Here is a 57,671-nt window from a genome sequence, read left to right as displayed (position 1 = left end):
AATTAAAAACAGCTAAAGAAAATGCCAAAAGCCAAACGGCCTATGGACAAAAAGTAGCGGAAGCTGAACAGGACAAAAAACGTGGAATATTAGATAAGTCGTTAAGCGGTATAATTGAAGATTCAAGTATGGAACTAGAAAATAGCAAGTATTTTAAGTAAGCATGATCTGAGACAAAACTCTATTTGGTTTTGTCTCAGCTTTTTACTGCAAATCAAGACGAACACACTAATATAGAGATACGCAACTATCAATACAAGGGAGTCTCTTTAACTCTTGTAAGAAGAGGGACAGTTTTTTTTGGTTGATTATTTCACAATTTTGTATGATAATGGGTTCCGTATGATTGAAAAAGACCTAAAAAAGACGTTTTATATAGAGAATAAGAGAAGAGGATTAAAATGAGCAATCAAGAGAATAAATTACATCATTTTGTCGGGATCAAAGGATCAGGAATGAGTTCGTTGGCGCTTGTGTTATTTGAAAAAGGATACCAAGTACAAGGTTCTGATGTGGATGAATATTTTTTCACTCAACGTGATTTAGAAAAAGTTGGTATTACAATTTTACCATTCAATGCGGACAATATTGCAAAAGATATGATCGTTATTGCTGGAAATGCATTTCCAGATACACATGAAGAGTTGGTTCGTGCCAAAGAATTAGGTGCGGAAATCATTCGTTATCATGATTTTATAGGACGTTTTATCCAACCGTACACAAGTGTTGCTGTAACAGGTTCACATGGGAAAACAAGCACAACAGGTTTACTTTCTCATATTTTGACAGGGATCGCGCCAACAAGTTATTTGATCGGTGATGGGACAGGTCATGGTGACCCTAATGCTGAATTTTTCGCTTTTGAAGCTTGTGAGTACCGCCGTCATTTCTTAGCGTATTCTCCGGATTATGCAATCATGACGAATATCGATTTTGACCATCCTGATTATTTTAAGAGTATAGAAGATGTATTTTCTGCATTTCAAACAATGGCAGATCAAGTCAAAAAAGGAATTTTTGCTTATGGTGATGATAAGTACTTACGCATGCTAAAAACAGATGTACCGGTCTATTATTATGGCTTAGCAGAGGACGATGATATCCAAGCTAAAAATATTAAACGGACAACACAAGGTTCTTCTTTTGATGTTTACCATAAAGACGATTTCGTTGGGCACTTTGTTTTACCTGCCTTTGGTCAACATAATATTATGAATGCGTTAGGTGTAATTGCTGTAGCGTATTTTGAAAAATTAGATATGGAAAAAGTAGCAGAAGAGATGCTAACATTTGAAGGGGTTAAACGCCGCTTTACAGAGAAAAAAGTATCTGACATGATCATAGTGGACGATTATGCTCATCACCCAACTGAGATTATTGCAACGATTGATGGGGCGCGTCAAAAATACCCAGATAAAGAAATTATTGCAGTATTTCAACCACACACGTTTACACGTACAATTGCATTGATGGACGAGTTTGCTGAAGCATTAGATTTGGCAGATGCTGTTTACCTTTGCGATATCTTTGGCTCTGCTAGAGAACAAAAAGGTGATGTTAAAATTGAGGACCTAGGAAATAAAATTCAAAAAGGTGGGCAAGTCATCAAAGAAGATAATGTATCTCCACTTTTAGATCATGAAGATGCTGTAATGGTCTTCATGGGTGCCGGTGATGTTCAAAAATTTGAACAAGCATACGAAACATTATTAAGTAATACAACAAGAAGCGTATTATAAAATAATTCTTTCTTAAAAAGCTATTGCTAAGAAGGGATTTCAACGAAGAGTTTTAGGATTTGTTGAAGCCCCTTCTTTTTAACTTGCCTTTTGTCGTCATTTTGGTACAATTATCTTATCATTAGTGGAGGTGTACTAATTTGAATATCGGAAAACCGAGAAGATTAGGCAAAACCATCGAAGATATTGAGGAAGGCGATTCGCTGTCTTTAACCGAATCCATTGAAGATAAAGAGTTACTTCTTTATTTGGGCTTAACAAACGATGCCAATCCTTTATATATCCAACATGATTATGCCCAAAAAACAGAATATGGCAAACCAATCGTCCCATCGATCATGCTGATGGGAATTATTACAAGTGCTATTTCCAAGCATTTACCAGGACCAGGATCTCATGTGGTCAATTTTTCGGTGAATTTTGTAGAGCCAGTATTTCATTATGAAACGTTGACATTCAAGTTCGAAGTGATCAAAGTGGATAAGATGAAAGACGTTGTAACGATTTCGATTGAAGTCGTAAATGAGGAAGAAGATCGAGTACTTGATGCGGTTGTAATGGTGCAGCCACCTCAAGTGACAATAACAGATTTAGAAGAGAAAGAAGGAGAAATAAATGAATAATGGAGCAGTAGCCAATGTTGGCTTGAATAAATTCTATTCGAAGATTTATGCGTTTTTAGCGATGGGAATCGGCGTTAGTGCTTTAGTTTCTTATCTGATTTTAAATGTATTTCCAATGGTTCTGGTAACATTGTTGAATTCAACAGCGTTATTTTTTGGCTTATGGATCGTCCAAATTGGGCTAGTACTATTTCTAGGAGTTCGAGCACAAAAGAATCCTAGTTTAGCGGTCGGTGGATTTTTAGTTTATTCTGTTTTAAATGGTGTAACAATATCTGCGACACTGCTACTATATGCGCAAGCGACAGTTGTGAGTGCATTTGTTAGTGCGGCAGCAACATTCGGTGCAATGTCACTAGTTGGTATGTTTACAAAAAAAGACTTATCTGCAATGGGTCACGCAGCGTATAGTGCGTTGATCGGAATTATCATTGCAATGGTGATTAATTTCTTTTTCCTACGCAGTAGCGCAGTTTCATTTTTCATCTCAATTTTGATGGTGTTGATTTTTGCAGGAATTACAGCGTATGACAATCAAAGAATTCGTCAAGTTTACAATGAGACTGGTGGACAAGCAGGTACAGGTATTGCTGTATTTTTCGCATTACAGTTATATCTTGATTTCATTAACTTGTTCTTAGCATTCTTACGTATTTTTGGTAAAAATAATTAATTCGTCGATTGACTTGAAAACACCCAGATAAATCTGGGTGTTTTTTTGTATGTAAATACTCTTTTTAGTACATTTTTATGCGTAATATTCCTATTTAATTGCATAAAAAAACTTTATTAAGTTAAAAAGTGATATAAAATACATTGACTATCTTCACTTGTTGTTTTATACTTTTATAAAATTGGATAAATAAATTTTTTTAAAGTAAGTTGATCATGTACGGGAAGGTGTTATTAATGAAAGAGTATGAAGTTACACCAAAGGGATTTAAGTTCTATGGGACACATGTTGGGATCAAGAAAAAAAGAAAAGATTTTGGGTTGATCGTAGCAGATAACGTCTGTCACGCTGCGGCCGTTTTTACAAAAAATACATTTTGTGGAGAGTGTATTCCCATCGGCAAAGAACACGTGAAAAATGCTGAATTACAAGCAGTCGTCGTCACAAGTGGTATTGCGAATGTTGCGACTGGTAAAATAGGCAGAGAAAATGAATATAAAATTTTAGATAAACTATCAAAGCAGTTCACAATCAAAAAAGAAAATATCTTACCTTCTTCTACAGGTGTAATTGGACCACAGCTTCCTATTGATAGTATTGAGAATTTTTTAGAGGCGGAGTCAATTGATTTACAGGAAAATTATGAAGATTTCGCACATGCGATTTTAACTACGGATCAACGAATCAAGGTACGTAGCTTGTCGGTTGGCGATGCAACGATTTTAGGGATTGTCAAAGGTTCAGGCATGATAGAACCGAATATGGCAACGATGTTGGCATATATTTTAACAGATGCAAAAGTAGCAAAACAAGAGATTTATCCTATGTTGAAAATAGCGGTTGATCAATCATTTAACACCATCAGTATCGATACAGATACAAGTACAAGTGACACAGTAGCCTTTTTAGCCAGTGGTCATCATGAAGTCGAAAATACGGAAATGCAAAGTGCCTTGAATCAAATCTGTAAGGAATTAGCGTTAGATATAGTAAAAGATGCTGAAGGCGCAACAAAGACGATGTTTGTCACTGTCAAAAATGCAGAAAATAAAGAGCAAGCCAAGAATGCTGGAAAATCGATTATCAACTCTCCTTTAGTAAAAACCGCGTTATTTGGCCATGATCCTAATTGGGGACGTATTGCAATGGCACTTGGTAAGACAGAAGGGTTAGTGTTTGATCAGAATAATGTAGAAATCTATTATGGCCATTATCCAATTTTCTCAAAGAATAATGAAGAGAAACAAAATATAAACAAGATTGCTGAGTACATTAAACAAAATGAAGATATTTATTTAACAATTGATTTGCATCAAGGGAAGGAAACAGTTGAAGTGATTGGTTGTGATTTAAGTTATGAGTATGTCAAAATAAATAGTGATTATTCAACTTGAGTTCCACCTTTCGGAAGTAAGGCTTTTCAAAAGAGAATAGAAATGTTTGAACTCCCCACCTTGATTCTAAAAATAAAAGTTTCTTTCTCCTCTTTTATTTTGCGAATGTATGTTCTATAATAAGAACATGATAGGTGGGATCGAACATGCAGAACACGCAAAGAATCGCAGTCCGCAGATTAGTGGAATTTATTTTGCGCAGAGGGAGTATCAACGCTAGGCATACAAGTGAACATACAGCGCTGGAAGGAGCAAAGATCCATCGGAATCTTCAAAAAACAGCCGGAGAGAAGTATCAAAAAGAGATCAAACTTGCTATAAACATAGAATTAAACGAACAAACATACATAATTGAAGGTCGTGCAGATGGAATTTTTATTGATGATAAAAAACGAACTGTAATTGACGAAATCAAAACCTCGGAACCAGCTTTTTCGGAGTTGTTGCAAGAGCAAATAGATATGTATTGGTATCAAGTGATGTGCTATGGACATATTTATTGCCAACAAGAAGACTTGGCTGAAATCACGTTACAGTTGACCTATTACCAAACGACAACCGAAGAAATTACTCGACAAGAACAAACATTGACGAAAGAAGAGCTCAAAGGATTCTTTGATGAGTTAACACAGAAATACGAACAGTGGCTGATTTTTAAAGCGAATTGGCGCAATATTCGGAATCGATCTTTGCAACAATTGCCTTTTCCTTATGGCGATTATCGAACTGGTCAAAGGGAATTAGCTGTTGCTGCTTATAAAACGATACTAAGTGATCAAAAACTATTTGTCGAAGCACCAACTGGAACAGGTAAAACGATTTCGACATTATTTCCCACCCTAAAAGCAATCGGTGAAGAACATGCAGAAAGAGCTTTCTATTTAACGGCCAAAACAATCACTCGTCAAGTCGCGGAAGATGCTGTAGAAGCAATGAAACAAAAAGATATGCAGTTAAAAAGTATCACGTTAACAGCTAAAGATAAAATCTGTTTTTTAACAGAACAAAATTGTACACCAGAAGCTTGCCCTTTTGCAAATGGGTATTATGATCGTTTGAATGAAGGGTTGTGGGATTTATTAAACAACGAAAATCAATTTACACGTGAAACCATTGAAAGATATGCACGCAAGCACACTTTATGTCCATTCGAATTGTCATTAGATGTCAGTTTGTGGTGTGATTTAGTGATCTGTGATTATAATTATTTATTTGATCCAGTTGTTTATTTAAGACGCTTTTTTGATGAGCAGACCGAAGTAAAAGAAAATATCTTTTTGGTAGATGAGGTTCATAATTTAGTTAATCGTTCTAGGGAAATGTATTCAGCCGTTTTGTCTAAAAGTAAGCTACTATCACTGAAGCAGATACTGGGGAAAAAGCAGACTAAATTGATCCGAGCATTGAATAAAGTTGAAAAAGAATTTGAAAAAATCAAGCAAGTCTGCGATGAAGAAGGAAAAGAGTTTTTACACCAGAATGCGCCGATTGACTCTCTAGTAAAAGCTGCTTATGGACTAGCTGAAAAAATCAAAGAATGGCTCCCCGAAAATCAAGAGCATGTCGAGCTAAATCAAATCTTGTCCATTTATTTTGAGTTGCTGAATTATACGAAAATCAGTGAGGGGTACGATGATCATTATTGTACATATGTGAATTGTCAAAATTATGATATCCTCGTCAAGCAATTTTGTATCGATCCAAGCTATCTCTTGCAGCAAAAGTTAGACAAAGGAAAGGCCAGTATTTTATTTTCAGCAAGTTTAACCCCATTAGATTACTATCAGGAAATTTTAGGGGGAGGAGAGGAGAGTTTACGTTATCGAATTCCTAGCCCTTTCCCAAAAGAAAATCAATTATTAGTGATTGAAAAGTACATCCAAACGACCTATAAAGAACGTGAAAAGAGCTATGAAAAAATCATCGAAAGTTTGACGAACATGATTGAGCAAAAGCAAGGCAATTACTTCGTTTTCTTTCCGTCCTATTCCTATATGGATATCATTTATGAGCAGTTCCGAGAAAAAAATCCCCACATTAAAACAAAGATTCAAGCGAGTATGATGAATGAAGCAGAACGAGAAGCCTTTTTAGGGGACTTTGTTCTAGAACCAACAGAAACAGTCGTTGGCTTCTGTGTTCTAGGTGGTATTTTTTCAGAAGGAATCGATTTAAAAGGCAATCGCTTGATCGGCACGGCAATCGTTGGTGTTGGTTTGCCGCAAATCAATCATGAACAAGAATTGGTCAAAGGTTATTATGATCAGCAGAAAAATCAAGGCTTTCAATTTGCGTATCAAATTCCTGGAATGAATAAAGTATTGCAGGCAGCAGGGAGAGTTATTAGAGATACAGAGGATAAAGGCGTCGTATTACTTTTAGATCAACGTTTTTCAACAGCTGCTGTTCAACGATTTTTTCCTCCTCATTGGAATCAGGTTCAAATATCTAGTTCCCATGAGCAGACCAAGCATCTTATACAGCAGTTTTGGGATTTAAATTAAGCAGAAGATAATAGGAAAAAAGCTCTCTTACTGGTATACTAAAAAAGAGTTGAGTTGTAAAATTTACTCTTTGTTTTTTATTAAGTATAATGACTATAAAAAAAGCCGAAGGTCTAATTATCGGCTCTTTTTTGAGCAAAAATTCACCAAAATATCTGAATAAAATGATCATAGGGAGACTAAAGTATGAAAACAATCCTAGTATTACATACAGGTGGCACGATTTCGATGTCAAAGGAGGTAGATGGCAATGTCACGACAAACAATAGGAATCCGCTTCTCAATCAAGAAGAATTAGTAGCAGGGAAAGTAAATTTAGTTGTAGAAGCCATTTTTAATATTCCTTCACCTCATATGACCTTAGAAAGGATGTTGGAATTAAAAGAGCGAATCCAAAAAGCATACAAAGAAAATATCGATGGAGTCGTAATCACGCATGGCACAGATACATTAGAGGAAACAGCCTATTTTTTAGATATTACGCTTGAAAACGAAATTCCTGTTGTCTTAACAGGCGCTATGCGTTCAAGCAACGAAATTGGGACAGATGGTTTATACAATTTTATTAGTGCAGTTTGGACAGCATGTTCAGATGAATCTTTTGGTAAAGGTGTGCTTGTTGTGATGAATGATGAAATTCATACCGCTCGTTATGTCACGAAAACCCATACTACAAATGTTGCAACGTTTCGAACACCGACATTTGGTCCAATTGGTATGATTGCGAAAGAACGAACTTTTTTTGCTAGTGAAGTACGCCCGCAAGAAGTCTGCGATATCCAAAGTGTGACGGGCGAAGTATACGTGATCAAAGCCTATGCTGGAATGGACGGTAGTTTATTTGATTTAGTGGATAATGATCGGACAGACGGTATTGTGATAGAAGCTTTAGGTGCGGGGAATCTTCCGCCAGAGACATTACCATCATTAGAGAGACTCTTGGCTAGGAATATCCCTATTGTTTTAGTTTCTCGCTGTTCGAATGGAATTGCTGAAGATATTTACGACTATGAAGGCGGCGGTGTTAATTTAAAGAAAATGGGTATTATTTTTTCTAGAGGATTAAACGGACCAAAAGCTCGAATTCGCTTGATCGTTGGCTTAAATAGCGGGAAAGATCAACAGGCGTTAGATGATTTTTTGAGTGAATAAAATAAAAAGCATAACAAGCTTAGAAACAAATTGTTTCAGCTAGTTATGCTTTTCAATTAACGGAAATTCGTAAACTGTAATTCTACAGGTAAATCTAAATTTCGAAGCAATGTAATCACTTTTTGTAAATCATCACGACTTTTCCCGGTGACTCTGATTTGATCTTCTTGAATTTGTGATTTGACTTTGATACCAGAATTTTTGATTGCGACATTGATTTTTTTAGCATTATCACGATCGATCCCGCTAATTAAATCACCATACTGACGTGCAGAACCACCAAGTGCTTTTTCACTTTCTGAGAAATGGATGTTTTTTATCGGAACTGCTCGTTTAACTAGCTTACTAAACAAGACATCTTTTACTTGTTCAATTTTATAGTCGTCTTCTGCGACTATCATTAACTTGTTATTTTCTAATTTTATATCAGCAATCGAACCTTTGAAGTCAAAACGATTTTTGATTTCTTTCAGTGCGATTTGGATCGCGTTTTTGACTTCTTCTATATTCATTTCAGATGTTACATCGAAACTTGCTTCTTTTGCGGCCATTGGGTGATCTCCTCTCATTATTTCTTACTTTATAGTACCATTAAATAGGGAAGAAACAAGTCTAAAATACTTTTTTAAGACAAAGTTCTGTTCTAGAAAAAGAAACGATGGAATTGAGAGTGAGTGAGACTAAAATAATCCTCATTTTTAACGTTTTTTCTTTTCTTTTTTTTGGCAAACTGTTATTCTAATTCGTGGGAATTTATCTATTGAAGTAAGTACCCTATCTATTAATGTAGATTGAGGTTTTTCATATAAGGAGGCGGTTTTGGGATGAGTAAATGGGTTATTTCATATAAACAAAGTGAGACGTTGAAAAAGTTCGCTGTTATTTTTGTGACTGGGATATTAGTAGGAATCAGTTTGAATTTCTTTTTGATTCCAGCAAAAGTTTTTTCTGCTGGTATGAATGGTGTTGCGCAAATCATCGCAACTTTATTGTACACACATCTTGGAATTACTATAGATACAGGTCTATTTATTTTGTTATTAAATATTCCGATTTTTGTTTTAGGGTTTATGAGGCTTGGGAAAGAATCAACAATTTACAGTTTTCTAAATGTCGCATGGGTTTCATTAACGACTATTTTGATCCCAATCGAAGTGATTACTACCAATCCATTGATGAATGCCATTGCAGGTGGCGTACTGATTGGCATCGGTGCAGGTTTATCTCTTAAAATGGGGTTTACAACTGGAGGAATGGATGTTATTTCATTAGTTCTATCGAAGACGACTGGGAAAACAGTTGGTAATTATATGTTTATGTTGAACGGTATCATTGTGGCGATAGCTGGTTTTGTTTTTGATTGGGAAAGTGCATTATATACGATTATTTCAATTTATTGTATGACCCAAGTTGTTGACACGATCCATACGAGCCACCAAAAAGTTACCGCAATGATCGTAACCGTTCAGCCTGAGGTTGTGACTCAAGCGATTTCAAAACAAATGATTCGTGGGATGACGTTACTACCATCAATGGGCGGTTATTCTGGTGTCGAAGGACGGATGATCATGATGGTGATTACGCGTTACGAACTTTATGATTTGGAGCAAATCGTTTATGAAGTGGATGAGAATGCTTTTATGAATATTATTCCTACCAATTCTGTTTTAGGACGCTTTGCCAATGAAGATGAACAACGAATTTTTAAAAGTACTGGCAGTTTCCCGGAAATGAAGAAACACAAAACAAAATAAAAATAGAATCGCTTTTTCAAGTTCCTCAAAAATTCCGGAATCAATCGGCGTTTTTGAGGAACGTTTTTCTTTTTTTAAAAGGCAATAGTTTGTCTGATAAATTTCCCAGACATTGACACTTTTTCTCTATCAAATAACTAGCTTCCCAGAACCTCTTCAATCTATTGATAGCGGATTCATACGATGGTATAACTAACTTGTAAAACAAATGAATAGAAGGAGGGTGTTTCACTAGTGATGGAGAAGGTGCAACGATTTGGAGGCGCAATGTTCACCCCAGTCTTATTATTTTCATTTTCGGGAATAATGGTAGCGCTTGCGATTATTTTTAAAAATCCAATTATTGTTGGAAATATCGCAAATGAGGGAACGGTTTGGTATGGTGTCTGGTCTGTTTTAGAAAGCGGTGCGTGGACAGTATTCAATCAAATGGAATTATTATTTGTTATTGGGTTACCAATCGGACTTGCCAAAAAAGCCAATGCTCGAGCAGCAATGGAAGCTTTTGTGATTTATCTGACCTGTAATTACTTTATTAGTAGTATGCTAGAATATTTCGGTCCATTCTTTGGTGTCGATTTTGCCCAAGAAGCTGGTGGCGATAGCGGGATGAAACTGATTGCTGGCATCAAAACATTGGATACAGGTATTATTGGTGCCATTTTTATTTCAGCAATCGTAGTTTGGCTGCATAATCGCTACTTTGATACTAAGTTACCAGATTTTTTAGGTATTTTCCAAGGGTCATCGTTGATTGCGATTTTAGGATTTTTCGCGATGTTGCCGATCGCGTTTCTAATCTGTCTCGTATGGCCAAAAATTCAAATGGGTATCGGCTCCATGCAAACTTTCTTAGCGAGTGCTGGTACGTTCGGTGTTTGGTTGTATACATTTTTAGAAAGAATCTTGATCCCTACTGGGTTACACCATTTCATCTACACACCATTTGTGTATGGTCCTGCGGTGGTTGAGAACGGTATTACAAAATATTGGATGGCTCATCTTAATGAGTATGCACAAACGACAACGCCGATTAAACAGCTATTTCCACAGGGAGGCTTTGCTTTACATGGAAATTCAAAAATTTTTGCTTCACCAGGAATAGCAGCAGCGTTTTATTTTACTGCAAAGCCTGATAAGCGAAAAAAAGTATTAGCGATCTTGATTCCAGTAACATTAACAGCTGTTTTAGCAGGTATTACTGAACCGTTGGAGTTTACGTTCCTATTTGTGGCACCGCCGTTATTTGTTTTACATGCAGTTTTAGCAGCAACGATGGCAGCAACGATGTACTTCTTCGGTGTGGTAGGAGATATGGGCGGTGGTTTCATTGATTTATTGGCAAAAAACTGGATTCCGTTATTTGCCAATCACAAAGGGATGATTTTTACCCAGTTGATTATCGGGTTATCCTTCACGTTGATTTATTTTGTCGTTTTTAGAGCCTTGATTTTGAAATTTAATTTTGCGACTCCTGGAAGAGAGGAAGATCAGGAAGTTAAATTGTATAGTAAAAAGGATTATAAGGAAGCAAAAAAAGCTGGCATTTTAGGTGACGTTGCAATTGCAGGAGCGAATCAATACACAGATCAAGCAGCTGTCTACTTAGAAGCTTTTGGCGGTAGTGATAATATCGAAAAAGTAACAAATTGTGCAACACGTTTGCGGATCACTGTGAAAGATGAAGGAATTGTGTTGCCTGATGGCGCCTTTAAAGAAGGCGGGGCACATGGTGTGGTCAGAAATGGAACTGCTTTTCAAGTCATTGTCGGTTTGGATGTGCCACAGGTCAGAGAGCAATTTGAGAACTTATTAGCATTAGGAAATGAACATCAAATAAATGATTAAACATGAAGGAGCTGGACAAAAAATGAAAAAATTTTCAATCGTAATTGCAGGTGGAGGAAGTACTTTTACCCCAGGAATCGTTTTAATGTTATTAGATAATTTAGAGAAATTTCCGATTCGACAAATCAAATTTTATGACAATAATCCAGAAAGACAAAAACAAATTGCTGATGCTTGCGAAATCATCATCAAAGAGCAAGCGCCAGACATAGATTTTCTGGCAACAACCGATCCAAAAACTGCATTTAGTGATGTTGATTTTGTAATGGCGCATATTCGTGTCGGTTTATATGCGATGCGAGAGAAAGATGAGAAAATCCCTTTGAAATATGGGGTGATTGGACAAGAAACATGTGGACCAGGAGGGATTGCTTATGGCATGCGTTCTATTGGCGGTGTATTAGAATTGATCGATTATATGGAAAAATACTCTCCAGATGCGTGGATGTTGAACTACTCAAATCCAGCAGCAATCGTGGCTGAAGCTACGCGGAAGTTACGTCCTACTACTAAAATTATCAATATTTGTGATATGCCGGTTGGGATTGAAGAGCGGATGGCAAAAACTGTTGGGTTAAGTTCTAGAAAAGAAATGGTGGTTCGATATTATGGGTTGAATCACTTTGGTTGGTGGACAGACATCAGAGATAAAGAAGGCAATGATTTAATGCCAAAAATTAAGGAGCATGTGAGAGATTACGGATATTCTTTGAAAGAAGAAATCGAAGAATCACAACATACAGACGCTAGTTGGATGCATACGTTTGCTAAAGCAAAAGAAGTCTTTGCAGTTGATCCAACAACACTACCAAATACGTATCTGAAATATTATTTTTATCCTCAAGATGAAGTAGCGCATGCAAATCCAGAATATACCCGAGCAAATGAAGTAATGGCTGGACGTGAAAAGCATGTCTTTGGAGAATGTAATCGTATTACTAAAGTAGGAACAGCGAAAGGAACGACATTGGAAGTAGACGAGCATGCATCTTATATTGTGGATTTAGCAAGAGCAATTGCCTATAACACTCACGAAAGAATGTTATTGATCGTAGAGAACCAAGGAGCTGTTGTCAATTTTGATGAAACAGCAATGGTAGAAGTTCCATGTGTTGTAGGCAGTAACGGACCAGAACCGGTCGTTCAAGGAAAAATTCCTCGTTTTCAAAAAGGACTCATGGAGCAACAAGTGGCTGTCGAAAAATTAGTTGTTGAGGCTTGGACAGAAGGATCGTATCAAAAATTATGGCAAGCCTTAATGTTATCTAGAATTGTGCCAAATGCTCGAATTGCCCAAGAAATACTAGATGATTTAGTGGAAGCGAATAAAGAATTTTGGCCTAAGTTGTCGTGATTACCTTTCAGAATAGTTTTCCTTAGTAGATTCCCTTAGTATCGTTTTGAATTTTCATCCTTTATACTAAGGGAAGAATACGAAGGAAAAGAGGGATCAGTTATGGATTTAGAAACATTGATGCAAAAACATCAAAAACAATTAAGTGAAATGGATTGGACTATATTAGGGTATATTTTGGAAAATGAACAAGATCTTATGCACTTGAGCATTATTGAGTTAGGTGAAAAAGTCCATAGTTCTAAGTCTTCGATATTACGTTTAACAAAAAAATTAGGATTTTCTGGTTATTCAGAGTTTAAATATTTTATGCGGCAATCCAAGCAACATACTATTGCCACAACTGGAACAGATTTAATCGCTCTACAAACAAAAGATATTGAAAATACAGTCAAGTTGGCGCAGCAGACAGATTTTACGTTACTAAGTAAAGCAATTCAAAAAGCCAATACTGTTTATTGTTACGCAACAGGTTATTCACAAAGAAAAGTAATTGAAGAATTTTCAAAGATGTTGATGATTTGTGATAAGCGTTCAATTATAATCCCTGTTAAAACAGAACTGGATATCAGCATGTCAATGATCACAAAAGAAGATATTGTGTTGTTTGTTTCTTTAAGTGGTGAGACGGATGATGTCAAACAAAATATTTTATCGTTAAATGCAAGAAAAATCCCAGTGGTAGCAATCACGACGTTTTCACATAATTTTTTTGCAGAACATGCACAATATGCTTATTTTTATTATTCAACCCCGTTCACTGTTTCAGGGAAAGAACACATTGCTCAGTCATTAGTTGGATTGAGTGTATTGGTGGATTTGATTTTTAGAAAATATGTGACATATTTGAATAAAGAATTTGAGGAGGGGATGTAATGGCATTGTTTCTGCAACCAACTAAAATGAGGCAGCTATTATGTGGATACTGGTTGCTCGTTCCGTTATTATTTGGTGCATATCTTTTCACTTTAGCAACAGTTAAAAATGTTCCAATGGGGATGATTTTTACGAGTATACCAAGTTTGACTTTAGCGAGTATTGTCGTGTTGTTGATGATTTTTCAGTTGTATGGCCTGTACATCATTGGTCATTCAAGTGAAAGTCGGCATTCTTTATTGGGGAGTTATTTAATAGTCAACACCATTCAGCAATTATTATCCTTTAATATTCCTGGATTCGTTATATGTTTGCTTTTTTATCGAAGTTTACACAATGAGAAAGAAAGATCAAGAGTGCCGAAACAAATTAAATGGACCATCTATGGTTTAATGAGCTTTATTTCTTTCATGACAATGATAATTCTTTGGCTTCAGTTATCGTTATAATGTTACGAATAATGTGAGTGTAGCAGCTTAGCTGATACACTCTTTTTTTATACAAAAAGCAGTAAGTGTCTACAGTTTTGTGAAAGTCTGGACAAAAGTTTTCTGAAAAAGTCAATTTTAGTAGAAAAGTACTAAAAAGTCTGCTAAAATATAACTGTTGATTAAGGATATCCTTAACAAATAAAGTTTTTTTAAAACTTAGGAGGAATTTTATTATGCCATTAGTATCAGGAACAGAATTTCTTAAAGCAGCTCGCAAAGGCGGCTACGGTGTCGGAGGATTTAACACAAACAACCTAGAATGGACAAAAGCGATCCTTGAAGCTGCAGAAGCTAAAAAAGCGCCAGTTTTGATCCAAACTTCTATGGGTGCGGCTAAATACATGGGCGGATACCAAGTATGTTACGATTTAGTAAAAGACTTAATCGATTCAATGGGTATTACTGTACCAGTAGCTCTTCACTTAGATCACGGTGAGTATGAAGATGCATTAGAATGTATCGAAATCGGCTACACATCAGTTATGTTTGATGGTTCACACTTACCATTCGAAGAAAACATCGAAAAAGCAAAAGATGTTGTTGCAAAAGCACACGCTAAGGGTGTTTCTGTAGAATGTGAAGTTGGTTCAATCGGCGGCGAAGAAGACGGAATCATTGGTTCTGGCGAATTAGCTGACGTACAAGAATGTGTACAAATGGTTGCTACAGGTATTGATTACCTAGCATGCGGAATCGGTAACATCCACGGTTCATACCCAGACAACTGGACTGGTTTAGCATTTGACCACTTACAAGAAATCGCTGACGCTGTTGGTGACATTCCATTAGTATTACATGGTGGATCAGGTATTCCTTTAGAGCAAGTTCAAAAAGCAATTTCTATGGGCGTTTCTAAAATCAACGTGAATACTGAGTGTCAAGAAGTATTTGCTGCAGCAACGCGTAAATACATTGAAGAAGGCAAAGATCTTGAAGGTAAAGGCTTTGACCCTCGTAAATTATTAGCACCAGGCACAAAAGCTGTTACTGAATTAGTAGAGCAACGTATTGAATGGTTCGGTTCTGCTAACAAAGCATAATGAATTAAAAAAAGAAATAACAGCATTGCTGTTATTTCTTTTTTTTGTTTTGGAAAATAATCGTTTAAATCTCATGTTTTGCTCGAAAATATTCGAAAAATACATTAAAATCGAGTAAATCAATGAAAATAACGAAAAGCGAATCACTGTTGCCTTTTTTATTGTCCTTTAATGTGTTAGAATAGTTTGGGTATATTACAAAAAAATAAAACTATTTGTTTTACATAGATAGGTGAGAATAATAAATGAAAAAAATCGTAATCAATGGCAATCGTCCATTAACAGGAGAAGTATGTATCAGCGGCGCAAAAAACAGTGCAGTGGCATTGATTCCCGCAGCTATCTTAGCTGATTCACCAGTAACATTAGATGGTGTACCTGATATTCAAGATGTTCATTCTTTAATTGAAATATTAGAAATTATGGGTGCTAAAACAACCTTTACAGATAATACACTAGTGATCGATCCAACAGAAATCGTTTCTGTTCCCATGCCTAAAGGCAAAATCAATAGTCTTCGTGCGTCCTATTACTTTATGGGTTCATTACTTGGAAAGTTTGGTGAAGGGGTGGTTGGCCTTCCAGGAGGCTGTTACCTTGGACCACGTCCAATCGATCTTCATATCAAAGGATTTGAAGCACTTGGAGCTCAAGTGACAAATGAACATGGTGCCATGTATTTAAGAACAGAAGACGGACTTCATGGAACAAGAATCTTTATGGATATGGTTTCAATCGGAGCAACGATCAATGTGATGTTAGCGGCTGTTAAAGCAGAAGGCAAGACAATTATTGAGAATGCTGCACGTGAACCGGAAATTATCGATGTTGCAACCTTATTGAATAACATGGGGGCAAACATCCGTGGTGCTGGAACAGATATCATTAGAATCGAAGGTGTCAAAAAATTACATGGTTGCCGCCATTCCATCATTCCTGATCGAATCGAAGCGGGTACTTACCTAGCGTTGGCTGCTGCGATGGGTGAAGGAATCAAAGTTCGTAATGTGATTTATGAACATCTAGAAAGTTTTATTGCGAAATTGCAAGAAATGGGTGTTAAAATGACGATCGAAGAAGATATGATCGAAGTCCACCCATCTCATGATTTAAAAATGACTACAGTCAAAACATATCCTTATCCAGGTTTTGCAACTGATTTACAACAACCAATTACCCCTTTGATGTTAAAAGCTAAAGGAACAGGTGAAGTTATTGACAGTATTTATGCGCAACGCACGAAGCATATTCCAGAATTAGTGCGTATGGGAGCAGATGCATCGATAGAAGGTAATATGATCGTGCTCAATGGCCCTACACAATTACATGGAGCAGAAGTTGTCGCGTCAGATCTTAGAGCCGGTGCTTGTTTAGTAATCGCTGGATTAATGGCAACAGGTACAACAACGATTTACAATGTAGAGTATATTTTGCGTGGCTATGATCATATTATCGAAAAATTAACAGCACTTGGTGCTGATATCCAAATGATTGAGACTGAGGAAGAAAACGAGGTGGCTAAATGAGTGACTATTTAACAATGGCGGAACTTGAAAATAGTACATTAAAAGATATCTATTCTTATGCTAAAGAATTCAAGATCCCTTATTATAGTCAAATGAATAAAAAAGAGTTATCTTTAGCTGTTATTAGAGCACAAGCTGAGAAACAAGGCTTTTTCTTTATGGAAGGAATTTTAGATATTGTCTCTCAAGATGGCTATGGTTTTTTACGCCCAATCAATTATGGACCTAGTGCAGAAGATATTTATATCTCATCTTCTCAAATACGTCGATTTGGCTTACGTAATGGGGACAAAGTTGCAGGAAAAGCTCGTCCGCCCAAAGAATCAGAACGTTATTATGGCTTGATGCATGTTGAAAGTGTCAACGGGAAAGATCCAGAAGAAGCAAAAGAGCGGCCGCATTTCCCAGCATTAACACCGCTTTACCCCGAAAAACAAATCAAATTAGAAACAACTCCTGGTAGACTATCGACGCGCATGATCGACATTTTTTCTCCTGTTGGATTTGGTCAACGTGGATTGATCGTTGCACCTCCAAAAGCAGGTAAAACAAGCGTGTTAAAAGAAATTGCTAATGGTATCTCGGAAAATTATCCAGATGTAGAATTAATCTTATTATTGATCGATGAACGGCCTGAAGAAGTGACCGACTTAGAACGTAGTGTCAAAGGTGATGTTGTCTCTTCGACATTTGATCAGCAACCACAAAATCATACTCGTGTTTCTGAACTAGTTTTGGAACGAGCGATGCGCTTGGTGGAAGATAAACGAGATGTGGTTATTTTGATGGATAGTATTACCCGTTTAGCTCGTGCCTATAACTTGGTGATCCCAGCTAGCGGTCGTACATTGAGTGGAGGGATTGACCCTGCTGCTTTTTATAAACCTAAGCGTTTCTTTGGTGCTGCTAGAAATATTGAAGAGGGCGGAAGTTTGACGATTCTTGCCACTGCTTTAGTAGATACGGGAAGTCGGATGGACGATGTTATTTTTGAAGAATTTAAAGGAACAGGGAATATGGAACTACATCTCTCTCGTGATTTGGCAGATCGTCGTATTTTCCCTGCAATTGACATCAAAAAATCAGGTACACGAAAAGAAGACTTATTAATGTCAGCGGAGCAGTTAGAAGAGACATGGAAACTGCGTAATCATATGACGGGTGATTCTTTAGAATACACAGAACAATTCGTTAAATTTTTACGTAAAACGAAAAACAATCAGAAATTCTTCGAAGAATTTCATGATGTTTCTTTCGGTCGACAAGCAAAAAAAAATATTAAAAGATAATTGCATCGATAAACAAATCATGCTATTATAGTACTGTTGTATACCGACAAATAAACTCTGATGCAGCAAATGGATCAGGGCAAAGGAGCGAAAAGACTATGAAACAAGATATCCATCCAGAATATCACCCAGTTATTTTTATGGACTCAACTACAGGTTTTAAATTTTTATCAGGTTCTACTAAGCACTCTGATGAAACAGCTGAGTGGGAAGACGGAAATACTTATCCAGTAATCCGTGTCGAAGTTACATCTGACTCTCATCCATTCTATACTGGACGTCAAAAATTTACACAAGCAGACGGACGTGTGGACCGTTTCAACAAAAAGTATGGTATCAAAGATGCCAACGCCAACCCAGAAGGTTAATTCAAACTGCAATAGCTATAAGACTCAGCTCATTTATGAGCTGGGGCTTATTTTTTGTACTATTTGAAAACACGGCAAGAGCTAATAGCATGATAATAGGATCTAAATGAACTCGACAGAACTTCAAGAAAGAGGATAATGTCCATTAGAAAAAGCAGAAATTTTATAAATACTTTCATGATTTGTTTTTTAAAGTAAAACGTGTCTGCAGTCTTCCACTTGGATCGATGTCTATAAATGTCTCAAGCTCTTCACGTTTATAAGTGCAACGTGACAAAAAAATGGTAATTATAAACAAAAGTTACTTAAAATAAAATTTGAATCAACAAATGTAGAAAAAAATGATAAAATAGGTTTAGTTTACTCAACTGAAAAATTGGTTTTAAACGGAAGCGAGATGAAGTAGTTAGAATCGATAATCAAACATTTGGTGAAACGGCAGTTTTGTATTCGCTTACGAATGACAATGACCTGACTGTGAATGTTACAACTTAGGAGTCAGAATCGCTGATTTGATTGTACCAGTTAAAGTAAAAATGCAGAATATTGTATTAGGATTTATATCTTGGCGCAACAGTCGGGCGTGTTGCTGGAAGAATCAAGCAGTAATTACTGTACCAGATAAAGAGATTTCTGTTAACATGTAGACTGATCAACTAGCAGTAGTAGTTTCTACAGCCCAATTTTGTGACGACTGCCAGGAGGTTCGTGGGAAGAAACTAGTCAACCATTGCGGACTGACATTAGAGACACAAATCAGTCAAGGAGCCATTGAATTTGATGATTTTAGCGGTATTCGTCTATTTCCAGAAACAGTATACCAAAGTCGAACAATCTACAAGATCAACTGATTTTAAATGAATGTAAGTTTAGTTTCAAACTATACGAAATATATGTAGGAGTGACAAAGATGACAGAAAAATTGTTAGGCAGTATCGAAGCAGGCGGCACAAAATTTGTATGTGGTGTTGGGACTGATAATCTTGATATCATTGAGAAAGTCAGTTTTCCCACAACAACACCTGAGGAAACAATGCCATTAGTGATTGAATTTTTCAAAAAGTACAATTTAAAAGCGATTGGAATCGGTTCGTTTGGTCCAATTGATATTCAAAAAGAATCAGCTACGTATGGTCATATCACCTCGACACCCAAAATAGCTTGGCAAAACTACGATTTTGTTGGAGCAATGAAAAAAGAATTTGATCTTCCTATTGCATTTACAACAGATGTAAATGCTGCGGCATATGGAGAATATGTCGCTGGTTGTGGGAAAGATTTATCTAGTTGTGTTTATTATACGATTGGTACGGGTGTCGGAGCGGGTGCTATTCAAGATGGACGCTTTATTGAAGGATTTAGTCACCCTGAAATGGGGCATATGATCGTTCGACGCCATTCGGATGATCAGTTTAAAGGCTGCTGTCCATTTCATGATGATTGTCTAGAAGGAATGGCAGCAGGACCGGCAATTGAAAAAAGAGCTGGAAAAAAGGGGCAGGAATTAAGTGAAGAAGAGCCAATTTGGGATATTGAAGCGTATTATATTGCGCAAGCAGCATATAATACGACATTGATACTTTCGCCGGATGTTATCATTTTTGGTGGTGGAGTAATGAAACAGCGCCACATGCTAGCGAAAGTTCATCAGGAATTTGAAAAGTTGATCAATGGATATGTCAAAACACCTCCGTTAAAAGAGTACATTGTAATCCCAAAACTAGACGATGATCCGGGAACAATTGGTTGCTTAGCTCTGGCTAAAAAAGAAATTGAATTTTCGTAAAAAAAATAAGAGGCTGGGATAAGACGCATAGCGTGATATCCTAGCCTTTTACTTATCCTTTGGAAATTACTCATTTCAAGCGGTTATCATACATCAACTGAATTTGTACACCAAAAGGATCTTGGACGATACCATAAGCACCACTGAAAACATTTTGTTTCAACGGGACAATGATTGTTACTCGGTCATCTGAGGTTAAATTAGAATAAAACATTTGGATTTCTTTTTGATCTGCACTTTGAATGCACAAAGAGAAATTATTGCCAATTCTAAACGATTGACTAGCGTCCATTGCTTCTTCTGCAATCATTAGTTTAGTCTTACCCACTTTCAAAACTGAATGAGAAATACAGTGTTTATTTTCTTCTGTTAGTTGGAAATTAAGTTCTCTTTTTGCCATGTCTTCATATGTCACGACGAGTAATTCTTCAGCACCTAAATTCTGTTTATAAAAAGCTATTGCTTCCCCAGCACGTCCATTCATGGACAAAAATACGGCAATTTCTAAAGTCATTTGAATTCCTCATTTCTTTTATTTTCTTTCTGCCTTTAGTATACTGTTTAAAGGTATCAAAACATGCTACCTTTTAGGAGGGGTTATGAAAAAAGCAGAACGCATCAATGATATGATCCTTTTTTTGGCAGATAGAAATAGCTTTAATTTAAAAGAGTTGATCGAGCGCTATCAAATTTCAAAAAGTACTGCCTTGCGCGATATACAGTCTCTTGAAGAAATAGGGTTACCGATTTATTCAGAACTCGGCAGATATGGTAAATATCAATTATTGGATACACGAATTGTAGCCCCTGGTTTGTTTACAGAAGGTGAAATATATGCGCTCTATTTTGCGTTATTGACGCTGAAAGGGTATCGTTCTACTCCCTTTACTATCGAAAGTAGCACACTTGAATTAAAATATAGCCAAGTTTTGCCAGAGAAATTGCGCCAAGAACTTCAATTAATGCGTGAAATCGTCTCGCTTGAGCAAGTAAATCATAGCAATACGAGTCAATATTTGAAAGAAATCGTCCAAGGTATCCTTCATGAAAAAGTTTTTAACGTTCGATATGATAAAAAACAAGAAAGTGTGATGATCAAAGCTCAGTTTGTGAAGCTTTCTTCTAAATTGGGGCAATGGTATGCTAGAATTTGGAATGTTGAAACGCAACAAATACGTGTCATTCGTTGCGACAAAATCACGTTACTTGAAGAAGAAGAATCTCAGGTTTCTTTATCGCTTGAAGACTTACTGGAGAAAGATGAGACTTTCTATCAAAATGAACAACTGATACCATTTTCAATCAAAGTGGATGAAAAAGGAAAAGATATTTTTTCTAAAGAAAACTACCCGTCAATGTCAATCCAAGTAACTGAAGGTGGCTATCTGATCAGTGGTTCTTATCATGCGGCGGAAGAAGAATTTATTACGAGTTTTATACTAAGGTTTGGAAAATCAATTTTACAAATTGAACCGGATCATTTAAAAGATAGTCTAGTGAAAAAAGCATCCTCTCTGGTCCAATACTTGAATCATTTATAGTTTTTGTAAAGTGACAAAAGATATAAAGGATGTTAAAATGTAATTCACTTACAAAAAGTAAGTTTTGGACTTGAATAAAATAAAAGAAGGAGGAGGAAACATGCACTATCTATTTGAAAAAGGTCAACTACACGGGAAAAAACTACTGTTACTTCACGGCACTGGAGGAGACGAAACATCCATGCTAGAGATTGCTCGTTTCTTGGATGAGGAGGCTACTTTACTTTCTTTTCGTGGGACAGTTCAAGAAGACGGTATGAATCGTTTTTTCAAGCGGAATGGATTGAATCAATTTGATTTAGTCAGCCTAGAAGAAGAAACTGATCATTTGATTCAATCAATCAGATCTGTTAGTGAAGATAAGGGCATATCATTAGACGAATGGATTTTTGTTGGCTATTCAAATGGTGCCAATATTGCAGCTCATATTTTGCTGGAACGTGAACTTGCTGTTAAGAGTGCGATACTGTTTCATCCCATGTCTTTAGGTGTAGATACGCAAAAATTCTCACTTTCTAATAAAGCATTTTGGTTATCTGTAAGTGAAAATGATCCTATCGTTTCAAAAGAGGCATCCAATCAGTTGATTCACCAGTTACAAATTCGGGAAGCCAAAGTTACTATTGCAGCTACTCATTCCGGTCATCAAATAACCATGGATGAAATCAATCAGGCAAAACAATGGTTGAGTAAACACTAAATTTTTCTTTTTAAAAAAACAAAGCGAATCGTTTGAAGCAAGCGTAAAATGATGCTATGCTAGTTATGTAATATAATTTAACTAGGAGGGATTTTCACATGGCAGATTTAAATGGACGCGTAAATGATGCAAAAGACAAAGTTGAAGGATCAGCTAAAGAAGTTCAAGGTAAAGTGACAGATGATAAAGGGAAAGAACTTGAAGGTAAAGCGCAATCAGCTTTTGCCGATGTTAAAGACAAAGCTCGTGATGCCGGTGACGATATCAAAGATGGCGCAGAAAAATTAGGTGACAAAATCAAAGATGGTTTTGAAGATATCAAAGAAAAATTCCACAAACATGATGATAAGTAATAAGATGAATTAGCAATTAAATAGAAATAGTTTTTTATCAAGAATAAAGGCTCTTTGTCCACTAACGATGGTGGAGAAAACCGAAAGAATTAAATCAATTATTATGAGTCCTAGAGGAGAAGACCTCTAGGATTTTTGTTTGGTTGAAAAAGAACTGAGCCGAAACACAAAGCAATTCTTAATTTAACGTCATAGAGATTACGAAACCCATCAGCATTTCTCTTTAATACTTTGATGAGGCTGTTCAAACATTCAAATGGTGCAATAGAACAAGGCAGTTTTAGGGGACGTTTGATTTTATTTTGAACGTTCCGAAAGGTCGAAAATACCATGTGGTAATAGGTAAGAAGCATAAAATAATCTTGTTCTAATAGCGAGTGAAATCTAGTAGGAAAAAACCTGATAACAGGTGTAGTAAGCTTTTAGTTCTTCATCGTACGCAAATAATCGACCCACGAGTTTTGTTTTTGTTAAATAAGTAGAGAAGGAATGATGGCATTGGCTTTTTTTTAAATAGAGGATCGATTGATTTTTTTTGATTCATACAACTGTTTCAATACGCGATAAACAGAAGAAACGATGTTTCTTTAAGCGTAAATAGGTTTTATACTCAGAGAAATCATTCAGTAAAATGAGGCAGGTTGTGAAGCCCCACCGAATAATGGTGGATGAACCGTTTCCCAATGATGGTAAGAGTGAGTAGAATAATCGAGTGAATGAGAAAAAAAGTAACTTATTCTATTTTTAATCCGTTCTTTTTTGAAGCAGTTTTCATTAAAAAAGATGTCGTTGACTTCTCACTAATATCAAAAAGTATAGTCCTGGAATAAAAAGCTACTTTTATCTAAGCTATTAATAATTATTTTAAATTAATGAGATGAAACTCAACTGAGTTTGGTCTCATTAATTTTTTTCATATAATATTGAGAATATTTTTATAGAAAGTTATCAGCCAATATTAGCCACTTATCAAAGAAGAAAAATCTACTGAAAATGTGATTTGTAGTTGGTAAATAAAGGTTATCATTTTAGTAAAAGGGAGTAACTAATTTATTCTTATTTTTTACTTTAAGGCAATTTTCTTTTTTTTAGAGATTTCACTAAAAAAAAGAGAAAATGAACTCTGTAAATACGATATAATTAATATTGAAAAATCATAATAATAATTTCAAGAAAGGAAGGATAAATATGAAAAAGTGGACACACACACTATTAGTCTCAACGATAGTTTTAGGGGCGCTACCATATAGCGCTATAAACTCAGCTATTCAAGCGAATGCTGAGGATATAGCAGAGCAAGCAACTGCCGAAAAAGAAGAAGCAGTAACTGAACCGTCAGAGGATACAACTAAAAGTACGAATGATTCAGTAACTGACTTAACGCTACAAAATACAGCAGAGTCAGAGCAACCAGTGAAAGAATCTGGACCGTCTGATTCAGTTCCTGTAACCGAACCGATTTTAAAAGATGCTTTGAAGCAAGCGCAACAAACTGAAATACAAGAAACTAGCATACTAGAACCAGATACTGAAGAGATGAACATCACACCAAGAAGAACCAGTGATTTTATCATGACTATCGATGGATCTGTAGTGGATAAACAACTTAACTATTATTATACAAATGTTTCTAATCTTTCTTTTATACGTTCAGATGCCTATAATGTGAGCTATGAGTATGATATCTCTTACGGGAATACATTGCTATTACATGCTCCGAATAACAATATAGTGGATTTTACTCCTTATTTAGACAAAGAAAACTATTCTGAAGGAATCTATATTATTGATATGACTGGATTCAACGTACGAGGAAGAATAGATACGGGTGAATTTTACAATAATATTCAAAGAACAGCTTCATCTGTAAACATTGACGGAGTAATCAATTCCCTAGAGACGGTTGTAGAGAATCCATCCTCTATTACAGTTGGAAGAGATGCAAAAGATACCTATGGCGAAATTGAAGAATACAGTTGGGTGATTTCTGGTACGGATAAAGATGGCAATCCTATTGAGATCAAAGGGAAGGATAGACAACCGACTCAAGAAGAAATTAATAGTTTACCTACTGGGGACTATATTATTACCAATACAGTAACTGAAAAGCTACCAGACGGCTATGTTTCAACAAACCCTATCTCAGATACCACTCAAGGGGCATTCAAAATAACAGCTGGAAAAGTTATTGTTGAGCACATCTTATCAGATAAAGATGGAAATGAAATCAAAATCCATAGTACAGATAACACCACTTATAATGGTAAAATCGGAACGGATTATACAACAAGCCCTATCAACATTCCGGGATATGAGCTTGTGCAAGAAAAAATACCGAATAATGAAAATGGAAAATATACTGCTGCAGACCAGACAGTTAAATACTATTATAAAAAAATAATTACGGATATCAATGTTGAATATGTAGATACAGATGGTAACCCATTGAAACCGAATGATAAGATTACCAATGAATATGAAGCTCCATATAAAACAACACCGAAAGACATTCCAGGGTATGATCTAGTAGATACTTCAGGTAATGTAACTGGAATTCACACAGAAAATGATCAAACAGTTAGCTACGTATACAAAAAGAAAGAAACAAAAGTAACAGTCAATTTTGTTGATGAAAAAGGAAACCCATTAGCTGACAAAGATTTAATCGATGGATTTTTTGATGATCCATACAATACGGCACCAAAAGAAATTCCAGGCTATACCGTCAAACCTGCGCCAGATAATGCTTCAGGCAAACATACAGTGGAGCCAATAGAAGTGACATATATCTATACAAAAATCAAAACAGACATCAACGTTGAATATGTTGATGAGAATAATAATCCTATTTCATCAAATGAAAAAATTTCGGGCGAATATGGTGATGACTACAAGACAAAACATAAGGAAATACCAGGATATGAGCTAGTAACAGTTCCACTTAATGCTAACGGCACACACACTGATAAAAATCAAACTGTAAAATATGTTTATAAAAAAAAGAAAACAAAAGTAACAGTCAATTATGTCGATGAAAAGGGTCAACCACTAGCCAATGGTGATTTGATCAACGGACTATTTGATGATTCGTATGATACTAAACCAAAAGCGATTTCAGGTTATATTTTAACCGCTGTTCCAAACAATGCTTCTGGCAAACAAGCTGTTGACCCGACAGAAGTGACATATGTTTACAAAAAAATCGAAGCACCGACAGTTAATGATTCATTAGAAGGGGCTAAAGAAGTTTCAGGGACAGGTATGCCAAACTCTCGAATAGTCGTTACATTTCCAAACGGTGTTCAAGTAACTGTAGATGTTGATAAAGAAGGTAAATGGACAGTAGCAGTTCCAGAAGGTATAGAATTGAAAAAAGGGGATAAAGTAACAGCTGTCACTTTAGATCCATTAACGGGTGTTACGTCAGATCAAGGTGATGGAAAAGTGATACCATCAACAACCAAAGTACCAGAAACAGGTACTTTAACGAACATAAACAAACCTAATTACTCTGGTAATAAGGAAACAACTACGCAAGCTAAACATAAACTCCCAAATACAGGAGAAACTAGTAATGCGGATGTAGTAAGTATTGGTTTGCTAAGTTTAATCGTTGCATTTTTTGGAAAATGTCTACACAAACGTAAAACAGAATAAAATAGTGTTGTAGTCAAAATAAGCAAAAAGCCCCAACTCCTAATTTTTTTAGCAGTCGGCGCTTTTTGCTTGTTTTATTATTTTAATAACTGATTTAATACAGGCATACCGTGAACCTCATATTTTTCCTTAAAAGCATTGATTTCTGACTCACTAAATTTGTCAGGATCTAATACTAATTCTTCAACAGGTAAAGGACGAGTATTTCTGATTTTCACATCGATCACAACTGGACGGTTACTTTTTCTAGCAGCATCAAAAGCAGGTTCTAATTGACTATATTCTGTAATGGTAAACCCTTTAGCACCAAGTGCTTCGCCAACTTTACCAAAATCTGCTCCTTCTAAATAGACACCAAATTTCTCTTGCTCACTATCTTCTTGTTCCGCTTCTATAAAACCAAACGATTCATTTGAAAATACCACATTGATAATGGGTAGCTTGTATTTTACTTGGGTAATGATATCTTGCATGACCATAGCAAATGCGCCATCGCCACTTAGGGTGAACACTTGCTGATTAGGATAACTGAGTTGTGCCGCGATACCGCCTGGAATGCCATTGCCCATCGTAGCAAACCAACCAGAAGTTGTAAATTTTTGTTTGCCGTTCAAGTCCAAAAGACGAATCGCATGAACCGTTGTATTGCCGACATCTGTTACAAAAATGGCTTCTTCATCCGCAATTCTACGGATTTCTTTAAAAACAGGTTCTACACGAAGTGGTGTATCCGATTTATCGTCGAAACTTCTTAACCATGCAAGCCAATTTTCTTTATTCTTCTGATTGGCTTTTAGCCACCTATCGGCTGGACGAGAATCTCCTAATTCAATCAGTCGTTTTAAAGATTCTTTTGCGTCGCCTAAGATCGCGACATCTGTTTTGTGCCGGCGACCTAATTTAGATGAATCTAGATCAACTTGAATGAATTTTGCATCTGGATTAAAGAAATACGCTGCAAAAGGAAAATCACTACCAACAAACACGATTAAATCTGTTTCAGCTAATGCTTCATTGGCTGGTTTGGTAGCAACACGAGCGGCAAAACCAAGGAAATTTTCATAAGCATCAGGAACGATTCCTTTTCCTAAAACAGCTGAAATAACAGGCATTGAAAAGTGTTCGGAGAAGGCTTTGATTTCAGACCATGCATTGCGAGTACCTTGGCCGATATAAAGAATGGGTTTTTCTGCGGCCTCTATAAAAGGAATGGCTTTTTTCAGATCATCATAATTCGGCATGATCAATCCTTTTCGATGGTTTTTGGCAGTTGATACGTCTTGTTTGGGAATTTCTTTTGTGCCGAAATCCACTGGAATCGTCACAACTGCGACACCGTTGTTTTCATACGCTGCTTTGATTGCTTCATCCACGACATGAGGCAAACTTTCAGGTGTCATAACGGTTCGGTTATAGACACTTACGTCCGCAAATAGTGGATTTTCATTTAATTCTTGAAAGGCATTGTAGTTCATCGAATTGGTAGCGACTTGTCCTAGAAGAGCCAATACGGGGACATGGTCCATTTGCGCGTCATATAGGCCGTTGATCAAATGCGTTGCACCTGGACCTGCTGAGCCAAACGATACCCCAATTTTTCCTGTCAATTTAGCGTCTGCAGCAGCTGCTAAAGCACCAACTTCTTCATGACGAACTTGAATATAATTGATTGTCTCTCTCTCTTTGTATAAGGCATCCATGGTGGAGTTGAAAGAGCCACCAGGAATTCCATAAATATGGTCGATAGCCCAGCTTTCCAATACGTTGATCATCGCAACAGCGGCATTGATTGTTTCTGTCATTTAACTCACTCCGTTTCTATATTTGTCTTCTAGCTCAAGTATACTCTTTCTAATTTTTTGTACCAAATGAAAGCATTTTTTAGGTTAGGCGTGGTCATAAAATCATTGGTGTGATAAAGTAAAGCTAACAAAAATTCAAGAAAGTTGGGGTGTTTAGAATAACAAACTGGTTGTTATCGTTAGAGGCTTGGCAACAAGCATTAGTTGGGACGGGTTTTACTTATTTTATGACGGCGCTGGGCGCTGGATTAGTTTTCTTTTTTAAGGAGATTAAAAAGGATGTATTGAATATGATGCTAGGTTTTGCATCAGGTGTGATGATTGCTGCGAGTTTTTGGTCTTTGCTAGATCCAGCAATTAAACAAGCGGAAGAAAATGGCAGTATTGCTTGGCTTGTCGTGAGTTTCGGTTTTGGTCTTGGTGGTTTATTTTTATATGTCGCAGATAAAACATTACCGCATATGCATTTCGGACCAAATCATGAAAAAGAAGGATTACCAAGTCATTTAAAACGGACGATTTTGTTGGTTTTCTCTATTACCTTACATAATATTCCAGAAGGATTAGCGGTAGGAGTGGCATTTGGTGCAGCGAATTTAGCAGAAGATCCGCAAAAAGCCGCCTTAGCAGCCATTTCCGTAGCATTGGGGATTGGGATCCAAAATTTTCCAGAAGGCGCAGCTGTATCAATTCCATTAAGACAAGAAAATTTAAGTCGGAAAAAAGCATTTCTTTACGGACAAGCTTCAGGAATTGTTGAACCAATAGCTGGAATAATTGGCGCTGTCTTAGTAACAAAAGTTACATTGTTGCTCCCATATGCTTTAGCTTTTGCTGCAGGTGCGATGATTTATGTAGTTGTGGAGGAATTGATTCCAGAAGCCCAACAGACGGTGACTAGCAAACGGCATTTTGCAGTATTTGGCGTGATGCTAGGTTTTATTATCATGATGATTTTAGATGTCGCTTTAGGCTAGTTGAAAAAGACCAAAGCCCGAACAGGTCAGGCTTTGGTCTTTTCTTATCTGTCTTATAGAACACGTTCAAATGGATCTAAACTAATTCCTTTTGCTAAAACGATTTTCGCATATTCTTGTGCAGAGAATAAGGAATGATCTTTATAATTTCCGCATTCTTTAGCAGAAACTGCAGGAACAAAATCTGTTTCAGCGATAAAGTTCAAAACGTTTACTAAAGCATCACGAATTTCTTTTGGAGAATGTTCATTCCACATGATCATGTAAAAACCAGTACGACACCCCATAGGAGAAATATCGATAATTCCTTCCAAGTGATCACGTAAATTTACAGCTAATAAATGTTCTAATGTATGAACTGCAGCTGTTGGTAATTCATCTTCATTTGGTTGTAAAAAGCGTAAATCATATTTTTCAATCAATGCCTCACCATTTTTTTCAGTACCCGCTAGACGAACATAAGGGGCTTTAACTGTATTATGGTCTAATTCAAAACTCTCAACACGTGCCATAGTATTCACTCCTTCAAATTAAGTAAATGTCGCTTTTAACTATAACAAAATACCTTAGAATGTCAATAGATTCTACGTAACAGTAGTTGTTTCTATGAATTTTGTTTTGCAAATGTCTTAGCTAGTTTTTTTAATAATTCAGGCACATCTTCTTGGTTCATCACAACTTCGATCCATTGTAAACGTTCAGTATCTTGTCTAGCAGACTTCATCACGTCTACTAACTCAATTTCTGTCGTAACCTTAAAAGTCGCGACTGTTTTATTAGTCCCACCGAAGACTAGAGGAAGTTTTTGATAATCCCACATAGGAATATTATTATATTGCTCTGTTGCACCATGAATTTCTCGTTCCACAGTATAGCCATTATTATTGATTACAAAAACAATAGGCGTCAATTTTTCTCTGATTGCCGTACCGATCTCCTGAACAGTCAATTGCAAAGAGCCATCGCCGATAGACAAAAGATGACGACTATCTTTATTGGCAATTTGACTCCCTAAGGTAGAGGGGAAAGTATACCCAATCGATCCCCATAACGGTTGTCCGATAAAACGCATATCTTTTTTTAATGGAACATTGGTCAATCCAAAGAAAGATGTTCCTTGTTCTCCAATTAACGTATCTCCTTGTAAAATAAAACCTTCCACTATTTCCCAGAAACGTTTTTGAGTTAGTTTTACATCTTTTGTTTCTAAAGCGGATAGACGTTTTACTGGAAGTATTTCACCTGTGAATTTAGGGAAAGATAGAGTGGTTAAGGCAGAGATAAAACGGTCTAGCTGAATAGTTTCATATTTTTCTCCATAAAGTGAGACTTCTGTTGCTCCAATTGAGATTATTTGTTTGTCGGTAAAGCCAAAACTAAAACCTGATGTTGCAGAATCAGTTAATTTTGCGCCCAAAAGCAGAACTAAATCAGCCTTATCAACACGATTTCTCAGCGTTTCTTCAGTTGGTGCACCTGTATAAGTTCCAATGTAATGAGAATCTGCTTCGTTAAAGGCTCCTTTTCCTAGCGGCAATGTAGTAATTGGCAAATTAAATTTCTGAACGAACTCGTTTAATTGAGGCTCGATATGATAACTTAAAATTTCATGTCCAGCAATAATAACCGGATTTTTCGCTTGTTGTAACGCTTCTTCAAGTTTGTCTAAAAGGATAGTTTCAGAAGCTGTTAATGTTTTTATTGGTTGATTTAAGGGCGTATTTGGTTTGGTTATTTCAAATTCAGCGATATCGATCGGCAAATTAATATAAACAGGCCGTTTTTCATTTTGGGCGATGTTCAATACACGGTCGATTTCAGAGATAGCATTTTCGAAAGTTAAATGAGTAGTCGCCGCAGTTACTTCTTTATGCATTTTTTCAAAACGGAGGAAATCACCATCTCCTAGTGTATGATGTACAAGCTTTTTATTTTTTTGAACCGTGGTCGTCGGTGAACCAATAATTTCAATCACAGGAACGTTCTCTGCATAACTTCCCGCCAAACCATTGACTGCACTTAACTCCCCTACACCAAATGTGGTCACAAAAGCCGAAATTCCTTTTGTTCGCGCATAGCCATCAGCCATATAAGCAGCATTCAACTCATTGGCATTGCCGATCCATTTAAGATCATCTCTTGCCGTGATATGATCCAAAAATTGCAAATTATAATCTCCAGGAACGCCAAATAGTTCGTCAATACCCAATTCTTTTAAACGATCCAATAAATAATCTGCTACAGTATACATTTTATCATCCTCCTAATTTAAAAGCGTAGCGGACTCGTTCAGCTCTGACAGGAAAATAGGAAAAATAGTCTGTGATGCTTTTTGTCACATTCTATTTTTATCTTTTTCCCGAAGAGCTAGCCCGCGTAGCTAGATAACACATGGCAAAATAGTTTGTTCAATCTTAAAAGGAAAACAGTAAAAACAACCAAGCCATTTTTACCATTCCCAAATAAGGTTCCAACTAAAGTAACTCGCAGAGCAAGTATAAGACTGTAAAATAAATTAGGCTACTATCATGCTCGAATCATAAGAATGTCATTAAAAAGAGAGTTGGAAAGTTAGAATATCAAATTTTCTTTTTCATTTTTGACAAAATTAAATCAAAATCATTTTACTTCCTATGTAGTAAAAGACAATATTATGGTAAAATAGGAAAAGCAACTTTCTTCAGGAATTTGAGAGGAGATCAATAAGTATGAAAAAAGAATATAATGTTGCCGTGGTAGGCGCAACTGGTGCTGTTGGTACTAAAATGATCGAGATGCTAGAAGCAACATCTTTGCCAATGAATCAAGTAAAACTATTAGCTTCAAAACGTTCTGCGGGAAAAGAAGTAACGTTTAAGGGCCAAACTCTTGTAATCGAAGAGTTAGTACCTGAGTCATTTACTGGTGTAGATATTGCGTTATTTAGCGCTGGTGGAACTATTTCAAAACAATTCGCACCTGAAGCGGTCAAACGAGGAGCAGTCGTCGTAGATAACACAAGTCATTTCAGAATGGATCCAGAAGTACCGTTAGTAGTGCCAGAAGTCAATGCGGAGGCACTGAAACGTCATAAAGGAATTATTGCTAATCCAAACTGTTCAACGATCCAAATGATGGTAGCTCTTGAGCCAATCAGGCAAGTTTACGGGTTGGATCGTTTGATCGTATCAACTTATCAAGCTGTTAGTGGTGCAGGGATCAAAGCAATGGAAGAACTGAAATCACAGGCATTGGCGTATATCAATGGCACGCCAGCTAATAAACTAGAAGCAAATATTTTGCCATCTGGCGGGGATAAAAAACACTATCCAATCGCTTTTAATGCATTACCTCAGATCGATGTTTTTGCAGATGCTGATTATACGTATGAAGAATGGAAAATGATCAACGAAACGAAGAAAATCATGGAAGACGACAGTATTAAAGTCGTTGCGACCTGTGTCCGTATTCCTGTATTATCTGGCCATTCGGAATCAATTTATATTGAAGTCAAAGAAGATGGCTCTGACGTTAATAAAATCAAAGAATTAATTGCAAAAGCATCAGGAGCAGTACTACAAGACGATCCGAGTCAGCAAATTTATCCGCAAGCGTTAACGAGTATTGACCGCAAAGAAACCTTTGTTGGGAGAATTCGTCAAGATATCGATATTGATAAGGGGTATCATATGTGGGTGGTTTCGGATAATTTATTAAAAGGCGCTGCTTGGAATTCAGTTCAAATTGCAGAAACATTGCACAAGATGGATTTAGTGAGGGTTTAAATAGAATCTGGACTTTTGCTTTGAAACACAGTAAATGAAGTGAACGGATATTGAAAATTACAAGGTGAAGCAAAGCGGAACATTGTTACCATGGGTTATCTAGCTCCGCAGGCTAGACTCTAGGAAAAAGATAAAATATGTCTGTGACAAAAAGCGTCACAAATCAATTTTCCTATTTCTCTACGGGTTCTGGCGAGAGCCCGTTACGCTTTTATTTTTATTTACAGCATGTGCTAGTCTCTCGGGAAAAAGGAAAAAACTGAGTGAGGTAAAGAGCACTTCAATTATTTGTTCCTATTTTTAGTTGAGACTGAACGAGCCAATCCGCTTTTAAATTAGGAGGTAGTAAGTATGAATTTAGAAAATGCAACAATAATTACAGCAATGGTCACACCTTTTGATGAAAACGGTGAAATTGATTTTACTAAGCTTCCTCAGTTAGTTGAACATTTACTTGATCATCATACAGAAGGAATCATTTTAGCTGGAACGACAGGAGAATCACCAACATTAACTCATGATGAAGAAATCGAGTTGTTTAATGAAGTGATCCGGTTAGTTGAAGGACGAGTACCAATCATTTGCGGTGTGGGAACTAATGATACACGTGATTCGGTTGAATTTGTAAAAGAACTTTCTGCTATCAGAGGAATCGATGCAGGCTTGGCAGTCGTGCCATATTATAATAAACCAAACCAAGAAGGCTTGTATCAACATTTCAAAGCAATTGCTGAAGCGAGTGACTTGCCAATTATTTTATATAATGTTCCGGGAAGAACAGTGGCAAGCCTTGATGTAGCAACAACTCTACGTCTAGCTGAATTGGATAATATTATTGCAATCAAAGAATGTTTTGGGCTAGATGCCTTGACCGAGTTAGTAGAAAAGGCACCAAAAGACTTTTTAGTGTATACTGGAGAAGACTCCTTAGCTTTTTCACTAAAAGCTATAGGCGGACAAGGGGTAATTTCAGTAGCTAGTCATGTATTTGGCACTGAAATGTACGAGATGTTCACTGCGCTAGATAACGGAGAAATTAAAAAAGCTGCAAGCATTCAACGACAGTTATTGCCAAAAATGAATGCATTATTTTCAGTTCCTTCTCCAGCACCAGTCAAAGCAGTACTGAATCAAATAGGCATTTCCGTTGGTGATTTACGTTTACCTCTTGTATCATGTACAACTGAAGAAAAAGCAAAAATTTTAAGCATATTGAATCTTTGATTCGGTATGAGAATATAGAGAGGTGAAATGAGTGAGTACAATAAAAATCGTTCCCTTAGGCGGCGTGCGTGAAAATGGTAAAAATATGTATATCGCTGAAGTGGAAGATGAAATTTTTGTACTGGATTGTGGATTAAAATATCCAGAAAATGAGCTATTAGGAATTGATGTGGTGATTCCCGATTTTACGTATTTGGTAGAAAATATTGACCGTGTTGCAGGGATTTTCTTAACACATGGTCATGCCGATGCAATCGGAGCATTACCGTATCTTTTATCTAAAGTTCATGTACCAGTATTTGGGACTGAATTAACGATCGAGTTAGCTAAATTAAACGTAGGAGATCATGTAGATTCGAAAGATTTTAATGATTTTCACGTAGTCGATGCACATACAGAAATCGATTTTTCGCATGCTACGATCAGCTTTTTCCGTACCACACATACGATTCCGGATTCTATCGGAATCAATTTAAAGACCAAAGAAGGCAATATCGTTTACACAGGAGATTTCAAATTTGACCAAAGTGCTATACCAATGTATCAAACTGATTTTGGTCGTTTAGCTGAAGTCGGTAACGAAGGAGTTCTAGCATTATTGAGCGATTCTTCTAATGCTGAAAATCCTACTCAAGTGGTTTCAGAGTCGCAGATTGCTGATGAAGTTTTTGATACGATCCGCTATTGGGAAGGTCGTATAATTGTAGCTTGCGTGGCAAGTAACTTACAACGCGTACAACAAATTTTAGATGCAGCTCATCGATCTGACCGCAAAATTGTTTTAACAGGTCAAGATTTCCAAAGAATCATCAACACAGCCATTAAACTAGACAAACTAAAATTACCAAGTGAAGATTTGATCGTTAGTGTCAAAGATATGAAAAAATACCAAGAAGATCAATTAGTGATTTTAGAAACTGGAACAATGGGTGAACCAATCAAGTCATTACAAAAAATGGCAAATGGCACACATCGTGTTGTGAAAATCAAAGAAGGCGACTTGGTGTATATCACGACAACGCCGACAACAGCGATGGAGACAGCTGTAGCTAAAACAGAAGATATTGTATACCGCGCTGGTGGTGTAGTGAAACAAATCTCTGATAATATGCGCGTATCTGGTCATGCAAGTCCAAACGACTTACAATTGATGTTGAACTTGATGAAACCAAAACACTTTATTCCGATTCAAGGTGAATATCGTCAGTTAGCAGCACATGCCGATTTAGCACATGAATTAGGAATTCCTTACAAAAATATTTTCATCACTGGGCGAGGCGACATTCTTGAATATAGCAAACAGAAAATGAACGTTGCTGGCAGTACAACTGCTGACAACATCATGATTGATGGGATTGGTGTAGGGGATATCGGGAATATTGTGCTTCGTGACCGTAGAATTCTATCTGAAGATGGTATTTTTGTGGCGGTGGTGACAATCAACCGACGTGAAAAACGTATCGTTTCACCTGCTAAAATCACGTCAAGAGGCTTTGTTTACGTCAAAACTAGTAAAGACTTGATGAAAGAAAGCAGTACTATTGTAACTGAGATTGTTGAAAAACATCTTAAAAGTAATGATTTTGAGTGGAGCAAATTAAAACAAGACATTCGTGAGCAGTTGAGTCGTTATTTGTTTGAACAAACAAAACGTCGTCCAGTGATTCTTCCAGTAATCATGGAAGCAACACAACGTAAAGGACGTAAAGCAGCGAATTAATAAATATGATCACTCAGTCAGTTTGCGAACGGCTGAGTGATTTTGTGTTTAAATAATGAAGTGAGTATATTTTTACAGATAACGATTTTTTCGCTACAATATAGGGGTGCTGTTGACTAGTTCTATGGGCTAGAAGCTATGAAAAAAGGTGAAATCCTATTTTTCATTCGAGCCAAAAAGGGCTCATTTGGCTTTTAAACTAAGGAGGGAAGAAAATGGAAAAGAAACAAGAAACACGCTGGATCAAATTTCTTGGTGGAAAAAATTTGATATTTACATTAGTAGCATTGCTGTTGCTAGGAGCAGTTATTTTTATTTTTCATCAGGTTGGGTTTATTTTTGGTCCGATTGGGGTTGTGTTCAAAACGATTATTGGACCAATGATTTTAGCATTGATTTTGTATTATTTATTTAATCCAGTTGTCAATTGGCTAGAAAAACACAAAGTTAAACGGGTCTACGGCGTTTCAGCTATTTTTATTATTTTGGTTGCATTGATCATTATTGGTATTATTCTAGTCGTTCCGATTATACAAAAGCAAGTAGATGGCTTAATCCAAAGTTTTCCGCAGTATATGGATGATTTGAACAAAATGGTCACTGATTTATTCCACAATTCTGTGTTAGAGAAACCTTTAGCAAATGCATTAAATGGAATTCAAAGATGGTTCGGTAATGTCTCTGATGGAATCGGTAGTTACTTTAGCAAAGCTGTAGAAGGTGCTTCGACAGTATTTTCTACCTTGACTGGGTTTGCGTTGGTGATGGTGACGGCTCCGATCATTACTTTTTTCCTATTAAAAGATGATCAGAAGTTCTTCTCTTTCGTTTTGAAAATTATACCCCCTCGTTTTAGAAGTGATGCGAAAGAAATTGGGGCAACAATGAGTAGTCAGGTCGGTGCGTATTTAAAAGGACAAATTTTAGTATCAATTGCAATCGGCATTTTGACATTTATCGGTTTTTGGCTGATCAAAGTTCCTTATTCAGGCACTTTATCGATCATTGTGGGAATCACAGCGGTGATCCCATATATTGGTCCCGTGATTGCTTTTATTCCAGCTGCAATTGTCGCTTTGATGGTGTCATTTGGAATGTTTATTAAGATGAGTTTCGTTTGGATGCTTGTTCAAATGTTGAATGGTCACCTGATTGCACCTCAAGTGATGGGCAAACGACTTGTTGTTCATCCGTTAACGATTGTGATTGTATTATTAGTAATGGGTGATTTATTAGGGATGTTTGGATTGATTTTTGGGATTCCAATTTATGCGATTGCCAAAGTTTTAGTTACCTATATTTTCCGCAAATTTAAACAACGCTATAATCAATTTTATGGAGACAGTGGTGAGTATGAAGATACTGAATTTTCAAAAGAAGAGTATTTGGACGAATAAATAGAAAACGATCGGCTACATTTCTTCCAGCAGATTTTTGCAGGTATGAAACGGTTTGGTCGTTTTTTTTTAAAAGTTTTCACAAGGATAAGTAGCTTATAGAGAAAAAAACAAATTCATATCTTTTGTAATACTTTTTTTTAGGCGTTACAATTTACCTAACAGCAAAACAATTTGACTATAAGGAGAGAAGTAAATGAAACGATTGCTGAAAATTATTTTTGCATTAATTATACTCCTATTGTTTTTTGGAACATTGGGTTTACTTAGTCAGCTGATCGATATTCCTTGGTTGTCTTACCAAGTAGACTGGCTTCTGTACATTTATCCAGGGTTATTCATATTCTTTGAATGGATGTTACTTATTTTGGGAGGTCTGATGTTACTCACTTTGATTGTTGTACTTTTGGTTTCCGGAGGAAGAAAGCGTCTGATTGTGAAAGAGGGGAAGAACCAGATTGAGATTCCCAAAAGCACTGTTGAACAGCTTGTTAAGGAAGCGTACAGTACGATTATTCATCCAGATAAAACAAAATTGACCGTTAAAATCAAAGGTAAAGAGAAAGTAGCGGTTAAGTTAAAAGTCGATGTCCGAAGTAAGGAACGTTTTCAAGCATTAGGAGAAGAAATCAAAGAAACAATACAAAGTACCTTGAACTCGGCACTAGAATCAATTGATAGCCACGTCACAGTTCAATTAAGAGAAAAAGAATCAACAGAGCCTACTGCTTTTGGTAAAAAACAATCGCGGGTAGTATAGAAAGGAGACGCCATGGATCAAAAGAAAAAAGAACGCTGGATCAATCAGCTTAGCCCTTATCGTTTTAGGATTATTTGGACGACTTTGTTTTTCCTATTAGCGCTCCTTTTATTACTGATTGGTTTTTGGAAAACAGTTGTCTTGCTAATTTTTGCGGCAGTCGGATATGTCATTGGGAAAATGCGCGACGAAGATTTGGATATTTATTCCTTGATAGAATCAATTCGATCTATGATAGGAATTTAAAATTATAATAAGAAGTTAGCGCTAATAGCAAAAACAGTAGAAAGCATCATCGGTGGATTAAAAGCGAAATAATCATTTGGAGTTGTCGTGAAAAAAATCATAAGCGTGGTGATTTCGGGCATTGGTATCGAAGTTGGCACAAAGCAAGCGGCAGTCGATGTGTCAGTAATTTGGAACTATAATGTCAATAATTCTACCGTTTTTGACCAAATTGTTGAAAAAGTAAGAGAAGCAATTGCTCATATGATAGGCTTACACTTGGTTAAATTTAACATGAACGCGAATGATGTAATGACCAAAGAACAATATTTAGAAAAATATCGTGGTAAAGATAGCGTTGATAACAAAGGCAATATTTAATCGTTAGGAAGTTTATTTTTTATTCTATTTACACAACAAAAAATAATGGAAAGCAGAACATAGAATGTTTTGTTGTCCATTATTTTTTTGTTCTTATTGTGGCTAATCAAATTTATCGAGGGAAACATTTTCAATATGCAGTAGGAATTTCTTAATGCTAAGGCCCTCTTGTTCAGAGCTACCTAAATAACCAGTTAATGCGCCATTTTTACCAATTACCCGATGACAAGGCACAATGATTGGGAGTGGATTTTTACTATTCGCCTGACCAATTGCTCGTACTGCTTTTGGGGATTCAATTGCTTGAGCAATCTCTTGATAACTTCGGGTTTCACCAAAGGGTATTAGAGAAAGAGCGTGCCAAACTGTTCGTTGAAATACAGTTCCACTGTGAACAGACAAAGGAACGGAAAAACGTTTACGCTTACCAGCAAAATATTCTGTGAGTTCTTTGGCAGCAAGTTCTGTATACTGATTGGTTTTATGATTTGGAATCTCAAAAAAAGAAACAGTACTTAGACCTTCATCATCCGCATCCAACCAAATCGTGCCGAAAGGGACATTAATTTTCATAGTTATCTCCTTTAATTGTGTAGTTCCTTTATTATACTCTAAGCTGAAGTATGGTACTATAATTTTATAGATTGAAATTGGGGGCGATATAATGGAAGAAATCGTCATCTTTCACACAAATGATTTGCATTCACATGTAGAAAATTGGCCCAAAATCAGAAGGTACTTGCTAGGTCAAAAAGAATGCTACACCAAACAGGGTAAAACTGTTTTAACAGTTGATTTAGGTGACTTTATAGATCGCTGGCATCCATTAACAGAAGCTACCGATGGTCAAGCGAATATCGAAAGAATGAACGAAATAAGCTATGATGCGGCAACGATTGGAAATAATGAAGGGGTTGGGAATTCCAAAGAAGAGTTGAATCATTTATACGATCATCGAAATTTTGATGTCTTGTTAGGAAATTTAGTTGATTTAGAAACAGGACAAGCACCTGAATGGGCGATGCCATATAAGATTATCGAAACAAAAGAACAGACGAAAATTGGTTTGATTGCTTTGACGGCCCCATTTCCATTGACTTATCGTCCAAACGGTTGGGATATTTTGTCAATTAAAGAGATATTGCCGCAATTGATTAGGGTGGTCCGACCACAATGTGATATTTTAATCTTAATGAGTCATTTAGGGATCGATGAAGATAGTAAAATCGCGAATGAATATCATGAAATTAATGTATTGCTAGGTTCTCACACCCATCATTTATTCAAGAATGGTGAAAAAATCAATGGGACACAACTTTCCGCTGCTGGTAAATTTGGCTATTATATTGGTGAAGTTCACTTAACGATCGCCAACGGTACTATCCTCAATAGTGAAGCTAAAGCTGTATCCACTGCTGAGCTTCCTACATTACCTGAAGACCAAAGAGAGATTGAGGATTATCTTGCATTGGGGCATCAGTTATTAAAAGCCAAAAAAATCGCAAACATTCCCCATCCTTTATTCGTGGATCTAAATGCAGAACATCCTTTGATCATAACCACTTTAAAAGCGTTGAAAGAAAAAGGGCGCACTGACGTGGCAATACTAAACAATGGCTTGTTTTTGACAGATATACCAAAAGGCATCGTTGATGCAGATCAATTGCATGAAACGTTACCTCATCCAATACATTTGATTCGCGTAACATTATCTGGTGCTGAATTGATTCGGTTAGTCAAGGAAATGGAAAAAAACCGTCAGTACTTGCGTAAATTTCCAATTAGAGGGATGGGGTTTCGCGGTAAAGTTTTCGGTGAGCTATATTATGATGGAATTGCATATGATAAGCAGAAAAAACAAGTTCTATGGCAGAATGCTCCTGTCGATTTAGAGTGTACCTATACGTTTACCACAATTGATCATTTTATGTTTATTCCTTTTTTTCCAACCATTGAGCTTGCAGGAGAAGTGGAATTTATTTTTCCAGAATTTATCCGAACCGTTTTAGGTAACTACTTGAACGAGCACTACCCAATCCTATAAAAACAAGGTATAATAAAATCTAGGCGGTGAAAAAATGACAGAAAAAGTAAAAAAACCTTACAAATCAACGAAACCAGTTAAACATAAAGAAGAACCAACAGCGACATTAACAGAAGAAATCACGGCTGTCCTTGAAGAAATAAAAGAAGAACCTGTCAAAGAAAAGAAAAAAGGCGAAATCGTAACACTCGCTGACGAGAATCATGTAATGATTGGGACTCGTGAATATCTTTTAGTGAAAAATCATCGGGAAGCCTTTGATGCAGAAAGACTAGGAGAACGTTTTAGTGATGTTCTTTCGAAATATGATTACATTGTTGGGGACTGGGGCTACGATCAACTACGGTTGAAAGGGTTTTTCAACGAATCGAATCGTAAAGCGGCACCTGAGCAGAGAATCGATACACTAGAAGATTATCTATATGAGTATTGTAATTTTGGCTGTGCTTATTTTGTGATCGAAAGAATTGGTGGAAAACGTGAGAAACAACAGACACGTCGCAAGAAACCAACTAAAAAAACAATGAATCAAAATCAGGCACATACGGAAGAAAAACGTGTACCTGTGACTAATAAAACGAAACCTGTGATTAAAAATCGCAAAGAAAATGAACCCAAAAAAGCAGTCATTGGAAAGAAAGATATGGCCGCCAATAAGGGACGTTCATTTACTATTCGTCAACGTGAGGAGTAAACATTCGTGAAAAATCATTATAAAGGCTATTTAATTGATTTGGATGGTACGATTTATTTAGGCAAAGAAGTTATTCCTGCTGGAAAACGTTTTGTTGAGCGTTTGCAAGAATTAAAACGGCCATTTCTTTTTGTCACTAATAATACGACAAAAACACCTGAGGCTGTCGCAGATCGATTAGCTAAGGAGTTTGATATTCATGTATCAGCGAAGACCGTTTATACAGCAAGCCTTGCGACAATCGATTATATGAAAGAACAAAGAAAAGGAAACCGAGTATACGTAATCGGAGAATCTGGTCTTACTGAGTTGATTTTATCAGCTGGTTTTGAGTGGGATGAAGAAAAACCGGATTATGTTGTTGTAGGTTTAGATACAGATATAAAGTATGAAAAACTTGCTACGGCAACCCTTTGTATCAGAAATGGCGCTACGTTTATTGGGACAAATCCAGACAAAAGTATTCCGACGGAGCGAGGATTATTACCTGGTGCGGGTTCATTTATATCGTTAATTCAAACAGCAACACAGGCGGATCCAATCATGATCGGCAAGCCCAATGCGATTATTATGAATGAAGCGCTAAAGGTGATGAAAATGAATAAAGAAGATGTCATTATGGTTGGCGATAATTATGAAACAGATAGTCAATCTGGTCTTCAAAATGGGATTGATAGCTTACTTGTGTTATCTGGCTTTACGGCGAAATCAGTAGTTTCAAGTTTACCTGAACAGCCTACATATGTAGTGGATTCTCTGGACGAATGGACGTTTTGATATGAAAGAAAAAAATTGGATTTGGTTTGAACGCGCTGGGATTGCGTGTTTGATTTTAACCATTGTCTCTTTAAGTATTACGATTACGATTAATTTCCGTCTGTTATATGTTTTTGAGATTGATTCATTAAAAATTTTAGACTACGTGGATATGGATAAGCCGACATTGCTGAAAAATTTTGACCAGTTGATGGCCTATTTAAATAACCCATTTATTGACACGCTAAAATTATCCGATTTTCCATCCTCAAAAAGTGGTGCGTTTCATTTTTATGAAGTAAAGCGTCTTTTCTTACTCTGTTATGGAGTATTACTCGTAACACTTATTCCAAGCGTTATCTTCGTTTTTCGTCTTATCAAGTCAAAACGAGTGTGGCGTTTGATTCGCCCATTTCAATGGGGAATGATCATTCCAGCATTTTTGGGTGTATTAATGGCAATCGGATTTGATCAATTTTTTGTGGCGTTTCATGGTGTATTTTTTAATAATGATGACTGGTTGTTTGATCCGGCTACTGACCCCATCATTAATGTTTTGCCAGAACAATATTTTATGCATTGTTTTATTTTGTTTTTTGTTTTGCTAGAGTTATTCTTTTTTATTGGAATTATTTTAGGAAAGAGAGAGCTAAAAAATATATCTAAATAATTTTCATCTCTGGTAGAAAACTTAAAGAGTTTCTATCAGGGATTTTTTTATTGTGAAGATGTTTTTAGCTGAGAATAAGATTGGGTTCTTATTACATAATGGTTCAGGATTGACATTTTAAACAGGTGCCTGATTTATAAATGATCTTTATGGAGAAATCTAGTATGGAAGAACAAACATTGATGAACAGTCTCAAAGTTTACAAGCGATGATGCAAAGATAGTTTATGAAGTGTCGTAGAGAACATGGCCTTTGTGACAATCCACATGGTGGGTAAGGAAGAGTGTTGAATCTGTTAAAACATCTAACTACTGGGTTTCACTTCGGACATCCTAGTAGTTCACTCTCTTTTTTATTATTTTCAATCTAGTTTTAGAAACCAGATTGAATGTTTTTGGAAAAAATGTTAAACTATTACAGTAAGTAGGAGGAGGGATCTTGTGAATGAATTAAAATCCTCTTTAGAAATTTGGGGACAAGAGTTGGTAAATGTCCACTTGCCACGATGGCATGAACTACCTGAGTTAGAGTTATATATGGATCAAGTGATCACGCTTGTTGAACGATACTTATCACCAGTGATTTTAAAAGAAAAGCACACGTTACTAACGTCATCGATGGTCAATAATTATGTAAAATTAGGATTGATTCCAGCACCTCATAAAAAACGGTATAACCAAAAGCATTTGGCGTTCTTAATAGCTATTACGCTATTAAAGCAAGTTTTAACCATACCCGAAATCAAACAAGGCATTCTTTACCAAGGAGCAGCGGTTGGGATTCGCGAAGCATATAATCTTTTTTGCGATGAACAAGAAGCAGCTATAGCAGTGGTTGTTGCTCAAGCACTAGGAACAGAGCCAGTCGCAGCATTTGATCAACCTATACCAGTAGAATTTTTAATTGTAAAAGGTGCGACGTTATCATTTGCCACTAAATTATTTACTGAAAAGGCCATTGAATTAGCACAAACAAACTCAAAAGAAGATGGAGAAAAATTAGATGAATAAAGGAAAAATTGCATTATTAGTAGATTCAGGGACGGATGTACCTAAGGAGTTAATCGATCAGTATGGGATGTATATGATTCCATTGCAAATTATTTATAAAGATCGTATCTATACCGATAAGGTAGATATCACGCCAGAAGAAGTTTACGAGCGATTATCTGTAGAAATTCCGAGCACTTCATTACCAGATGGTGAAACAATCACGAAAATTTTTGAAAAAATCAAAGCGGATGGGTATGAAAAAGTATTGGCTGTTACAATTTCCAGTGGATTGAGCGGGACGTTTAATGTGATTCGTTTGATTGCAGAGGAATTTGAAGGGGTGGAAACGTTTGTTTTAGATACAAAAAATATTGGCATAGGTAGTGGTCTTCAAGCAATCGAAGCCGCTAAATTAATTGAGGCTGATCGTTCATGGGACGAAATCAAGACAGAATTAACGAGTAATGTTGCAAAAGCGAAAGTCTTTTTCAATGTTGCAACTTTAGAGTACTTGCAAAAAGGTGGACGCATTGGTTTGGTTGCCTCAATTTTAGGGAATGCGTTAAAACTAAATCCAATTATTTCGTGTAACGGAGAAGGCGTATACCACACCGTTGCTAAAGCTCGTGGGAGAAAAAAAAGCTTGGATAAAACCTTTGAGTTGGTAAAAGCATTTGTTGGTAACCATAAGAAATTTGTCTTAGCTGTTGCTCAAGGACAAGCCGTAGAAGAGGCAGAAACCTTTTACGAAAAGCTTAAAGAGCAGTTTCCGCAAGCGGAAAAGATTTATTTCGGTACGATTAGTCCAGCTTTAGTTGTACATACTGGACCCGGGCTTTTAGGAATTGGAATCCAATTATTAGATTAAGATTTAATACCAACAAGAGAGCATGTAGTAGATGCTTTCTCGTTGGTATTTTTTTATCAAGAACCCTTAAGAGGGTACTTTTTGGTTGTCATCTTACTTTTATTGTGATATTCGGTTTTGAAACAACAGAAGAATGAGGGGGATTAAAAAGAGCAATGAAAAAACTTGTAGGAATCGTGATTGATTTGACTTTAACAATGATTCATTTATTAGGTATTTCATTAACTGTTATATTAGTAAACTAAGCGAGAAGCATAGGTCTAACAATTTTTGCTGGAAGCGAAGTATTGTCCCAATAGAGTTTTTTAGAAAAAAGTAATTTGTTTCTGTGACGTATCAACTGATGCTTGATCTCCAATTGGAATCGTAAAAATAGGTTGAGTATGGCCAAAATTCATGTCATAAATCACAGGAATTTCTCGTAATAGAGGATATTTTGATAAAATTGCTAAAAGTCGTTCTTCTGTCATTTTTGTTTGTTTAGGGAAACGACCGATTAGTAATGCTTGTGGATGCTTTACTATTTGAAGTAGAGCAGCCAAACCACGAGCAAAATCATGATAATCGTCTTCCTCTGCATTTTCGATAAATAAAATAGAACGTTCTAAATTTGGTTGAAAAGACGTACCAAATAGCAACTGAAAGGTATTTAAATGACCACCATAACAAGTCCCAGTGACAGGTTCAGCAGGATTGTAAACTTTCCAATTATTCGCAAATACTCTTCGTTTTGGATTGGGTAAGTACCATTCGTCTTGGCTCCATGTTCCAGAAGCAGACACAACAAACGCTTTTTCATCCGTCGTGGCATGTAAAAAAGTTTCGGTTTGATATTCTTGTAATTCATCCATTTGGAAACTAGAAAAATGTGGACCAACGTATGTCAGTAACTCTGTCTTAGCCGTAATCGCATTACACAAAGCTGTGATATCGCTATAACCGCAAAATACTTTTGGATGACGTTTGATCAAATCAAAATCAAGGTAAGGCAGTAATTCATTACTATTGAAACCGCCGATTGCTGTTAAAATTCCTTTGACATTTTCATCCGCAAATGCGGCATGCAGATCTTTGACTCTGCTCATAATTGAAGAAGAGCCAAGAATATCGTGTTCAGTCGCATGTTCAGAAAATGTAACGTTAAATCCTAAAGCGGTCAATTTTTTTTCAGCGGATTTAATAGTCAATTCCGTCAAACTAAACAGACTACCTGCTGGTGCAATAACGCGGATTTCATCACCTGGTTGTAATCGTGGTGCTTTCATTTTTATCGCTTCCTTCTAAAACCGTATGTCTAATTATAGTCAGAAAGCCTTTTTTTTTGCAAGATATAGATAGGAAAGAGTAAGGATTTTTACTCAAAGATGAAACAGTGGACAAAATAAGGTATAATAAGAGAGAATATGGTTAGACTACGAAAAGACAAAAGAAAAAAAGAGGTGCCTCTTATATGAAAAAAATATTAGTTGTAGATGATGAAAAGCCGATTTCGGAAATTGTGAAATACAACCTTACTAAAGAAGGATATGAAGTTTTTACAGCTTATGATGGCGAAGAAGCCGTTGAAAAGGTCAAAGAAGTAGAACCTGATTTGATTATCCTAGACTTGATGTTACCGAAAATGGATGGACTTGAAGTAGCGAGGGAAGTTCGTAAAACCTATGACATGCCGATTATTATGGTGACTGCTAAAGATTCTGAGATTGACAAAGTGTTAGGATTGGAATTGGGTGCCGATGATTATGTGACTAAACCATTTTCTAATCGAGAACTTGTAGCACGAGTTAAAGCCAACCTACGCCGTGGTGCAACAAGTGCCAAAGAAGCAGAATCTACTACGCAATCGGAACTTACGATTGGAGACCTAACGATCCATCCAGATGCTTATATGGTATCAAAACGTGGCAGTAAAATCGAACTAACACATCGTGAGTTTGAATTACTTTATTATTTAGCAAAACATATCGGTCAAGTAATGACTCGTGAACATTTACTTCAAACGGTTTGGGGATACGATTATTTCGGAGATGTTCGTACAGTGGATGTAACAGTTCGTCGTCTAAGAGAGAAAATCGAAGACAGTCCAAGTCACCCAACTTATTTAGTTACGCGTCGTGGTGTTGGGTATTATCTACGAAATCCTGAACAGGAGTAGTGATTTATGAAAAAAAAAGTTCACTTCTTTCAATCGGTCAATTTTAAGATTGCATTATCATTTATTCTATTATTATTGATTGCGATTCAAATTATCGGTGGATATTTCATCCGTGAACTGGAATCGACAACGATTAATGATTATAAACAAAATGTTGATCGACAGGTAATCCAATTAGCTAGCACACTTAGTCCAAAATTAGGTGAAAAAGAGCGTGATCGAACAGAGATCGATGCTAATTTGAAAAAAACATTGACTGATTTTTCAGCATCAGAGACGATTGAAGCTCGAGTCGTTGATGACAAAGGAATCGTAAGAGCGACAAGCGATTTAAATCGTCAAGGAATTGTCGGTAAGAAAAATGATTATCGTGACTTGAATGATTTCAGTGCAAAAAAATATTCAGCTATTGATAACGACAAACGCGTATACATCAATGTTCAGCCTATCCAATCCCCGACTGGCGACACAGTCATCGGGGTTCTTTATGTTAAAAGCAATATAGAAGGTAAATACCAAGAGATCACAGATACAGCTCGGATCTTTTTTACTGCGTCACTAATAGCAGGAGCAATTTCAATTATTGTGACGATTTTAATTGCAAGATCAATTACTCAGCCTATCGGTGAAATGAGGGAACAAGCCTTACGAATTGCTAAAGGTGATTATACTGGAAAAGTCCAAGTTTATGGAAAAGATGAATTAGGCCAACTGGCTGAGACATTTAATCAACTTTCTGAACGAATCGAAGAAGCACAAGAAACAATGGAAGCAGAACGAAACCGTTTAGACAGTGTCTTGGCTCATATGACAGACGGAGTTATTGCGACAGATAGACGTGGTAAAGTTATTACAATCAATGAAATGGCACTTTCTTTACTGAATGTAAAAGATGAAGACGTGATTGGCTCTTCTTTATTGGAGCTACTAGACATAGAGACTGATTACACATTACGTAAATTGTTGGAAGAGCCAGAAGAAATTTTGATCGATCGTTCATCTTCCTCTATGGAAGAAGATCAGATGATCATCCGCGTTGATTTTGCAATGATCCGTCGAGAATCTGGTTTTATTACTGGACTCGTTTGTGTACTTCATGACGTAACAGAACAAGAAAAAAATGAACGGGAACGTCGAGAATTCGTGTCGAACGTTTCGCATGAGCTACGCACACCCTTAACAAGTATGCGCAGCTATATTGAAGCCTTAAGCGAAGGCGCTTGGGAGAATCCAGAAATTGCACCTAATTTTCTAAAAGTGACGCTAGAAGAAACGGATCGAATGATTCGAATGATCAATGATTTATTAAATCTTTCAAGAATGGACTCAGGTAACGGAGAATTACAGTTAGAGTATGTGAATTTTAATGAATTGATCAATTTTGTTTTAGACCGTTTTGATATGATGGTCGAATCGAATGATAAAAATTATACGATTCATCGTGAGTTTACTAAACGCGATTTGTGGGTGGAATTAGATACAGACAAAGTGATTCAGGTCCTGGATAATATTTTAAATAATGCCATCAAATACTCACCTGATGGCGGAGAAATCACATGTCGTCTGCTTGAAACGCATAATAACGTTGTTTTCAGTGTAACCGACCAAGGGTTAGGAATCCCTAAAAAAGATGTCAACAAAGTCTTTGAACGTTTCTATCGTGTAGATAAAGCACGCGCGAGAGAACAAGGCGGAACTGGATTAGGTTTGGCTATTTCAAGAGAAGTAGTGAAAGCACACAATGGTACAATTTGGGTTGAAAGTCAAGAAGGAAAAGGCTCTACCTTTTATATATCCTTGCCTTATGAACCTTATGAGGAGGATTGGTGGGAATGAAATTAACAGAAAAAATTGTGCGAATCGGTTTGATATTTTTGGTGTTGCTGAGTGTCTATTTTTCGGTTAGTATTTGGCTTAGCTCTTCAAAAAAAGAACAACCAATCAAAAATGATCCTCAACCTGCGACAACTGTCGTGAATGAACGAGTAGATACAGATGTATTTTTACCGCTACATTTAATTCGCATGCAGAATGGGAAGTCAGAAATGAATACGAGTGAAAATTTAATCACAAATATTCAAAACGAAATTAAGCATAGTTCATTTGGAAGTTTGGCTCAAACTGTTGCTGGAGATTCTGAACAGTTTGAAAAATATCTATCAATGGAGCAAGGATTTGAATTGCTTTATGAAGGTACTTTCTTATTAAGTGAATATATATCTGTCTATAATTTAACTCTTCAATTAACTGATCTCAGTGCGGATCAAATTTATTTTACTTGTATTCAAGTGGATTTAACACAACACAAGATTCGATTTTTAGATTTCAATCGCAAAGATGTTTATGAAGCGCCGATTACGATAGATAACGAAAAAGTGTTAAATTTAATGAATAAAGTTGGCGTACAATATAATCAAATTTCAGAACAGCAGGCAGTTGCAGGAAAACATTATTATTTGTCTGAAGACCAAAAAATGAAAAAATATAGTTATATTTTAGCCTCCCAACCTGTAACAAAATTTAGAAATGCCTTTTTCTCTAACACCGATACTATCCAAACAAATGAAGATAGTAAAGATCTATCCTACACAAGCGGCAGTGAACGATTGACGGTAGACGAAAAACTAGGAACGATTCGTTTCAACGGTGATATAGAAGCCAGGAAGGCTAAAGACAATATTTATTCCGATAGTTTTAAGTATATAAAAAAATTAGGAACAAATATGGGAAATATCCGCTATTTTGATCGGACGGATACAGAGATTAACTATCGTACATTTGTAGAAGGATTTCCAGTTTTTAGTGAAAATGATAAAGGTCAAGTGCGAATCACAATTGGAAATGATAAATCTGAAAAATCAAGTGTCGTAATCGAAACAAGTGTTGATACAATTCAAGTACCGATTCCTTCCGAAGAAGAGGTTGTGTTAAAAAGTACTGAAAGCTTATTAGAACAACTAATAATCAATGGAGCGAATCAGGAAAAAATCAACTCAATGATGATTGGCTATACTTGGCACAAAATCGAAGAAATAACGCAAGTTGTCGATCTTACTCCAGAATGGTACATTCGCTACGACAATAAATGGTATTCAGAACGTGAATTGTTGGAAAAACTAGCGAATTTGGAGGTGGAATAATGGACTTCAAACGAATTGAATGGATTTTTTTCCTTGCCTTTTTAGGACTGAACATGTTCCTCTTCGGTATTTATCAAGAAGGTTTAAAAGAAGAAAACAATGTGTCTTTTTCAGATCAGACAGATAGTATTGAAAAGCGATTAGACAAAGATGGGATTACCTATAAAGGAACTTTTTCCGGAGAAAAAAAGGAAGGATATTATTTAAGTGGCGAACAGACAAACTTTTATAATGTTATCCAAGCGGAACGTGAAACAAAAGACCGAAATTTCTTTAAAAACGGAGTGGAATGGACTGATAACACATTAACAGTGTATCCTCAGATGAATTATGCTCAAACCAGTTACTTTATTGATGAAAAGAATATTGAAAAATCCTTAGATGCTTTTTTAAATGATAAAAATAGTGTTCTGTATGGTAGTCAGTACCGCTATTTACCTGAATTTTCTACTCTTCAAGGTGAGTTTCCCGAGATTATTGTTTCTCAAAGTTACAAGAGTATTCTTTTTAAGGATGATACAGCTCAAATTTCACTAAAATTGGAGAAATCAGATGAGTCTGACGGATTGCACAAAATTAATAAGTACACGCAAACCCATATCCAAGGAATCGAAGAACTACGTGATAAGATGGATCTATCATCCGAACGTGATGCAATTGAAACTTTGTATATCAATAATAAAATTCCAAGTAATGCTAAAATAACATTTCGAAAGCTCGCGTATACGAGAATTTATAAGATTCGTGAGAAGAATGTATATGTTCCTGTATGGTTCGTCGGCATCAAATCTAGTGGCAGTAATTTGCAGATTGAACAGGTGAATGCCATGAGCAATACCATCATTACAAATAATACTGTACCAAAGGTGGAAAATCAGTAGTGAAGGATGTATAATAAGAAGCTGTAGACCAAAGAAGGGAAGCGAAGAAAAAATGAGTCAGGAAAAAGCTTTTAATATCAGTATACTTGCTAGCGGTAGCACTGGTAATTCCCTTTTTATCGAAACAGAGAAGAAAAAGCTACTTATAGATGCAGGGCTAAGTGGAAAAAAGATTACATCCTTACTAGCTGAAGTCGATCGTAAACCAGAAGATTTGGATGCTATTTTAGTTACACATGAGCATCGAGATCATATTCATGGGGTAGGAGTTCTTGCTAGAAAATATAAATTAGATGTCTATGCAAATGAAAAAACGTGGGCAGCAATGGATCCATTGATCGGCAATGTTGCAGTTGAGCAAAAACATATTTTTGATATGGGCAAAGTTTTGACTTTTGGTGATATGGACATCGAGAGTTTTGGTGTTTCTCATGATGCAGCGGCTCCACAGTTTTATCGTTTCTTCAAAAATAATCGTTCTTTTGTAATGCTGACAGATACAGGTTATTGTAGTGATCATATTCGTGGAACAATCAAAGATGCAGATGCATACCTGATTGAAAGTAATCATGAGTTAGAGATTTTACGAATGGGTCCTTATCCTTGGAGTTTAAAACAACGAATTTTAGGAGACAAGGGACACTTGTCTAACGATGATGGAGCATTAACGATGGCAGATGTGATCGGGGCTCATACAAAACGAATTTATCTAGGGCATTTGAGCAAGGAAAATAATACCAAAGAGCATGCTAGGATGGCGATGGAGTCGATTTTAGCTGAAAAAGGTTTAGGTGTAAATGTTGATTTTAATGTTTATGACACAGATCCAGCATCAGCATCAGCATTATTTGCAATTTAAGAGCTAGAGAGAACATGTGAGGAAAAGTTGGTCAGGGTCGATGTGCTCTTGCAAATCACAACATACACGCGTTGTGATTTGCAAGATGCTAAAGATCCGACCTTTTTTGTTATGCAATGAATATATTATAGAAGTTTTAATTAATTTTACCGTGTCTTGAATTTTTGGCGTAGCTGCAGTATAGTTAACTATATTTTGGAATGTTAAAAAAACAGATGCAAAGAATAGAGTTGCGGGCGTTATTTTTAGCACTAGGAGGAATTAGATGTTTCAGTTTTTACCTCATTCAGTTTTGCAAATGGGCACTATTTTTTTATCGATCGTAATCGAAGCGTTACCGTTCGTCATGCTTGGCTGTGTGATATCTGGCGCATTACATGTATTTTTAACACCAGAACGAGTGAAACGATTACTGCCTAAAAATAAATTTTTGTCGATCATTGTGGGTAGTGTATTAGGTTTCTTTTTCCCTTCTTGCGAATGTGGGATCGTCCCGATTGTGCATCAATTTGTAAAAAAAGATGTGCCGACCTATACGGCGTTTGCCTTTATGATCACAGCACCGATCATTAATCCAATCGTTCTTTTTTCAACCTATATCGCTTTTGGCAATTCAGTGAAATTTGTGATTTGGCGGGTACTTGGTAGTATGTTGGTGGCACTTATCGTGGGTGTTTGGTTAGCTTATATCAATAAAGAATCTATTCTACAAGAGACTTCCTTTGATGGGACGTGTGTGATAGAGGAAGAAGAACATCAACAGGATAAAGAATCGTTTTGGCATAAATGTTGGTCTGTTTTGACTCATGGCATTGATGAGTTTTTTGATACAGGACGTTATTTGATTTTCGGTTCATTATTAGCTGCAGCGATGCAAACTTATTTACCGACTGGAGCGATGTTACAATTAGGCCATACCAAACTTTTAGCGATTTTGGTGATGCTGATTTTAGCCGCTACGTTGTCTTTATGTTCTGAGGCGGATGCATTTATTGGCTCATCGTTATTGAGTTTATTCGGTAATGGACCCGTGGTTGGGTTTTTAGTTTTTGGGCCAATGGTAGATATTAAAAATTTACTGATGATGAAACGATATTTCAAGACATCCTTTATGTTAAAATTTGTCGGCATTGTAACAGTAGTTGTTAGTCTTTATGCACTTGCAATCTAAGGAGGGAAGAATAGATGATTCGATTTTTGATTTTAATTGGCTATACGATGTTGATGCTGTTTTTACAAGTATCGGGTAGATTGAACCAATATATAAATGTTCATTACCGCTACTTAGCTATTTTATCGATGCTACTTTCTTTCATTTTGGCAATGGTTCAGTTGATTCTTTGGAATAAAGAAGAGGACAAAAAAACAGAACATCACCACCATCATGAAGACTGTCATGACCATGGCCTAAATAAACCCTATCAAAAAGGGATCGCTTATGTTTTACTAGCGTTTCCTTTAGTTGTCGGTTTTATGTTCCCAACGGTTAGTCTAGATACGTCAATCCTTGAAGCGAAAGGGTTCAATTTTCCGTTGAGTAAAGAATCTGTCGGTGATCCTGATGTTCAAACGCAATATTTAAAACCAGATACCAGCATCTATTTCGATAAAACAGATTATAATAAACAGATGGAAAAGGCTCTAACACACTACATCAAAGATGATAAAGTGACGGTTACAGAAGAAAATTATTTAGAAGTGATGGAACTGATTTATAATTATCCGAGTGAGTTTATCGGAAAAACGATTACGTATAAGGGGTTTGCGTTTAATTCCTCACAAAATGAGGAGGCCAATATATTTGTTTTCCGATTTGGCATTATTCACTGTGTGGCTGATTCCGGAGTATTTGGTTTGCTGACTCATATGCCAGAAGGACAGACTTTTAAAAACAATGACTGGGTAGAAGTGACAGGAACGATTCATTCTGGTTATTATGCACCATTTAAACGAGAGATTCCGATGGTGGATGTCACGAAGGTCAAACATGTTGAAGAACCGAAGAACCAATATGTCTATCGCTCTTTTTAAAAAGAGTTGGGACAGAATTTTACTCCTAGAGCGAAGTAGGTACTGTGTAACCTCAATTTGTTCCTTGTTGTGCTTTAGCACTTAGAATTTGATGTGATCGAAACAAAGCGTATAGTTGCTTCTGCTACCACTTTTTATTCCGATTCCATAAGGCTGAGATTTGACTCGTAGAGTTATATCCCAGCCTTATGGAATTTATTTTGGCTCTTTGTCAACTAATGTTGGTGAAGAAATCCAAAGAATTAAATCACTAATGAAGCCTAGAGGGAAATTCCTCTAGGTTTTTCTATTTGATTGAAAAAGAACAGTGCCAAAGCATAAAGTAATTCTCAATTTAAAATTATAGAAGTTACGGAAGCCATAGGCGTTTCTCTTTAATACTTTTATATGGTTATTCAAGCATTCTAATGGTCCGTTGGAATAAGGCAAATTCAACGCATTTTTAATGCCCGTTTGAACTTTTTTAAAGGTAGTAATTGTTGTTTGATAATAAGCTGAAAGCCTAGAATAGTCTTGTTCAAATAACGCAGGAAACCGTGTGTAATCTCTTGTTTGTATAGCATAGAGAAAATCCTGATAACAGGTGTAGCCAGCTTTCAATTCTTCATCATAAGGATGTTCTTCAATCAGCTCTGTATGAGCGTGAAAAGTAGCATCACATTCATGACTTTGTTTAATTGCTCAAAAAAGTGAGAGAAAATTTTTATTTTACTAGTGCATTTTGAAAAAAGAATCAAATTAAAGATTCGCACATAAAAAAAGCAGTGATATAAAAGACTTCATCTATAGGTATTGTGATAGCATAGTAGGTTTCCAAAAGTTTACTATTTTTTTTAACACTGGCTATTTCAGCTGCAAATTTATCTTGAAACGCTGTAGTTTTTGGGAAGCTACTGACACTTTTTCCTCGTTTTAAACGGTCTATCATGCAAACGACATGGCAAGCTAAACCAACTTTTATTTCATAGGAAATAGTTGGATTGATTTCTGTCGCGATTGTTTCCACCCATTCTCGAATTGAGGTTATTAGTTGCTTATCGTCGTTATACTCTAACATATCAGTAATATTCGTTCGCATCCCTTCAAAAGCAATTTCGTAATCAATAAGAGCTTGGATTTGATTTGTCTTTGTTTCATCTAACGCATCTGTAATTGTGAAATGGGGTGAATTGTAAAATGACTGAAAAGTACCAATAGTGCATATGATTTTTCCAGAATAGCTTAGGTTTGTGAGTGTTTGTTCTAATAATTTTTCATCAGTTATTTGCAACGATACAATTTCACAAACATTACCTCTTAAATTTAAACGGTTGCTGAGCATTTTCTTGATCAATTGGGCAGAGCCTTCACCTGTTGTGCATAAAGTAAGAATATATAATTTTATTGATTTTTGGTCTTCCATATTTTTCTTATATGTTGATAAGCCTCTAATATTCTTGGTAGATTCAAATACTTCATTTAAACCATGGCCAAGAGCAGCTTTTCTACTGGCTTCTAAAACGTGAAGTGTGCTGACTAGCTCAATACAGCGAATTTGACTATTTAAATTCTTTTCTAATTCATCACTAAAATTGATCAAAGAGCCCATATCTACTAGTAATAGAACATCTTTTAAGTGTTTTTTCGTAGAAAGATAGTTTTGAATATTAGTCAAGGTAGCGATTGGTTTTTCATCAAGGTTCATATCAAATCCTACGGCTATTTGTTCACCAAGAAGTTTATTTACAACGTTTGCCATACTTGTAGCAGTTGATTCACCGTGGGCAACAACAATAACTTCAACTTTCGCCTTTTTTTTTGTTTTGTTGCCATTAGATGTAAAAAAGAGTGCAAGAAAACCAGCTTCATCTTCTGGAAGTCTAACATTAAAATCAGTTTCTATAATAGAAAGACAATGTTGAGCTGCCTCAAAGTGACGAGGATGTTCTTGTTTTATCTCAAAAATTCGCGGGTTGGTGATTGTTTGTCCCCTCTTTATACGTTGAATTGTATTGTATAAATGAAGGGCAAGCCCATAACGGACATTATCCGATAGAAAGATATTCAACAGTCGGGATGCTTTTTCACATACTTTATTAGCAGTTGCAATGATTTCCGAACCGACAATCTGTTCCAAATTATCTAAATCAACGGCAGTATTATTATTATATGAACGATAATAATTGGTAATTGTCGTATCAATGATTTCAGTGGTTTGAGAAATAGTAAGACCAATTCGTTCCATGTCGCTCATTTTTTGTTCGATGATTTGATAAATATCATGTCTTTTCGTTTCTTTAGGTAAAAAGAGTGTGGTTTCTTCCTCATTGAAAAGAAAGAAGCGAGTATTCATATTTGGTAGTAGGAGCCAAATTTTTTTTCGATCTTCAGTGTTATAGAGTCCTTCACGGATATAATGAGGGAGCTCATAACTACTGATTTTAATTGTTTCTTCCTGGTGAGCAATAAAATGGGAATAGGCTTTTGCACACAATAGTTGAATATCTGCTTTTAACTGACCGACATTGTTAGGACAATGGTATCCTAATAATGCTCTAATTGTATTAGTCGAAACTTCTATCGGTGTTTTTAATTTCTTAGTCTCGGTTTGGAAAAAAGTTGAAATCAAACTTAATCGTTCTTCTAAACCACGGTCAATCAAATTAGGAATTTCAATTCGCATCGGAATTCTCCGAATAAACGTTTGCAATAAAGAGGAAGATGTATCTTCTGTGGTTGCACAAACAAGTAAAACTTGAGCGTGGCGTTCACTAGTTGTTTCACCGAGCCTACGATAAATGCCTCGATCAATAAATGTAAATAGCATTTCTTGACCTTCTGGAGGCAGACGATGGATTTCATCTAGAAATAGGATACCACCATTTGCTTTTTCTAATAAACCAACACGATTCTCATCTGCGCCTGTGTAAGCGCCTCTAAGCACTCCAAAAATAGATCCTACTAATAATTGCGGATTATTCGCGTAGTCCGCACAATTAAAGGTGACAAAATTGGAATCCGCTTTCAATTTATTCTTTGTTAACGCATAACTATAAATTAATTCAGCAAACATACTTTTGCCAACTCCTGTTTCCCCAGTTAATAAGATATGCATTCCATTTGGCGGATATAAAATAGCTGCTTTGGCTTGTTCAGCACAATGAAAAAGGCTAGGACTTTTATGGATGAAATCATCTAAGATATTTTCTTCATTTTTTATTTTTGGTGTAGTTGAAAAAAAGTAAACTGGTTTAGTACCAATTTTCTTTGCGTGTCCTAATTTGACTAATTGGTTCAGATCACTGCTGACATTTGCTCGCGAGATATTTAACTGTGCGGCCATTTCACTTGCAGTAACGGGTTCTTTTTCTGAGTATCGAGTTAGTAACTCTGCTATTTTTTCAATTCTTTTCATTTTTCCACGACCTTTGATGGATAGTGTGTTTTGTGTTCTATTCACTAAGTATAATGTTACGAGATAAAATAGTCAAAGTTGTGTTTTTTATTTATGACAATGTGTTTTGTAGATGAATAGAAATGTGTTTTATTTTTATAGATTGCGAAACACATATAGAACGATTATTAGTCGATCAGCATTTCAATTGTTTGGCATGATTATTGCATATATAACTATGAAAACTTATTTAGTGTTTGAAGGGAGAAAGACAAATGATTTCAGAGACA

Annotated in this window: 52 protein-coding genes and 2 pseudogenes (2 of these 54 running past the window's edge); 44 read left to right on the top strand and 10 right to left on the bottom strand. The window is 36.3% G+C overall.

The window, feature by feature from the left end:
- The 7 genes from IGJ34_RS09255 to IGJ34_RS09225 all read left to right on the top strand — a co-directional run.
- Window positions 1–161, top strand: partial view of a hypothetical protein gene (locus IGJ34_RS09255; protein ID WP_167351513.1) — the 3' end only. The gene continues 766 nt to the left of window position 1, outside the view; only the last 161 of its 927 coding nucleotides appear in the window; the start codon falls outside the window, past its left edge; it ends in the stop codon at window positions 159–161.
- 240 nt (window positions 162–401) lie between these two features.
- The gene (murC, locus tag IGJ34_RS09250) at window positions 402–1,739 is read left to right on the top strand and encodes a UDP-N-acetylmuramate--L-alanine ligase (RefSeq protein WP_206849593.1); all 1,338 of its coding nucleotides are present in this window, start codon (window positions 402–404) and stop codon (window positions 1,737–1,739) included.
- Between the two features lie 140 nt (window positions 1,740–1,879).
- Window positions 1,880–2,362: a MaoC family dehydratase gene (locus IGJ34_RS09245; protein ID WP_111247507.1), complete on the top strand. Its 483-nt coding sequence runs from the start codon at window positions 1,880–1,882 to the stop codon at window positions 2,360–2,362.
- The gene (locus tag IGJ34_RS09240) at window positions 2,355–3,035 is read left to right on the top strand and encodes a Bax inhibitor-1/YccA family protein (RefSeq protein WP_111247506.1); all 681 of its coding nucleotides are present in this window, start codon (window positions 2,355–2,357) and stop codon (window positions 3,033–3,035) included. The genes IGJ34_RS09245 and IGJ34_RS09240 overlap by 8 nt, the downstream gene beginning before the upstream one ends.
- 236 nt (window positions 3,036–3,271) lie before the next feature.
- Window positions 3,272–4,429, top strand: a complete 1,158-nt coding sequence (argJ, locus tag IGJ34_RS09235) for a bifunctional glutamate N-acetyltransferase/amino-acid acetyltransferase ArgJ (RefSeq protein WP_206835244.1) — start codon at window positions 3,272–3,274, stop codon at window positions 4,427–4,429.
- 146 nt (window positions 4,430–4,575) lie between these two features.
- Complete coding sequence (locus IGJ34_RS09230) at window positions 4,576–6,933, top strand: ATP-dependent DNA helicase (RefSeq protein ID WP_430597273.1); 2,358 nt, start codon at window positions 4,576–4,578, stop codon at window positions 6,931–6,933.
- A gap of 186 nt (window positions 6,934–7,119) precedes the next feature.
- Window positions 7,120–8,085 carry an asparaginase gene (locus IGJ34_RS09225; protein WP_430597272.1) on the top strand — a complete coding sequence of 322 codons (966 nt, stop codon included), beginning with the start codon at window positions 7,120–7,122 and terminating at the stop codon, window positions 8,083–8,085.
- 56 nt (window positions 8,086–8,141) lie between these two features.
- On the opposite strand, the gene IGJ34_RS09220 is transcribed toward IGJ34_RS09225, so the two are convergent.
- The gene (locus tag IGJ34_RS09220) at window positions 8,142–8,636 is read right to left on the bottom strand and encodes a YajQ family cyclic di-GMP-binding protein (protein WP_111247502.1); all 495 of its coding nucleotides are present in this window, start codon (window positions 8,634–8,636) and stop codon (window positions 8,142–8,144) included.
- A gap of 273 nt (window positions 8,637–8,909) precedes the next feature.
- On the opposite strand from IGJ34_RS09220, the gene IGJ34_RS09215 reads away from it, so the two are divergent.
- From IGJ34_RS09215 to scrK, 10 genes are all read left to right on the top strand, one after another.
- Window positions 8,910–9,839, top strand: a complete 930-nt coding sequence (locus IGJ34_RS09215) for a YitT family protein (protein WP_206849587.1) — start codon at window positions 8,910–8,912, stop codon at window positions 9,837–9,839.
- 234 nt (window positions 9,840–10,073) lie between these two features.
- Window positions 10,074–11,687 (top strand): alpha-glucoside-specific PTS transporter subunit IIBC, encoded by a 1,614-nt coding sequence (locus tag IGJ34_RS09210; RefSeq protein ID WP_206849585.1) that lies wholly within the window; start codon window positions 10,074–10,076, stop codon window positions 11,685–11,687.
- A 22-nt stretch (window positions 11,688–11,709) separates the two neighbouring features.
- Entirely contained in the window at window positions 11,710–13,041 is a 1,332-nt protein-coding gene (locus IGJ34_RS09205) for a 6-phospho-alpha-glucosidase (RefSeq protein WP_430597271.1), read from the top strand.
- A 102-nt stretch (window positions 13,042–13,143) separates the two neighbouring features.
- Window positions 13,144–13,917, top strand: coding sequence for a MurR/RpiR family transcriptional regulator (locus tag IGJ34_RS09200; protein ID WP_069654220.1), 774 nt, complete (start codon window positions 13,144–13,146; stop codon window positions 13,915–13,917).
- Window positions 13,917–14,366 (top strand): hypothetical protein, encoded by a 450-nt coding sequence (locus tag IGJ34_RS09195; protein ID WP_206849584.1) that lies wholly within the window; start codon window positions 13,917–13,919, stop codon window positions 14,364–14,366. The genes IGJ34_RS09200 and IGJ34_RS09195 overlap by 1 nt, the downstream gene beginning before the upstream one ends.
- Before the next feature lie 215 nt (window positions 14,367–14,581).
- A complete protein-coding gene (locus tag IGJ34_RS09190; RefSeq protein WP_010760933.1) occupies window positions 14,582–15,448 on the top strand; it encodes a class II fructose-bisphosphate aldolase in 867 nt (288 codons plus the stop codon).
- A 245-nt stretch (window positions 15,449–15,693) separates the two neighbouring features.
- Complete coding sequence (locus tag IGJ34_RS09185; protein WP_111247498.1) at window positions 15,694–16,974, top strand: UDP-N-acetylglucosamine 1-carboxyvinyltransferase; 1,281 nt, start codon at window positions 15,694–15,696, stop codon at window positions 16,972–16,974.
- Complete coding sequence (gene rho / locus IGJ34_RS09180) at window positions 16,971–18,263, top strand: transcription termination factor Rho (RefSeq protein WP_111247497.1); 1,293 nt, start codon at window positions 16,971–16,973, stop codon at window positions 18,261–18,263. The genes IGJ34_RS09185 and rho overlap by 4 nt, the downstream gene beginning before the upstream one ends.
- Before the next feature lie 98 nt (window positions 18,264–18,361).
- Entirely contained in the window at window positions 18,362–18,631 is a 270-nt protein-coding gene (locus IGJ34_RS09175; protein WP_069654216.1) for a type B 50S ribosomal protein L31, read from the top strand.
- Window positions 18,632–19,541: 910 nt separating this feature from the next.
- Window positions 19,542–20,417 carry a fructokinase ScrK gene (gene scrK / locus IGJ34_RS09170; protein WP_206849582.1) on the top strand — a complete coding sequence of 292 codons (876 nt, stop codon included), beginning with the start codon at window positions 19,542–19,544 and terminating at the stop codon, window positions 20,415–20,417.
- 70 nt (window positions 20,418–20,487) lie between these two features.
- Here the strand turns inward: scrK and IGJ34_RS09165 are convergent, their stop codons facing one another.
- Window positions 20,488–20,931, bottom strand: coding sequence for a VOC family protein (locus IGJ34_RS09165; protein WP_069654371.1), 444 nt, complete (start codon window positions 20,929–20,931; stop codon window positions 20,488–20,490).
- An 85-nt stretch (window positions 20,932–21,016) separates the two neighbouring features.
- Between IGJ34_RS09165 and IGJ34_RS09160 the strand changes: the two genes are divergently transcribed.
- The 3 genes from IGJ34_RS09160 to IGJ34_RS09150 all read left to right on the top strand — a co-directional run bounded on the left by IGJ34_RS09160 (window position 21,017) and on the right by IGJ34_RS09150 (window position 23,011).
- Window positions 21,017–21,958, top strand: coding sequence for a helix-turn-helix transcriptional regulator (locus tag IGJ34_RS09160; protein WP_206835206.1), 942 nt, complete (start codon window positions 21,017–21,019; stop codon window positions 21,956–21,958).
- 100 nt (window positions 21,959–22,058) lie between these two features.
- Window positions 22,059–22,658 (top strand): alpha/beta hydrolase, encoded by a 600-nt coding sequence (locus IGJ34_RS09155; protein WP_206849581.1) that lies wholly within the window; start codon window positions 22,059–22,061, stop codon window positions 22,656–22,658.
- A 98-nt stretch (window positions 22,659–22,756) separates the two neighbouring features.
- Entirely contained in the window at window positions 22,757–23,011 is a 255-nt protein-coding gene (locus tag IGJ34_RS09150) for a CsbD family protein (protein ID WP_430597270.1), read from the top strand.
- 110 nt (window positions 23,012–23,121) lie between these two features.
- Here IGJ34_RS09150 and IGJ34_RS09145 read toward each other — a convergent pair whose 3' ends face one another.
- Window positions 23,122–23,343, bottom strand: coding sequence for a transposase (locus IGJ34_RS09145; protein ID WP_258379293.1), 222 nt, complete (start codon window positions 23,341–23,343; stop codon window positions 23,122–23,124).
- An 856-nt stretch (window positions 23,344–24,199) separates the two neighbouring features.
- Between IGJ34_RS09145 and IGJ34_RS09140 the strand changes: the two genes are divergently transcribed.
- The gene (locus IGJ34_RS09140) at window positions 24,200–26,668 is read left to right on the top strand and encodes a MucBP domain-containing protein (protein WP_430597269.1); all 2,469 of its coding nucleotides are present in this window, start codon (window positions 24,200–24,202) and stop codon (window positions 26,666–26,668) included.
- Between the two features lie 77 nt (window positions 26,669–26,745).
- On the opposite strand, the gene spxB is transcribed toward IGJ34_RS09140, so the two are convergent.
- Window positions 26,746–28,470: a pyruvate oxidase gene (gene spxB / locus IGJ34_RS09135; RefSeq protein WP_430597268.1), complete on the bottom strand. Its 1,725-nt coding sequence runs from the start codon at window positions 28,468–28,470 to the stop codon at window positions 26,746–26,748.
- Window positions 28,471–28,628: 158 nt separating this feature from the next.
- On the opposite strand from spxB, the gene IGJ34_RS09130 reads away from it, so the two are divergent.
- Complete coding sequence (locus IGJ34_RS09130; protein ID WP_430598530.1) at window positions 28,629–29,447, top strand: ZIP family metal transporter; 819 nt, start codon at window positions 28,629–28,631, stop codon at window positions 29,445–29,447.
- A 53-nt stretch (window positions 29,448–29,500) separates the two neighbouring features.
- Here the strand turns inward: IGJ34_RS09130 and IGJ34_RS09125 are convergent, their stop codons facing one another.
- Window positions 29,501–29,959: an S-ribosylhomocysteine lyase gene (locus IGJ34_RS09125; RefSeq protein WP_069654377.1), complete on the bottom strand. Its 459-nt coding sequence runs from the start codon at window positions 29,957–29,959 to the stop codon at window positions 29,501–29,503.
- Window positions 29,960–30,051: 92 nt separating this feature from the next.
- A complete protein-coding gene (locus tag IGJ34_RS09120; RefSeq protein WP_430597267.1) occupies window positions 30,052–31,698 on the bottom strand; it encodes an alpha-keto acid decarboxylase family protein in 1,647 nt (548 codons plus the stop codon).
- Between the two features lie 457 nt (window positions 31,699–32,155).
- Here IGJ34_RS09120 and IGJ34_RS09115 point away from each other — a divergent pair, with 457 nt between their 5' ends.
- From IGJ34_RS09115 to IGJ34_RS09085, 7 genes are all read left to right on the top strand, one after another.
- A complete protein-coding gene (locus IGJ34_RS09115) occupies window positions 32,156–33,211 on the top strand; it encodes an aspartate-semialdehyde dehydrogenase (protein WP_430597266.1) in 1,056 nt (351 codons plus the stop codon).
- 351 nt (window positions 33,212–33,562) lie between these two features.
- A complete protein-coding gene (dapA, locus tag IGJ34_RS09110; protein WP_206835166.1) occupies window positions 33,563–34,435 on the top strand; it encodes a 4-hydroxy-tetrahydrodipicolinate synthase in 873 nt (290 codons plus the stop codon).
- Between the two features lie 31 nt (window positions 34,436–34,466).
- A complete protein-coding gene (locus IGJ34_RS09105; protein WP_430597265.1) occupies window positions 34,467–36,155 on the top strand; it encodes a ribonuclease J in 1,689 nt (562 codons plus the stop codon).
- A 215-nt stretch (window positions 36,156–36,370) separates the two neighbouring features.
- Complete coding sequence (locus tag IGJ34_RS09100) at window positions 36,371–37,552, top strand: AI-2E family transporter (RefSeq protein WP_430597264.1); 1,182 nt, start codon at window positions 36,371–36,373, stop codon at window positions 37,550–37,552.
- Window positions 37,553–37,748: 196 nt separating this feature from the next.
- On the top strand, window positions 37,749–38,312 hold the full coding sequence (gene amaP, locus IGJ34_RS09095; RefSeq protein ID WP_069654383.1) for an alkaline shock response membrane anchor protein AmaP: 564 nt from the start codon (window positions 37,749–37,751) through the stop codon (window positions 38,310–38,312).
- 12 nt (window positions 38,313–38,324) lie between these two features.
- Window positions 38,325–38,558, top strand: a complete 234-nt coding sequence (locus IGJ34_RS09090) for a DUF2273 domain-containing protein (protein ID WP_069654384.1) — start codon at window positions 38,325–38,327, stop codon at window positions 38,556–38,558.
- A gap of 87 nt (window positions 38,559–38,645) precedes the next feature.
- Window positions 38,646–38,918 carry an Asp23/Gls24 family envelope stress response protein gene (locus tag IGJ34_RS09085; protein WP_430597263.1) on the top strand — a complete coding sequence of 91 codons (273 nt, stop codon included), beginning with the start codon at window positions 38,646–38,648 and terminating at the stop codon, window positions 38,916–38,918.
- A gap of 102 nt (window positions 38,919–39,020) precedes the next feature.
- Here IGJ34_RS09085 and IGJ34_RS09080 read toward each other — a convergent pair whose 3' ends face one another.
- Window positions 39,021–39,491, bottom strand: coding sequence for a methylated-DNA--[protein]-cysteine S-methyltransferase (locus tag IGJ34_RS09080; protein ID WP_430597262.1), 471 nt, complete (start codon window positions 39,489–39,491; stop codon window positions 39,021–39,023).
- Between the two features lie 91 nt (window positions 39,492–39,582).
- Here IGJ34_RS09080 and IGJ34_RS09075 point away from each other — a divergent pair, with 91 nt between their 5' ends.
- The 7 genes and pseudogenes from IGJ34_RS09075 to IGJ34_RS09045 all read left to right on the top strand — a co-directional run.
- Window positions 39,583–40,962: a bifunctional metallophosphatase/5'-nucleotidase gene (locus IGJ34_RS09075; RefSeq protein WP_430597261.1), complete on the top strand. Its 1,380-nt coding sequence runs from the start codon at window positions 39,583–39,585 to the stop codon at window positions 40,960–40,962.
- Window positions 40,963–40,996: 34 nt separating this feature from the next.
- Entirely contained in the window at window positions 40,997–41,656 is a 660-nt protein-coding gene (locus tag IGJ34_RS09070; RefSeq protein WP_206835116.1) for a YutD family protein, read from the top strand.
- Between the two features lie 6 nt (window positions 41,657–41,662).
- Window positions 41,663–42,433 carry a TIGR01457 family HAD-type hydrolase gene (locus tag IGJ34_RS09065; RefSeq protein ID WP_111247480.1) on the top strand — a complete coding sequence of 257 codons (771 nt, stop codon included), beginning with the start codon at window positions 41,663–41,665 and terminating at the stop codon, window positions 42,431–42,433.
- 1 nt (window position 42,434) lies between these two features.
- A complete protein-coding gene (locus tag IGJ34_RS09060; RefSeq protein WP_181429452.1) occupies window positions 42,435–43,082 on the top strand; it encodes a TIGR01906 family membrane protein in 648 nt (215 codons plus the stop codon).
- A 440-nt stretch (window positions 43,083–43,522) separates the two neighbouring features.
- Entirely contained in the window at window positions 43,523–44,092 is a 570-nt protein-coding gene (locus IGJ34_RS09055) for a DUF1836 domain-containing protein (protein WP_069654390.1), read from the top strand.
- Window positions 44,085–44,942, top strand: a complete 858-nt coding sequence (locus IGJ34_RS09050; RefSeq protein ID WP_111247478.1) for a DegV family protein — start codon at window positions 44,085–44,087, stop codon at window positions 44,940–44,942. Before IGJ34_RS09055 ends, IGJ34_RS09050 begins: the two co-directional genes overlap by 8 nt.
- 164 nt (window positions 44,943–45,106) lie before the next feature.
- A pseudogene (locus IGJ34_RS09045) lies at window positions 45,107–45,184 on the top strand (aquaporin); the annotation flags it as partial.
- 63 nt (window positions 45,185–45,247) lie between these two features.
- Here the strand turns inward: IGJ34_RS09045 and IGJ34_RS09040 are convergent.
- Complete coding sequence (locus tag IGJ34_RS09040; RefSeq protein ID WP_430597260.1) at window positions 45,248–46,207, bottom strand: S66 family peptidase; 960 nt, start codon at window positions 46,205–46,207, stop codon at window positions 45,248–45,250.
- 185 nt (window positions 46,208–46,392) lie between these two features.
- Here IGJ34_RS09040 and yycF point away from each other — a divergent pair, with 185 nt between their 5' ends.
- From yycF to IGJ34_RS09005, 7 genes are all read left to right on the top strand, one after another.
- Complete coding sequence (gene yycF, locus IGJ34_RS09035) at window positions 46,393–47,097, top strand: response regulator YycF (protein WP_010764627.1); 705 nt, start codon at window positions 46,393–46,395, stop codon at window positions 47,095–47,097.
- A 6-nt stretch (window positions 47,098–47,103) separates the two neighbouring features.
- Entirely contained in the window at window positions 47,104–48,933 is a 1,830-nt protein-coding gene (gene walK / locus IGJ34_RS09030; protein ID WP_069654432.1) for a cell wall metabolism sensor histidine kinase WalK, read from the top strand.
- Window positions 48,930–50,237 carry a YycH family regulatory protein gene (locus tag IGJ34_RS09025; RefSeq protein WP_206835099.1) on the top strand — a complete coding sequence of 436 codons (1,308 nt, stop codon included), beginning with the start codon at window positions 48,930–48,932 and terminating at the stop codon, window positions 50,235–50,237. Before walK ends, IGJ34_RS09025 begins: the two co-directional genes overlap by 4 nt.
- Window positions 50,237–51,118: a two-component system regulatory protein YycI gene (locus IGJ34_RS09020; protein ID WP_069654430.1), complete on the top strand. Its 882-nt coding sequence runs from the start codon at window positions 50,237–50,239 to the stop codon at window positions 51,116–51,118. Before IGJ34_RS09025 ends, IGJ34_RS09020 begins: the two co-directional genes overlap by 1 nt.
- A gap of 52 nt (window positions 51,119–51,170) precedes the next feature.
- The gene (locus tag IGJ34_RS09015) at window positions 51,171–51,977 is read left to right on the top strand and encodes an MBL fold metallo-hydrolase (RefSeq protein ID WP_069654429.1); all 807 of its coding nucleotides are present in this window, start codon (window positions 51,171–51,173) and stop codon (window positions 51,975–51,977) included.
- Window positions 51,978–52,242: 265 nt separating this feature from the next.
- Window positions 52,243–53,148, top strand: a complete 906-nt coding sequence (locus tag IGJ34_RS09010) for a permease (protein ID WP_206835095.1) — start codon at window positions 52,243–52,245, stop codon at window positions 53,146–53,148.
- Between the two features lie 14 nt (window positions 53,149–53,162).
- Window positions 53,163–54,008 carry a TIGR03943 family putative permease subunit gene (locus IGJ34_RS09005; protein WP_430597259.1) on the top strand — a complete coding sequence of 282 codons (846 nt, stop codon included), beginning with the start codon at window positions 53,163–53,165 and terminating at the stop codon, window positions 54,006–54,008.
- Window positions 54,009–54,284: 276 nt separating this feature from the next.
- On the opposite strand, the pseudogene IGJ34_RS09000 reads toward IGJ34_RS09005, so the two are convergent.
- Window positions 54,285–54,608, bottom strand: a pseudogene (locus tag IGJ34_RS09000) (transposase); the annotation flags it as partial.
- Window positions 54,609–54,741: 133 nt separating this feature from the next.
- Window positions 54,742–57,402 carry a sigma 54-interacting transcriptional regulator gene (locus tag IGJ34_RS08995; RefSeq protein WP_430597258.1) on the bottom strand — a complete coding sequence of 887 codons (2,661 nt, stop codon included), beginning with the start codon at window positions 57,400–57,402 and terminating at the stop codon, window positions 54,742–54,744.
- A gap of 254 nt (window positions 57,403–57,656) precedes the next feature.
- On the opposite strand from IGJ34_RS08995, the gene IGJ34_RS08990 reads away from it, so the two are divergent.
- Window positions 57,657–57,671: the beginning of a PTS lactose/cellobiose transporter subunit IIA gene (locus IGJ34_RS08990; protein ID WP_430597257.1), read on the top strand. 327 nt of this gene lie beyond the right edge of the window; only the first 15 of its 342 coding nucleotides appear in the window; its start codon is at window positions 57,657–57,659; its stop codon lies off the right edge, out of view.

The sequence above is a fragment of the Enterococcus sp. AZ177 genome (assembly GCF_050544585.1).
Classification (GTDB): Bacteria; Bacillota; Bacilli; order Lactobacillales; family Enterococcaceae; genus Enterococcus_L; species Enterococcus_L plantarum.
The sequence above is the reverse complement of the archived record's forward strand: the minus strand, read 5'-3'. Positions and strand labels throughout refer to the sequence as shown.

Excerpts from the sequence above, each read along its gene's own strand:
- murC (WP_206849593.1), top strand. The coding sequence starts at position 402 with ATGAGCAATCAAGAGAATAAATTACATCATTTTGTCGGGATCAAAGGA.
- IGJ34_RS09240 (WP_111247506.1), top strand. The coding sequence starts at position 2,355 with ATGAATAATGGAGCAGTAGCCAATGTTGGCTTGAATAAATTCTATTCG.
- argJ (WP_206835244.1), top strand. The coding sequence starts at position 3,272 with ATGAAAGAGTATGAAGTTACACCAAAGGGATTTAAGTTCTATGGGACA.
- IGJ34_RS09230 (WP_430597273.1), top strand. The coding sequence starts at position 4,576 with ATGCAGAACACGCAAAGAATCGCAGTCCGCAGATTAGTGGAATTTATT.
- IGJ34_RS09225 (WP_430597272.1), top strand. The coding sequence starts at position 7,120 with ATGAAAACAATCCTAGTATTACATACAGGTGGCACGATTTCGATGTCA.
- IGJ34_RS09220 (WP_111247502.1), bottom strand. The coding sequence starts at position 8,636 with ATGGCCGCAAAAGAAGCAAGTTTCGATGTAACATCTGAAATGAATATA.
- IGJ34_RS09215 (WP_206849587.1), top strand. The coding sequence starts at position 8,910 with ATGAGTAAATGGGTTATTTCATATAAACAAAGTGAGACGTTGAAAAAG.
- IGJ34_RS09205 (WP_430597271.1), top strand. The coding sequence starts at position 11,710 with ATGAAAAAATTTTCAATCGTAATTGCAGGTGGAGGAAGTACTTTTACC.
- IGJ34_RS09200 (WP_069654220.1), top strand. The coding sequence starts at position 13,144 with ATGGATTTAGAAACATTGATGCAAAAACATCAAAAACAATTAAGTGAA.
- IGJ34_RS09195 (WP_206849584.1), top strand. The coding sequence starts at position 13,917 with ATGGCATTGTTTCTGCAACCAACTAAAATGAGGCAGCTATTATGTGGA.
- IGJ34_RS09190 (WP_010760933.1), top strand. The coding sequence starts at position 14,582 with ATGCCATTAGTATCAGGAACAGAATTTCTTAAAGCAGCTCGCAAAGGC.
- IGJ34_RS09185 (WP_111247498.1), top strand. The coding sequence starts at position 15,694 with ATGAAAAAAATCGTAATCAATGGCAATCGTCCATTAACAGGAGAAGTA.
- rho (WP_111247497.1), top strand. The coding sequence starts at position 16,971 with ATGAGTGACTATTTAACAATGGCGGAACTTGAAAATAGTACATTAAAA.
- IGJ34_RS09175 (WP_069654216.1), top strand. The coding sequence starts at position 18,362 with ATGAAACAAGATATCCATCCAGAATATCACCCAGTTATTTTTATGGAC.
- scrK (WP_206849582.1), top strand. The coding sequence starts at position 19,542 with ATGACAGAAAAATTGTTAGGCAGTATCGAAGCAGGCGGCACAAAATTT.
- IGJ34_RS09165 (WP_069654371.1), bottom strand. The coding sequence starts at position 20,931 with ATGACTTTAGAAATTGCCGTATTTTTGTCCATGAATGGACGTGCTGGG.
- IGJ34_RS09160 (WP_206835206.1), top strand. The coding sequence starts at position 21,017 with ATGAAAAAAGCAGAACGCATCAATGATATGATCCTTTTTTTGGCAGAT.
- IGJ34_RS09155 (WP_206849581.1), top strand. The coding sequence starts at position 22,059 with ATGCACTATCTATTTGAAAAAGGTCAACTACACGGGAAAAAACTACTG.
- IGJ34_RS09150 (WP_430597270.1), top strand. The coding sequence starts at position 22,757 with ATGGCAGATTTAAATGGACGCGTAAATGATGCAAAAGACAAAGTTGAA.
- IGJ34_RS09145 (WP_258379293.1), bottom strand. The coding sequence starts at position 23,343 with ATGGTATTTTCGACCTTTCGGAACGTTCAAAATAAAATCAAACGTCCC.
- IGJ34_RS09140 (WP_430597269.1), top strand. The coding sequence starts at position 24,200 with ATGAAAAAGTGGACACACACACTATTAGTCTCAACGATAGTTTTAGGG.
- spxB (WP_430597268.1), bottom strand. The coding sequence starts at position 28,470 with ATGACAGAAACAATCAATGCCGCTGTTGCGATGATCAACGTATTGGAA.
- IGJ34_RS09125 (WP_069654377.1), bottom strand. The coding sequence starts at position 29,959 with ATGGCACGTGTTGAGAGTTTTGAATTAGACCATAATACAGTTAAAGCC.
- IGJ34_RS09120 (WP_430597267.1), bottom strand. The coding sequence starts at position 31,698 with ATGTATACTGTAGCAGATTATTTATTGGATCGTTTAAAAGAATTGGGT.
- IGJ34_RS09115 (WP_430597266.1), top strand. The coding sequence starts at position 32,156 with ATGAAAAAAGAATATAATGTTGCCGTGGTAGGCGCAACTGGTGCTGTT.
- dapA (WP_206835166.1), top strand. The coding sequence starts at position 33,563 with ATGAATTTAGAAAATGCAACAATAATTACAGCAATGGTCACACCTTTT.
- IGJ34_RS09100 (WP_430597264.1), top strand. The coding sequence starts at position 36,371 with ATGGAAAAGAAACAAGAAACACGCTGGATCAAATTTCTTGGTGGAAAA.
- amaP (WP_069654383.1), top strand. The coding sequence starts at position 37,749 with ATGAAACGATTGCTGAAAATTATTTTTGCATTAATTATACTCCTATTG.
- IGJ34_RS09090 (WP_069654384.1), top strand. The coding sequence starts at position 38,325 with ATGGATCAAAAGAAAAAAGAACGCTGGATCAATCAGCTTAGCCCTTAT.
- IGJ34_RS09080 (WP_430597262.1), bottom strand. The coding sequence starts at position 39,491 with ATGAAAATTAATGTCCCTTTCGGCACGATTTGGTTGGATGCGGATGAT.
- IGJ34_RS09075 (WP_430597261.1), top strand. The coding sequence starts at position 39,583 with ATGGAAGAAATCGTCATCTTTCACACAAATGATTTGCATTCACATGTA.
- IGJ34_RS09070 (WP_206835116.1), top strand. The coding sequence starts at position 40,997 with ATGACAGAAAAAGTAAAAAAACCTTACAAATCAACGAAACCAGTTAAA.
- IGJ34_RS09060 (WP_181429452.1), top strand. The coding sequence starts at position 42,435 with ATGAAAGAAAAAAATTGGATTTGGTTTGAACGCGCTGGGATTGCGTGT.
- IGJ34_RS09050 (WP_111247478.1), top strand. The coding sequence starts at position 44,085 with ATGAATAAAGGAAAAATTGCATTATTAGTAGATTCAGGGACGGATGTA.
- IGJ34_RS09040 (WP_430597260.1), bottom strand. The coding sequence starts at position 46,207 with ATGAAAGCACCACGATTACAACCAGGTGATGAAATCCGCGTTATTGCA.
- yycF (WP_010764627.1), top strand. The coding sequence starts at position 46,393 with ATGAAAAAAATATTAGTTGTAGATGATGAAAAGCCGATTTCGGAAATT.
- walK (WP_069654432.1), top strand. The coding sequence starts at position 47,104 with ATGAAAAAAAAAGTTCACTTCTTTCAATCGGTCAATTTTAAGATTGCA.
- IGJ34_RS09025 (WP_206835099.1), top strand. The coding sequence starts at position 48,930 with ATGAAATTAACAGAAAAAATTGTGCGAATCGGTTTGATATTTTTGGTG.
- IGJ34_RS09020 (WP_069654430.1), top strand. The coding sequence starts at position 50,237 with ATGGACTTCAAACGAATTGAATGGATTTTTTTCCTTGCCTTTTTAGGA.
- IGJ34_RS09015 (WP_069654429.1), top strand. The coding sequence starts at position 51,171 with ATGAGTCAGGAAAAAGCTTTTAATATCAGTATACTTGCTAGCGGTAGC.
- IGJ34_RS09010 (WP_206835095.1), top strand. The coding sequence starts at position 52,243 with ATGTTTCAGTTTTTACCTCATTCAGTTTTGCAAATGGGCACTATTTTT.
- IGJ34_RS09005 (WP_430597259.1), top strand. The coding sequence starts at position 53,163 with ATGATTCGATTTTTGATTTTAATTGGCTATACGATGTTGATGCTGTTT.
- IGJ34_RS08995 (WP_430597258.1), bottom strand. The coding sequence starts at position 57,402 with ATGAAAAGAATTGAAAAAATAGCAGAGTTACTAACTCGATACTCAGAA.